The organism is Mesorhizobium sp. LNHC209A00, from assembly GCF_000502915.1.
GTDB lineage: Bacteria > Pseudomonadota > Alphaproteobacteria > Rhizobiales > Rhizobiaceae > Mesorhizobium.
Genome location: NZ_AYWT01000001.1, coordinates 113,996 through 170,939 on the forward strand (window position 1 = coordinate 113,996; position 56,944 = coordinate 170,939).

Annotated in this window: 53 protein-coding genes, 3 tRNA genes and 2 pseudogenes (2 of these 58 cut by a window edge); 18 read left to right on the plus strand and 40 right to left on the minus strand. The window is 62.0% G+C overall.

Features of this window, described 5'->3' with window-relative positions; all coding sequences use genetic code 11:
- From X739_RS1000000167485 to X739_RS01000000165690, 5 genes are all read right to left on the minus strand, one after another.
- A protein-coding gene (locus X739_RS1000000167485) for a Thivi_2564 family membrane protein (RefSeq protein WP_023770004.1) crosses the window boundary here: on the minus strand, positions 1-95 show its 5' portion. The gene continues 73 nt to the left of window position 1, outside the view; the window shows 95 of its 168 coding nt (coding positions 1-95); the start codon lies at positions 93-95; its stop codon lies beyond the left edge, outside the window.
- Positions 96-164: 69 nt separating this feature from the next.
- Entirely contained in the window at positions 165-521 is a 357-nt protein-coding gene (locus X739_RS165180) for a hypothetical protein (protein WP_023770003.1), read from the minus strand.
- A gap of 129 nt (positions 522-650) precedes the next feature.
- On the minus strand, positions 651-1,964 hold the full coding sequence (locus X739_RS165175) for a homoserine dehydrogenase (RefSeq protein ID WP_023791516.1): 1,314 nt from the start codon (positions 1,962-1,964) through the stop codon (positions 651-653).
- Between the two features lie 36 nt (positions 1,965-2,000).
- Positions 2,001-3,218 (minus strand): LL-diaminopimelate aminotransferase, encoded by a 1,218-nt coding sequence (locus X739_RS165170; RefSeq protein ID WP_023770001.1) that lies wholly within the window; start codon positions 3,216-3,218, stop codon positions 2,001-2,003.
- 44 nt (positions 3,219-3,262) lie between these two features.
- A complete protein-coding gene (locus X739_RS01000000165690) occupies positions 3,263-3,655 on the minus strand; it encodes a hypothetical protein (protein ID WP_023783207.1) in 393 nt (130 codons plus the stop codon).
- Between the two features lie 98 nt (positions 3,656-3,753).
- Between X739_RS01000000165690 and phaC the strand changes: the two genes are divergently transcribed.
- From phaC to X739_RS165155, 3 genes are all read left to right on the plus strand, one after another.
- Positions 3,754-5,589 (plus strand): class I poly(R)-hydroxyalkanoic acid synthase, encoded by a 1,836-nt coding sequence (phaC, locus tag X739_RS165165; protein WP_023791521.1) that lies wholly within the window; start codon positions 3,754-3,756, stop codon positions 5,587-5,589.
- A gap of 215 nt (positions 5,590-5,804) precedes the next feature.
- Positions 5,805-7,046: a YcbK family protein gene (locus X739_RS165160; RefSeq protein WP_023791526.1), complete on the plus strand. Its 1,242-nt coding sequence runs from the start codon at positions 5,805-5,807 to the stop codon at positions 7,044-7,046.
- 240 nt (positions 7,047-7,286) lie between these two features.
- A tRNA-Glu gene (locus tag X739_RS165155) sits at positions 7,287-7,361 on the plus strand.
- Between the two features lie 1,028 nt (positions 7,362-8,389).
- Here the strand turns inward: X739_RS165155 and X739_RS1000000169880 are convergent.
- Positions 8,390-8,710, minus strand: coding sequence for a hypothetical protein (locus X739_RS1000000169880; protein WP_023791529.1), 321 nt, complete (start codon positions 8,708-8,710; stop codon positions 8,390-8,392).
- Positions 8,711-10,846: 2,136 nt separating this feature from the next.
- On the opposite strand from X739_RS1000000169880, the gene X739_RS165145 reads away from it, so the two are divergent.
- Together X739_RS165145 and X739_RS165140 are read left to right on the plus strand one after the other, a co-directional pair.
- Positions 10,847-11,092: a hypothetical protein gene (locus X739_RS165145; RefSeq protein ID WP_023791552.1), complete on the plus strand. Its 246-nt coding sequence runs from the start codon at positions 10,847-10,849 to the stop codon at positions 11,090-11,092.
- A 465-nt stretch (positions 11,093-11,557) separates the two neighbouring features.
- Complete coding sequence (locus X739_RS165140; protein WP_023769993.1) at positions 11,558-12,697, plus strand: hypothetical protein; 1,140 nt, start codon at positions 11,558-11,560, stop codon at positions 12,695-12,697.
- Positions 12,698-12,761: 64 nt separating this feature from the next.
- Here X739_RS165140 and X739_RS165135 read toward each other — a convergent pair.
- The 8 genes from X739_RS165135 to X739_RS165100 form a co-directional block, all read right to left on the minus strand.
- A tRNA-Cys gene (locus X739_RS165135) sits at positions 12,762-12,837 on the minus strand.
- 152 nt (positions 12,838-12,989) lie between these two features.
- Positions 12,990-13,343, minus strand: a complete 354-nt coding sequence (locus X739_RS165130; protein ID WP_245273761.1) for a TadE/TadG family type IV pilus assembly protein — start codon at positions 13,341-13,343, stop codon at positions 12,990-12,992.
- Between the two features lie 103 nt (positions 13,344-13,446).
- Complete coding sequence (locus X739_RS165125) at positions 13,447-13,887, minus strand: TadE/TadG family type IV pilus assembly protein (protein WP_023769991.1); 441 nt, start codon at positions 13,885-13,887, stop codon at positions 13,447-13,449.
- Positions 13,888-13,893: 6 nt separating this feature from the next.
- Positions 13,894-15,123 carry a pilus assembly protein TadG-related protein gene (locus tag X739_RS165120; protein WP_023769990.1) on the minus strand — a complete coding sequence of 410 codons (1,230 nt, stop codon included), beginning with the start codon at positions 15,121-15,123 and terminating at the stop codon, positions 13,894-13,896.
- A 324-nt stretch (positions 15,124-15,447) separates the two neighbouring features.
- Positions 15,448-15,834 (minus strand): autotransporter domain-containing protein, encoded by a 387-nt coding sequence (locus tag X739_RS165115; protein ID WP_023791557.1) that lies wholly within the window; start codon positions 15,832-15,834, stop codon positions 15,448-15,450.
- Positions 15,835-15,945: 111 nt separating this feature from the next.
- Positions 15,946-16,209: a DUF6074 family protein gene (locus X739_RS165110; RefSeq protein WP_023769988.1), complete on the minus strand. Its 264-nt coding sequence runs from the start codon at positions 16,207-16,209 to the stop codon at positions 15,946-15,948.
- 168 nt (positions 16,210-16,377) lie between these two features.
- A complete protein-coding gene (locus X739_RS165105) occupies positions 16,378-16,674 on the minus strand; it encodes a DUF982 domain-containing protein (protein ID WP_023769987.1) in 297 nt (98 codons plus the stop codon).
- Between the two features lie 544 nt (positions 16,675-17,218).
- Positions 17,219-17,641, minus strand: coding sequence for a hypothetical protein (locus X739_RS165100; protein ID WP_023769985.1), 423 nt, complete (start codon positions 17,639-17,641; stop codon positions 17,219-17,221).
- Positions 17,642-17,842: 201 nt separating this feature from the next.
- Between X739_RS165100 and map the strand changes: the two are divergent.
- Positions 17,843-18,567 (plus strand): annotated as a pseudogene (gene map / locus X739_RS01000000165700) (type I methionyl aminopeptidase).
- A gap of 31 nt (positions 18,568-18,598) precedes the next feature.
- On the opposite strand, the gene X739_RS165095 reads toward map, so the two are convergent.
- Positions 18,599-18,982 carry a hypothetical protein gene (locus tag X739_RS165095; RefSeq protein ID WP_023769983.1) on the minus strand — a complete coding sequence of 128 codons (384 nt, stop codon included), beginning with the start codon at positions 18,980-18,982 and terminating at the stop codon, positions 18,599-18,601.
- A gap of 187 nt (positions 18,983-19,169) precedes the next feature.
- Between X739_RS165095 and radC the strand changes: the two genes are divergently transcribed.
- Positions 19,170-19,931, plus strand: a complete 762-nt coding sequence (gene radC, locus X739_RS165090; protein WP_023783194.1) for a DNA repair protein RadC — start codon at positions 19,170-19,172, stop codon at positions 19,929-19,931.
- Positions 19,932-20,088: 157 nt separating this feature from the next.
- Here the strand turns inward: radC and X739_RS165085 are convergent, their stop codons facing one another.
- Positions 20,089-20,589 (minus strand): hypothetical protein, encoded by a 501-nt coding sequence (locus tag X739_RS165085; RefSeq protein WP_023769981.1) that lies wholly within the window; start codon positions 20,587-20,589, stop codon positions 20,089-20,091.
- 174 nt (positions 20,590-20,763) lie between these two features.
- A complete protein-coding gene (gene tig, locus X739_RS165080; RefSeq protein WP_023769980.1) occupies positions 20,764-22,248 on the minus strand; it encodes a trigger factor in 1,485 nt (494 codons plus the stop codon).
- A gap of 360 nt (positions 22,249-22,608) precedes the next feature.
- Here tig and X739_RS165075 point away from each other — a divergent pair.
- A tRNA-Leu gene (locus X739_RS165075) sits at positions 22,609-22,691 on the plus strand.
- A gap of 113 nt (positions 22,692-22,804) precedes the next feature.
- On the opposite strand, the gene X739_RS165070 is transcribed toward X739_RS165075, so the two are convergent.
- Entirely contained in the window at positions 22,805-23,389 is a 585-nt protein-coding gene (locus X739_RS165070; protein ID WP_031247613.1) for a GDYXXLXY domain-containing protein, read from the minus strand.
- A complete protein-coding gene (locus tag X739_RS165065; RefSeq protein ID WP_023769978.1) occupies positions 23,386-24,504 on the minus strand; it encodes a DUF2157 domain-containing protein in 1,119 nt (372 codons plus the stop codon). The genes X739_RS165070 and X739_RS165065 overlap by 4 nt, the downstream gene beginning before the upstream one ends.
- A 235-nt stretch (positions 24,505-24,739) precedes the next feature.
- Between X739_RS165065 and X739_RS1000000167500 the strand changes: the two genes are divergently transcribed.
- From X739_RS1000000167500 to X739_RS165055, 4 genes are all read left to right on the plus strand, one after another.
- Positions 24,740-24,880: a DUF1127 domain-containing protein gene (locus X739_RS1000000167500; protein WP_013531315.1), complete on the plus strand. Its 141-nt coding sequence runs from the start codon at positions 24,740-24,742 to the stop codon at positions 24,878-24,880.
- 49 nt (positions 24,881-24,929) lie between these two features.
- A complete protein-coding gene (locus X739_RS1000000167505; RefSeq protein ID WP_013895120.1) occupies positions 24,930-25,070 on the plus strand; it encodes a DUF1127 domain-containing protein in 141 nt (46 codons plus the stop codon).
- 570 nt (positions 25,071-25,640) lie between these two features.
- Positions 25,641-27,053 carry a methylenetetrahydrofolate--tRNA-(uracil(54)-C(5))-methyltransferase (FADH(2)-oxidizing) TrmFO gene (gene trmFO / locus X739_RS165060; protein ID WP_023769977.1) on the plus strand — a complete coding sequence of 471 codons (1,413 nt, stop codon included), beginning with the start codon at positions 25,641-25,643 and terminating at the stop codon, positions 27,051-27,053.
- Positions 27,054-27,109: 56 nt separating this feature from the next.
- A complete protein-coding gene (locus tag X739_RS165055) occupies positions 27,110-27,412 on the plus strand; it encodes a type II toxin-antitoxin system ParD family antitoxin (protein WP_023769976.1) in 303 nt (100 codons plus the stop codon).
- A 141-nt stretch (positions 27,413-27,553) separates the two neighbouring features.
- On the opposite strand, the gene X739_RS165050 is transcribed toward X739_RS165055, so the two are convergent.
- From X739_RS165050 to yajC, 4 genes are read right to left on the minus strand one after another with little or no spacing between them, the layout of a single operon-like run.
- Positions 27,554-28,405 (minus strand): phytoene/squalene synthase family protein, encoded by an 852-nt coding sequence (locus X739_RS165050; RefSeq protein ID WP_031247612.1) that lies wholly within the window; start codon positions 28,403-28,405, stop codon positions 27,554-27,556.
- A 1-nt stretch (position 28,406) separates the two neighbouring features.
- Positions 28,407-28,799: an Mth938-like domain-containing protein gene (locus X739_RS165045; protein ID WP_023769974.1), complete on the minus strand. Its 393-nt coding sequence runs from the start codon at positions 28,797-28,799 to the stop codon at positions 28,407-28,409.
- Between the two features lie 27 nt (positions 28,800-28,826).
- Positions 28,827-31,376: a protein translocase subunit SecDF gene (gene secDF / locus X739_RS165040; RefSeq protein ID WP_023769973.1), complete on the minus strand. Its 2,550-nt coding sequence runs from the start codon at positions 31,374-31,376 to the stop codon at positions 28,827-28,829.
- Between the two features lie 51 nt (positions 31,377-31,427).
- Complete coding sequence (gene yajC, locus X739_RS165035) at positions 31,428-31,769, minus strand: preprotein translocase subunit YajC (RefSeq protein WP_010909882.1); 342 nt, start codon at positions 31,767-31,769, stop codon at positions 31,428-31,430.
- A 290-nt stretch (positions 31,770-32,059) separates the two neighbouring features.
- Between yajC and X739_RS165030 the strand changes: the two genes are divergently transcribed.
- Positions 32,060-32,935, plus strand: a complete 876-nt coding sequence (locus X739_RS165030; protein WP_023769972.1) for an ATP-binding protein — start codon at positions 32,060-32,062, stop codon at positions 32,933-32,935.
- A 39-nt stretch (positions 32,936-32,974) separates the two neighbouring features.
- Here the strand turns inward: X739_RS165030 and X739_RS165025 are convergent, their stop codons facing one another.
- Positions 32,975-33,796, minus strand: coding sequence for an AraC family transcriptional regulator (locus X739_RS165025; RefSeq protein WP_023769971.1), 822 nt, complete (start codon positions 33,794-33,796; stop codon positions 32,975-32,977).
- 115 nt (positions 33,797-33,911) lie between these two features.
- Between X739_RS165025 and X739_RS165020 the strand changes: the two genes are divergently transcribed.
- A complete protein-coding gene (locus tag X739_RS165020) occupies positions 33,912-34,808 on the plus strand; it encodes an NAD-dependent epimerase/dehydratase family protein (RefSeq protein ID WP_023769970.1) in 897 nt (298 codons plus the stop codon).
- Positions 34,809-34,911: 103 nt separating this feature from the next.
- On the opposite strand, the gene X739_RS165015 is transcribed toward X739_RS165020, so the two are convergent.
- The 13 genes from X739_RS165015 to X739_RS164955 all read right to left on the minus strand — a co-directional run bounded on the left by X739_RS165015 (position 34,912) and on the right by X739_RS164955 (position 50,958).
- Positions 34,912-36,444, minus strand: a complete 1,533-nt coding sequence (locus X739_RS165015) for a peptidoglycan DD-metalloendopeptidase family protein (RefSeq protein ID WP_023769969.1) — start codon at positions 36,442-36,444, stop codon at positions 34,912-34,914.
- Between the two features lie 164 nt (positions 36,445-36,608).
- Positions 36,609-37,268, minus strand: coding sequence for a protein-L-isoaspartate(D-aspartate) O-methyltransferase (locus X739_RS165010; protein WP_023769968.1), 660 nt, complete (start codon positions 37,266-37,268; stop codon positions 36,609-36,611).
- Positions 37,265-38,023, minus strand: a complete 759-nt coding sequence (gene surE, locus X739_RS165005) for a 5'/3'-nucleotidase SurE (protein WP_023769967.1) — start codon at positions 38,021-38,023, stop codon at positions 37,265-37,267. Before surE ends, X739_RS165010 begins: the two co-directional genes overlap by 4 nt.
- Positions 38,023-39,327 carry a serine--tRNA ligase gene (gene serS / locus X739_RS165000; RefSeq protein ID WP_023769966.1) on the minus strand — a complete coding sequence of 435 codons (1,305 nt, stop codon included), beginning with the start codon at positions 39,325-39,327 and terminating at the stop codon, positions 38,023-38,025. The genes surE and serS overlap by 1 nt, the downstream gene beginning before the upstream one ends.
- A gap of 102 nt (positions 39,328-39,429) precedes the next feature.
- On the minus strand, positions 39,430-40,305 hold the full coding sequence (gene tatC / locus X739_RS164995; RefSeq protein WP_023769965.1) for a twin-arginine translocase subunit TatC: 876 nt from the start codon (positions 40,303-40,305) through the stop codon (positions 39,430-39,432).
- The gene (tatB, locus tag X739_RS164990) at positions 40,302-41,069 is read right to left on the minus strand and encodes a Sec-independent protein translocase protein TatB (protein WP_023769964.1); all 768 of its coding nucleotides are present in this window, start codon (positions 41,067-41,069) and stop codon (positions 40,302-40,304) included. The genes tatC and tatB overlap by 4 nt, the downstream gene beginning before the upstream one ends.
- A gap of 29 nt (positions 41,070-41,098) precedes the next feature.
- Positions 41,099-41,320: a twin-arginine translocase TatA/TatE family subunit gene (locus X739_RS164985; protein WP_015317533.1), complete on the minus strand. Its 222-nt coding sequence runs from the start codon at positions 41,318-41,320 to the stop codon at positions 41,099-41,101.
- Positions 41,321-41,500: 180 nt separating this feature from the next.
- Positions 41,501-42,265 carry an SMC-Scp complex subunit ScpB gene (gene scpB, locus X739_RS164980; protein ID WP_023769962.1) on the minus strand — a complete coding sequence of 255 codons (765 nt, stop codon included), beginning with the start codon at positions 42,263-42,265 and terminating at the stop codon, positions 41,501-41,503.
- Positions 42,262-43,062, minus strand: a complete 801-nt coding sequence (locus X739_RS164975; RefSeq protein WP_023769961.1) for a ScpA family protein — start codon at positions 43,060-43,062, stop codon at positions 42,262-42,264. Before X739_RS164975 ends, scpB begins: the two co-directional genes overlap by 4 nt.
- Before the next feature lie 62 nt (positions 43,063-43,124).
- Positions 43,125-44,144 carry a beta-N-acetylhexosaminidase gene (gene nagZ / locus X739_RS164970; protein WP_023783178.1) on the minus strand — a complete coding sequence of 340 codons (1,020 nt, stop codon included), beginning with the start codon at positions 44,142-44,144 and terminating at the stop codon, positions 43,125-43,127.
- Positions 44,145-44,277: 133 nt separating this feature from the next.
- Positions 44,278-47,823 carry an SPOR domain-containing protein gene (locus X739_RS164965; protein WP_023791578.1) on the minus strand — a complete coding sequence of 1,182 codons (3,546 nt, stop codon included), beginning with the start codon at positions 47,821-47,823 and terminating at the stop codon, positions 44,278-44,280.
- Positions 47,824-47,926: 103 nt separating this feature from the next.
- Complete coding sequence (gene argS, locus X739_RS164960) at positions 47,927-49,684, minus strand: arginine--tRNA ligase (protein WP_023791583.1); 1,758 nt, start codon at positions 49,682-49,684, stop codon at positions 47,927-47,929.
- 59 nt (positions 49,685-49,743) lie between these two features.
- On the minus strand, positions 49,744-50,958 hold the full coding sequence (locus tag X739_RS164955; protein ID WP_023769957.1) for a deoxyguanosinetriphosphate triphosphohydrolase: 1,215 nt from the start codon (positions 50,956-50,958) through the stop codon (positions 49,744-49,746).
- A gap of 76 nt (positions 50,959-51,034) precedes the next feature.
- Here X739_RS164955 and erpA point away from each other — a divergent pair, with 76 nt between their 5' ends.
- From erpA to X739_RS1000000171305, 4 genes and pseudogenes are all read left to right on the plus strand, one after another.
- Positions 51,035-51,382: an iron-sulfur cluster insertion protein ErpA gene (erpA, locus tag X739_RS164950; protein ID WP_031251908.1), complete on the plus strand. Its 348-nt coding sequence runs from the start codon at positions 51,035-51,037 to the stop codon at positions 51,380-51,382.
- Positions 51,383-51,389: 7 nt separating this feature from the next.
- Complete coding sequence (locus X739_RS164945; RefSeq protein ID WP_023791588.1) at positions 51,390-51,782, plus strand: VOC family protein; 393 nt, start codon at positions 51,390-51,392, stop codon at positions 51,780-51,782.
- 7 nt (positions 51,783-51,789) lie between these two features.
- On the plus strand, positions 51,790-52,587 hold the full coding sequence (gene xth, locus X739_RS164940; RefSeq protein WP_023791591.1) for an exodeoxyribonuclease III: 798 nt from the start codon (positions 51,790-51,792) through the stop codon (positions 52,585-52,587).
- Between the two features lie 50 nt (positions 52,588-52,637).
- A pseudogene (locus tag X739_RS1000000171305) lies at positions 52,638-52,956 on the plus strand (hypothetical protein).
- A gap of 23 nt (positions 52,957-52,979) precedes the next feature.
- Here X739_RS1000000171305 and X739_RS164935 read toward each other — a convergent pair.
- The 3 genes from X739_RS164935 to X739_RS164925 form a co-directional block, all read right to left on the minus strand.
- Positions 52,980-53,828 carry a tetratricopeptide repeat protein gene (locus tag X739_RS164935; protein WP_031240932.1) on the minus strand — a complete coding sequence of 283 codons (849 nt, stop codon included), beginning with the start codon at positions 53,826-53,828 and terminating at the stop codon, positions 52,980-52,982.
- Positions 53,815-55,539 (minus strand): dihydroxy-acid dehydratase, encoded by a 1,725-nt coding sequence (gene ilvD / locus X739_RS164930; protein WP_023769951.1) that lies wholly within the window; start codon positions 55,537-55,539, stop codon positions 53,815-53,817. The genes X739_RS164935 and ilvD overlap by 14 nt, the downstream gene beginning before the upstream one ends.
- A 290-nt stretch (positions 55,540-55,829) precedes the next feature.
- Positions 55,830-56,944: the 3' portion of an OmpP1/FadL family transporter gene (locus tag X739_RS164925; RefSeq protein ID WP_023769950.1), read on the minus strand. 133 nt of this gene lie beyond the right edge of the window; only the last 1,115 of its 1,248 coding nucleotides appear in the window; the start codon falls outside the window, past its right edge; the stop codon is at positions 55,830-55,832.

Consider the following 56,944-nt stretch of genomic DNA (forward strand, 5'->3'; position numbering starts at 1 on the left):
ATCCTGGCATCAAGCGGCAGCCGCTGCACCAGGTAGAGAACGAGAATGATGACGAGAAATGTAATCAGGATGCCGATCAGCACGGACAAACCCATGGTGCCCTCCTTGAATGATTGCCTGAAACGGAGAAACGAGCCAGCAAGGCCGGCTCGGCACAAGCACGATCAGTACCAGCGACGCGACGTGTCGTTCATCGATTGGCCGACGGCAATCCCGGCCAGAAAGCCGAGTAGGCCGATCACGCCAAGCACGGCTGTGGTCGCGCCCGGATTTTCACGCGCGACTTCCGAAACGGATTGGGCCCGGCTGCGCAACTGCCGCGCTGTCCGCGAGGCGCGGGAAGCGGCTGTATCGTAGAAATCCGATGCTTGCTCACTGGCATCATCGAGCATCTCCGCGCTGCGCTGCGAAATGCTCTTGTTGATCTTGGTGATCTCCTTGCGCAGGTCGGCGATCTGCTTTTCCAGTGTCTTCTGGATGTCGCCGATGTCAGGGGCGTCGGATTTGTTGGTATCGGCCATGAAGCGGCTCCCTTGGTTGCTGACCAAGAGAACGGTACCGACGCCAATTCGTTCCGGGCGGCAGTGGGATGCCCTCACCCAACCAAGACACGCCGCCGGGGGTTTTGCCCACGGCAACGAGGCTGCCTGCTACCCTGCCCGCTCGATGCGGATGACCTGTGGCTTGTCGGTCAGATGGCCGTCCTTGGTGATGCCGTCGACAGCTTTGCGCACGGCGGCCTCGGTGGTCTCGTGGGTGACGAGAATTACCGTCTTCTGCGCCGCCGCCTCGCCGCTGACCGCATGCTGGACGATCGATTCCAGCGAAATATCGTTGTCGGCCATGCGCTTGGCGATCGCCGCGAACACGCCGATTCGGTCATGTACGGTCAGCCGGATGAAGTAGCCGCCGGCATGGCTGCGCATCTGCGCCTTCTTATACGGTCTCAGTTCCTTCGCCGGACGGCCGAAGACGGGACCATGCTGGAAGCCGGGCCGGCTCTTGGCGATGTCGGCGATATCGCCGATGACCGCCGAGGCGGTGGCATTGCCGCCGGCGCCGGGGCCCGAGAGCAGCAACTCGCCCAGAATATCGGTCTCGATCGCCACTGCGTTGGTGACACCATGAACCTGAGCGATGACCGAAGCAGTCGGCACCATGGTCGGATGCACACGCTGCTCGATGCCGCTTTCGGTGCGCTGGGCGACGCCGAGCAGCTTGATCCGGTAGCCGAGATCGCCGGCGGCACGGATGTCGGCCTGGGTAATGTTGGAAATGCCTTCCATGTAGATGTCGTTGGCGGCGATCTTGGTGCCGAAGGCAAGGCTAGTCAGGATCGACAGCTTGTGCGCGGTGTCATGGCCCTCGATGTCGAAGGTTGGGTCGGCTTCGGCATAGCCCAGCCGCTGCGCGTCCTTCAGCACGACGTCGAAGGAGACGCCCTCGGCCTCCATGCGGGTCAGGATATAGTTGCAGGTCCCGTTGAGGATGCCGAAGACGCGGGTGACGGAATTGCCGGCCATCGCCTCGCGCATCGTCTTGATGACCGGGATGCCACCTGCCACCGCGGCCTCGTAGTTGAGCAGCACGCCCTTCTTCTCGGCGATTTCGGCAAGCGCCACGCCATGCTTGGCAAGCAGTGCCTTGTTGGCGGTGACGACATGGCGGCCGGCTTCGAGCGCGGCCTTCACCGAGGCGCGCGCCGGCCCCTCATCGCCGCCGACCAGCTCGACGAACACATCGATCTCGGCGGTCTGCGCCATTTTGACCGGATCGTCGAACCAATTCGCGGAGCTCAAATCGATGCCGCGGTCGCGTTTCCGGTCGCGCGCCGAAATCGCCGACACGATAATGTCGCGCCCGCATTGGCGGGTCAGTTCCGCCGCCTTGTCGCGCAACACGCGCGCCACCGATGCACCGACCGTGCCAAGTCCGGCAATTCCAACACGCAGTGCTTCAGCCATGGAAGGCGACGCCCCTCAAATCAGATCGAATTTGTATTACCGGTGGGCGGACAGCGGCACCACATTGTTGGGCTGCTTGGCGCTGGCCGAGAGGAAGCGCTTGATGTTGCGCGCCGCCTGGCGGATCCGGTGTTCGTTCTCGACCAGCGCTACGCGCACGAAATCGTCGCCATGCTCGCCGAAGCCGACACCGGGCGCCACCGCCACATCGGCGTGCTCGATGAGCAGCTTGGAGAATTCGAGCGAGCCCAGATGACGGAACGGCTCCGGGATCGGCGCCCAGGCGAACATCGAGGCCGCGGGGGCCGGTATGGTCCATCCCGCGCGGCCGAACGCTTCGACCATCACGTCGCGGCGTTTGTGATAGATGTCACGCACCTCGGCGATATCGGCGCCGTCGCCATTGAGCGCGTGCGCCGCCGCCACCTGGATCGGCGTGAAGGCACCGTAGTCGAGATAGGATTTGACCCGTGTCAGCGCCGAGATCAGCCGTTCGTTTCCGACGGCGAAGCCCATGCGCCAGCCGGGCATTGAGAAGGTCTTCGACATTGAGGTGAACTCGACGCAGACGTCGATGGCGCCCGGCACCTGCAGCACGGAAGGCGGCGGATTGCCGTCGAAGTAGATTTCCGAATAGGCAAGGTCGGACAGGATTATGATGTCGTTCTTCTTTGCGAAGGCCACAACGTCCTTGTAGAAATCGAGCGAGGCGACCAGCGCCGTCGGGTTCGATGGATAGTTGAGGATCAGGGCCAGCGGCTTCGGGATCGAATGGCGGACGCCGCGCTCGAGCGCCGGAATGAAGCCGTCATCGGGCTCGACTTGCAGCGAGCGGATGACCCCGCCCGACATGATGAAGCCGAAGGCATGGATCGGATAGGTCGGGTTGGGGCACAGGATCACGTCACCGGGCGCGGTGATCGCCTGCGCCATGTTGGCGAAGCCTTCCTTCGAGCCTAGCGTGGCCACCACCTGGGTGTCGGGGTTGAGCTTCACGCCGAAGCGGCGGGCATAGTAGTTTGCCTGGGCGCGGCGCAAACCGGGAATGCCGCGCGACGAGGAATAGCGGTGCGTGCGCGGATCGCGCACGACCTCGCACAATTTGTCGACGATGGCCTTGGGCGTCGGCAGGTCCGGATTGCCCATGCCGAGGTCGACGATGTCGGCGCCCCGCGAACGGGCGCTCGCCTTGAGCCGGTTGACCTGCTCGAACACGTAAGGCGGAAGCCGGCGGACCTTGTGAAATTCTTCCATGGCAGTTCCAGACAGCAAGGGAGCGTTGGGCGCGCGCTATATACTCATTTGCAGGTAGGGTCGAGGGCGGGGTCGCATTTGCCTTCGATCTGCTTCAGGGTCTGCGGACCATGCTTCTTGGCGAGATCGGTCAGCGCCGCCTGGTTGGTGACGGCCTCGCCACCGCCCTTGGCGCCTTGCCTGTTCGCATCGGCCTTCAACTGGGCGAGCTTGGCATTCTTCTCGGCCTCGGTGAATTGTTTCGCCGCCACCTGCGGCGGAATGTTCAGGTTCGGAAAGGTGCCGGTATCCTTCGGGCCCGCGTCGGTGGCCATCGGCACCGGACCGCCGGTATTCGTGCTCGAGCATCCGGCAACGGCCAGGAGCGTGAGGGCCGCGCTGATGCGGCAAAAGTGGCCGGCACAGAAAAAAACAGTCTCGCCAAACTTAATCGTCATATTGTTTCCTTGGCAGCCGGGGTAGAGCGAGATTGGACCCTGTCGGATGTCCCATGTTAATATGTCAAGAAAACGCTTCCGGAGGAACCCCGCGAACCATGTCCAAAACACCCGATTCGGGCAAAGCGGAAGATGGCGGACCTTCGACGGTCGAGCAATATCTGGTGAAAGACCCGGAACGCTTCGCGCTGAACATGGCTCGGATGATCGAGCAGGCTGGGAAGGCGGCTTCCGCATGGGCCGAACCGCGCGAAAAAGGTGAGGTGCGCGACCAAGTCGCCGAGCCTGTCGTCGACATGGTCAAGACCTTCTCCAAGCTCAGCGAATACTGGCTCGCCGATCCGCAGCGGGCGCTTGAAGCGCAGACGCGGCTGTTCGCCGGCTACATGACGGTTTGGGCGAATGCCATCCAGCGCGTCAGCCCCAATGCCGAGCGCGCCGACGATGCCGTCAAGCCGGAGCGCGGCGACAAGCGGTTCCAGGACCCGGAATGGGGCCGCAACGCCTTCTTCGACTTCTTGAAACAGGCCTATCTCGTCACCTCGCGCTGGGCGTCCGAACTGGTCGACCATGCCGAAGGCCTGGACGAGCATACCCGCCACAAGGCGAGTTTCTACGTCAAGCAGGTATCCAACGCCATCTCGCCGTCCAATTTCATCCTGACCAATCCCGAACTGTTTCGCGAAACCGTCGCCTCCAACGGCGAAAACCTGGTGCGCGGAATGAAGATGCTGGCCGAGGACATCGCCGCCGGCAAGGGCGACCTCAAACTGCGTCAGGCCGACTATTCACCCTTCGAGATCGGCAGGAACATCGCTACCACGCCCGGCAAGGTGGTCGGTCGCAGCGATGTCGCCGAGATCATCCAATATGATGCGGCGACCGAGACGGTGCTGAAGCGCCCGCTGCTGATCTGCCCGCCTTGGATCAATAAGTTCTACATACTCGACCTCAACCCGCAGAAATCCTTCATCCGCTGGGCGATCGAGCAAGGCCATACCGTTTTCGTCATCTCCTGGATCAATCCGGACGAACGCCACGGCGCGAAGAACTGGGAAGCCTATATCAGGGAAGGCCTGCAATACGGCCTCGACACGATCGAGAAGGCCACCGGCGAGCGCGACGTCAATGCCATAGGCTACTGCGTCGGCGGCACGCTGCTGGCGGCGGCTTTGGCGCTGATGGCTGGGGAAGGCGACGACCGCATCAAGTCGGCGACCTTCTTCACCACGCAGGTCGACTTCACCCATGCCGGCGATCTGAAAGTGTTCGTCGACGAGGAACAGGTCGCGGCGGTGGAAAAGTCGATGAACGAAAAGGGCTATCTCGACGGCACAAAGATGGCGACCGCCTTCAACATGCTGCGATCGGGCGACCTGATTTGGCCCTATGTTGTCAACAACTACATGCGCGGCAAGGACCCCCTGCCCTTCGACCTGCTCTACTGGAACGCCGATTCGACCCGCATGGCGGCGGCCAACCACTCCTTCTACCTGCGCAACTGCTATCTCGAGAACAACCTCTCGCGCGGCACGATGGAACTGGCGGGCCACACGGTCTCGCTCGGCGATGTCACCATTCCGGTCTACAATCTCGCCTCCCGGGAAGATCACATCGCGCCGGCTCTGTCCGTCTTCATTGGCTCGAAATATTTCGGCGGCCCGGTCGAGTACGTGGTGGCGGGATCGGGGCATATCGCGGGCGTCGTCAATCCGCCCGCATCCAACAAATATCAGTACTGGACCGGCGGTCCGCCGAAGGGCGACTTCGACCAGTGGATAGCCTCCGCCACCGACCATCCGGGATCCTGGTGGCCGCACTGGCAAGGCTGGATAGAGACCAAGGACAACATCCGTGTGCCTGCCCGCAAACCCGGCAAGCATATGAAAACCTTGGGCGATGCTCCCGGTACCTATGTCAAGGTCCGTGTGTAACGGACTGTAATGTCTGGTGAGTTGACGCCCCCGCAAAAGCGGGCGAAATGGTGTCGTCAACCATCAAGCAGCCGCAATTCGGCAATCGCTGCAAAAATACCTAAAGGCTTGCTGATTTGACACAGGTCTCGTTTCCGGATCGGAGACAAAGGTCACCATGACGCGGACATACCAGTCGGCGCCACGGAAATACCGATCGGACATCGAGGGGGAATTTGACTTTGAAATCAGCAGGATGGAGCCTCGCAAAGGGAGAACGCCGCGCCATTGTGGCAGCGCTCTGCTCCATGCTTCTGGCCTCCTGCACATCGGCTGGTGACCCGACACTGTCGGTTGGAATGCCCGGCTACAATGCTTCCGCATCGGACCTTCACGCCGCCTCCGCGGGCAAGCCTCTCGCCGCCGATTCGTCGTCACAGGTGGCGACAGAGCAGACGACCGTCGTGAGCGAAAGCGATACGGCACTTCCCGAAACGGTTGCTTACGTACCGATGGCCAAGCCGGGGCCCACTTTCCCGCTCACCATACCGGCCGGCGCGGAGACGATCGCGGGACAGACGCCGCAGTCCTTGCAGCAGCCAGTAGAGACGGCGCAGCGGACCGACGCGGTCGCCCAGAAGATCGCCGCCGCCGGTGCCGCCGCGACGGCGCCAACCGCGGCACCGGTGATGAACAACCCGGTGTACGTGACCGCCGGCGAGGCACCGCAAGCTGACACGCCCAAGAAAAAAGGCTTCCTGGCCTCCATGTTTGGCGCCACCCCGGCTTCGGCGACACCTGCTCCGCTGGTCAACACTCGATCGGGCGAACAGCCCGCCGTGCAGCCCAAGCCCGCTGCTGCCGCGGCAAAACCGATCATCACTTTGGCCTCTGCTGATTCCACGCAGAAGCCACTGCAACTGGCTTCACTCGGCGGCGATACCGGTCACATCACCGGCAGCGACGCCTTGCCCGGCGTGCGCCAGACAGCCCTGTTCGAGATAAAGCGCAAATCCGGCCTCGACGATGAAAGCGACGTCGACCTCAACGAGGACGAAGGCTCCGGCGGCTCCTATCAGGTTGCGTCCGCCGCCGGCATGGCTCGGCTCGCGCCCAACGGGCTTCTGAAGCAGAATGAGAGCGTCGACGTCGCCTGCCTGAAGCCGTCCCTTGTACGCGTGCTGAAGACGATCGAAGGCCATTATGGCCGCAAGATGATGGTGACCTCGGGCTATCGCGATCCGGCCCGCAATCGTCGCGCCAATGGCGCCAAGAACTCGCTGCACATGTATTGCGCCGCCGCCGACATCCAGGTGCCCGGCGTCTCCAAATGGGAGCTTGCGAGCTACATCAGGACCATGCCCGGCCGCGGCGGCGTCGGCACCTACTGCCACACCGAATCGGTTCACGTCGACGTCGGCCCCGAGCGCGACTGGAACTGGCGCTGCCGCCGGCGCAGCGGCGGTGACGACGGCTAGCAGCGATTTGGCGGGCTGGAGGCTGTCGGCGGAGTCGCCGACTTCGTCATCCGCCGGCAGAGCAGGAGCGAAGCTCCGTCGCGAACACCCGAGGATGCCGGAGCTGACGTCACCGCAAATCGCAAGCTCTTCCGCCCTCGCGAAAACGCCGATTTGGCAGGCTGGAAAAAAGTTGTCCAAGGCGGCACCTAACGGGTTGCCGGTTGCGCGCAACGCCAGTATAAGCCGCTTCGTCTGAGCGCGCCCATCGTCTAGCGGTTAGGACACCGCCCTTTCACGGCGGTAACAGGGGTTCGATTCCCCTTGGGCGTACCAGATCTTTCAACGGCTTAGCTCGAGTGAGCTTGGTTTCCGTCCAAGTTCTGGCCAATTTCCCCCTTGAAAAAGCTGCTTCGAAGCCAAATTGCAAGCGCGGAGCAATCGGTCCCTGATGCCCATTGAAGTGAGTAACAACGCCCGTGATTCGTGCGAGATTGCGAAGGATGGGCCTGACTTCAATCGGTCCGCGGTTTACTTTCGCGGATATATAAGGCGGAAATTGCCCTATTCACCCAACCCGAGTTTCAGGAGCTGCGTCGGCACTTCTTTTTATAAGGCCAGCGAAATTGCTGGGGCCTGCTGCTCGGGCGCCCCACTGCCACTATGGATCAAGTGCCGCGAGTTTTTGCAATTTATGTAGGTGAAGAGAGCACGTCCAGGCGGTGCGGCTACGCGGTTAACTCGACCCGCTTCGTGAATTGGGTCCCAAATGCCTAGTAAAGGCGATGTCGTCAGAGACAATCGGCCCTTGGGATGACGTATAGACGGAATTTAGGCCCGGAAGCCAAAGCCGCCGGGCCAATCTCAATACCTGTGGCGGTAATAGTGCCTGTGGTGGTGCCTATGGTGGTGCCTGTGGTGGTAGAAATATCTGGGATAATACCTGTGGTGGTATCTGTAGTAGGGCCGGTATGGTCCCTCGTAATACGGGTCGCCATAGTAAGGCCCGACGTAACGGTGGGGGAACGGGAATCCTCCGAGCCCACCGCCATAATAGCCGCCAAAGGGGCCGCCAAAAGGTGAGAAGAGAAATTGCGCCTGGGTCGGCGAGGAGACAGCGGCAGTAGTGGCAAGCGCAAGAACGGATGCGAATATCAGCTTCCTCACGGTTACCTCCATCGGTTTGATGGACAATAACGCTACCGCTGGCCGACTCGTTCCTTGCGCCACACGCAAAGCCCACCACCGTGAGGCAGCGGCACCGGCTCAGACGTTCCGCCGCGCATATCCATACCCAACATAGTTAGGAACGCATGTGAAGAACACCGGCCATGGTCCCTGGCGGCCGACTTGCATCGCAATCCCTAGATGCGCGTGGTGCTATTCTCCCGGCTACCAAAATGTCGCGTCGGCGCCGGCGGCCGATCGGAGCTTCGCTCTTGGTCCGATCCTTCGCTTACAACCTCAATGATTCCAACCAGTGCGCGAACAAACTGAACCATATTGTTTGCCGTGATGGCTGCCTCGTCAGGACTTTGCCCGATGTGCTCGGCGGCTGCGCAACATGACAGGCGGAGGAGGTCGTAGTGTGAATCCCTTTCATCCTCCGGCAACGCCGCTATTTTAAGGGCTCGGCGATGAATCAACTGCAGCAATCGTTCGAGAGTTGCTCTGACGACACTCATGCGTTTGCTCCGCTCCGCATTGGTCGAGCGGCGCTCCAGGTGCGCGCGCGTTGTAACGTCGATGAGGGAGATGCTTTCCCGTCCTCATTATGTGGAAGGGTGCGTCACAGTCCTTAATATATCGTTGCTTGCTAATATAAGGACACATCGCAAGAAAGCCGCCCTGCGCACCAGGCTGGGCGCTTGAGCGCTAGGCTGAGCAGCCCTGCCTGGATAAGAAAAGCGCCCAAACCACGTTTTCCGCACCGGGCGCTAGTTGGGGAGGTATGAACCGCGTCGCGGTCAGGGGGCATCCCCTTTGCCCGATGGTGACGGTACGCCTCGCTTAGCTGGACAATAAGCGCTCGCAGGTTGAATCCCCGCATTTCAAAGTTGCGTGACTTTTCCGCCACATCACGTTCTTCAATCATCAGCACCGGCGCGCTTACCGGGACACCCATCTGAAACTGCCGATGCGAGAAATTCACACCTACTTCCCCGGACTACCGCAGCGATGCCGAATGGCAAGCGACCCTCGAAAAGACTAAACCGACGTGAGTTCCTGGTTTCTACCGCTGTGTTTCCTGCAGCTAGGATGATGATGTGGCCTGCGGAGCAGCCGTGCTCACGCCGCCCTTTTCCGGCAAACGTAAGCGTAGGTTCGCTTCCCGCCCCTTATTTCGGTGACACGCAGCCAGTCTTCCTCCTGGTGCCTCAATGTGACCCGCTGGCCGACGTGTAATTCTGCCGCCTTGAATGGCACCTGGGCCATCACGACCTGCGAAGACACAACCGACCCGCCGGCCATAATATCAACTCGATACTCCAACACTCACGCCCTCCCGATTGTTACCCAACCGCGATTCAATTAGTTCGAGCTAAAATAGTTCCGGAACATTTGGCATGGTCGGATGTTGCAGCCCGCATGATGAAGCTATCTGACCTTGGCCCTCCGATTCCCGGCAAACTGCATGGAGGGCAGCATATTGAGGAGCATCTTCACTTCTATAACTGCCCTAGATGTGGCCAGCGGGTCGACCAACGCGATCTGCGCCAAGTCTTCTGGGATGACCGGGCTGGTCATGAACCGCTGGAGCCGGAGCCTGAGGCGAAGGTGATCGAATTTCCAAGGCGGAAATAACAGAGTACAGGAGGTTAGGTCCCGGTGTCGCGCGGACCGGTACCCAACCTGAAAATCTCAAGCTTTTCGCTGTAAGACAGCCGTACCCTTTGACCGCATCGCTTACAGGTGAACGTCGTTACCGACTTGATCCAGGAGCCTTTCCTGACCAGTGGGGTTTTGCAGCCCGGACACTGAAAGGTCAGGTTTTTGTCGAGCAGCTGATTGGATAGAGCCATTCTGTCTTCTCCCACGACAAAATGGCGTTGCAAGACGAATGCCACAGCGGCGTGTGCTGGATCGACACAGTGGCGCTGCCGAGCATGCCCAGTTTGCCCAATGCTTATCCAGCCGCCGAAGGGCGGCCTGCGCGGATTTCAGGTTTTCGAATGAGCTCACGAGCAGCCGCTCGCCTTGAATGGACAAGGCGGTCTCCTGGTCGCGAACGATGTCAGGAAGGTACTCTTTGACGGGGTCCATGCCTCATCTACCCTGATAGGGGGGACGCATGATTGTCTTCCAAACGGTCCGATGCCGGAAATCTCGGGGGCGACCAGGGCACCGTACGCCTTTTGGAGGCAGATAGCCCCGAGCGATCACATTGACGGCGTGACGACCATTCTGGCTTGTGGGCGCACGGCGGACCTGTAAGGTCGCCTGGCCGCACGGTAGCTCTCAGGCACTGCGTCGGCCTTCACTTCCACTTGAACCGGTGCTGGATCGCTTTTCGAGAGCCGCCTGCAACCTTGCAGCGGCCAAGAGAATGCTGTCCGGGATCGGTTCTGGAGGATCGGCCTTTTCCATAAGCGCCCCAACAAATGTTAATGCCGATTGTTCCGCACCGTACAATTGCAAAAGCCCGCCAGCCGGAGCCAGCGCGCTTGATTGCTGCACTAAATGGGTCAGACGTCGCTCGGGCCGGATACAGGGACGATCTGAGCCGAGATTGACGCAAGCTTCTCTCGCTTGATCAGCGCTGGTTTCTGATAGGTTTTCTTCACACTGGTGCTCACCCGTCTGTAATCGGGCCGGATATGATGACCAACAGGGCCACGATCCTTCAGCTAATCGCAGCGGTCATCACGATCTGCCTGATGGCCGTACTGCATGACTGGCTGGGCTGGTATCTGCACAGGTTGGACCCAAAATTCTTGCAGGGGTTGGCCGTTGGCATATGCCTAACAATCGTCATCGTCCTTATGGCGCTCTGGTACGATCATCGCAAATCAGTGGCGCTGACCCCACGTGAGCAGCAGCGCACGCGCAACATTATCGATCTCTGAAGTCTGTAGCCGAGAGCCGGCATTGGCCGTCAGAAGCGCGCACCGCGCTGTTGTTGCTGGTCAAAGTCCGCGCGATATCGGCCCTTGACGCCTCCGTCTTCAGGCCTTTCAAGGCACCTATCACAGCATTCGTGCCCTTCAGTCCGCTGGCCCGAACCGCCCCTGTACGTCGGCGCACAATGGCGGGAGCAATTTCCTCAACATCTTTGTTTAATATGGACAATCGCGAACAACAGCGCGGACTGATTCTTGGGCGTACCAGACTTTTTTCAGGCCTCGATCTCTCCTTCCCGATTCTACACAGCGAGTGCCCGGCAGATTTGGCAAGGCGGCACCGCATCGACAATTTGAGGATCACGGCGTCCGTTGCGGCCGATGCTCAAGCCCGTTGCGGTGACCGTTCGGATTCTCGATCTTGTCGAGCAAACGGGCCGGTGGTTAAATGGACCGTAAGGGAGCGCTCATATGGCAGTTCACCTTTCGGCGGATACACGCGCTCCTGCGGCAACGCCTCCAAAATATCTCTTTGGTCCGCTCACGGACTTTCTGATGCTTGGCGGCAGCGCATTCCTGATTTTGCCGGTGCTGTATTTCGTGCCGCTGAGATACGAAGGGCTCGTTGCGGCGACGATGCTTTTCCTGGCTTATCTGATCAACTATCCGCACTTCGCCCACTCCTACCAACTCTTCTACCGCAATTTTGGGCGGAAGCTACGCGGCGACGGATACGACAGGAACCTGCAGATCCGCTACATCTTCGCCGGCATCGTCGTTCCCCTGCTCATGGGCGCATTTTTCGCTTATGGCTCGATAACGGCTAACGCCCGGCTCTTGGGGAACGCAACCAACGCGATGTTCTTTTTCGTGGGTTGGCATTACGTCAAGCAAGGCTACGGCATGTTGATGGTTGATGCCGTTCTGAAGCGCCGGTTCTTCACCGATCCGGACAAGAAAATCCTGCTGGTCAACAGCTATGCCGTTTGGCTGTTCGCATGGCTTCAGACGAACACGGCGGTCAGCCAGGGAAAATATCTGGGGCTGGAATATTATACGTTTGCCACTCCTGCATGGCTCAATGCGATTGCACTCTCGGCCGCGGCCGCTTCCACGGCTGCCACCGTTGTGATGCTGATCAATCGCTGGACCAGGAATGGCGGCAGCCTGCCATATAACGGCATCATCGCCTACAGCGCGTCGCTTTATCTTTGGATTCTGATCGTAAGGATAAATCCGCTCTGGCTGCTCGTGGTGCCGGCGCTCCATTCCTTGCAGTACTTGGCGGTGGTCTGGCGCTACCAGAGCAATGTCGAGCGTGATGAGCGCGATGCCGAAAAAATTCCGCAATCCAGAATCCTGTCGATCCTTGGTCCGGCCTACAGAGTGCGGCTCCTGGAGTTCATCAGTGCTGGCCTCCTCCTCGGCGGTCTGGGTTTCTGGCTGATTCCGACCGCGCTGACTGCCATTGTCCCCTATGACCGGGAGGTCCTTGGATCGTCGCTGTTCTTCTTTATCGTGTTGATTTTCATCAACGTACACCACTACTTCCTCGATAACGTGATGTGGCGCCGCGGCAACCCCGAGGTGTCGAGATATCTGTTCCGTTAGAGCTTTTTGCACCCAAGCGGAACCGCTTGGCGTAATGCGGAATGGAACCAGCCGCATCGGAATTTGGAGGCCTCGCCTCGGAATCGAACCGAGGCTTCCGAGATTTGCAGTCTCTAGCGTAGCCGCTCCGCCACGAGGCCATACGTGCTTTCGTAAAGGGCAGACGTTTAAGGATTCTTGATAGCTTGGGTAAAAATTTCGGCAATCCCGCCCTGGCAAAAGAGTCCGTTACTGGGCGGAATGGAACAGTTCCAAGACTCCTTCGCCGACATGGCAGGGATAGCCTACGTGTCTAACTGCCGACCAGCGGCACGGTAACCGTCGTCGCGTAGTTGATCGGGAAGACGTTGAAATAAGGAAAGTCTATGACGAAGGCATAGGTGGCGGTCAGATGCGCCATGCGAAAGCCGCCGCTCACGGGATCGATAGCGATGGTGACGTTGACATCCTTCAGGCCCAGGGCCTGCAGTTTCTGCGTCGCGATCGATTGCAGGGCGGCTTGGGACAACGTGTTCTGGAGTTGCAGCGAACGCGACGTCGTCTCCAGCGTATAGCGAACGCTGGAGACGGCGTTCATCGACCAACCAAAGGCAAAGATTCCGAACAACAGCATGACAAGGAACGGCGCTATGAGCGCGAATTCCAACCCGGCCCCGCCGGACCGATCCCACCTGAACGCGCTTGCTCCCGAGTTGCCTATCGACGCAATTCCGAAAGGAAACCCACCAGGCACCTTTCCTGCACTACCCCTAGCGGACACGGATCACCTCCAGGTGGCCGATGGTGCTGGAGGCGGAAAAGACGCCGAAGGTGACGGGCGGCTCCCAGGTGGCGGACGCCTGGATCTGAACAAAGACCGAGGGCGCCTTCGGCCCGCTGCACAAAGTGGACGCGTCGACAACGGTCGTCCCGCACATATAGATCCGACTTAGGGCGACCTGGCCGTCCGCCGGCCGCTTTTCCCAGCTCGCAATGGCAACGGCCTGGGTCGCCGTATCATTGGTCGACCCAGCCATGATCAGGTTCGCGGCGGTCTTCACGCCGGCGCGCATCGACAGCGAGCTGGTCACATAGGACCAACCGTCCAGGATACCAAGCAACGCCACGCACAGGAAAGGGAGCACTAGTGCGAACTCGACCGCGGCGACGCCGGTATCATCGCTCAGGATCGGAACCGATGGTCGTTCCATGGAAGGCTACTCGACCAGCGCTACGGATTGCGTGGCGGGAATGTCGCGCATTCCGAGACTTGTGCAGTCCTGATTGATGGTCGAGTTGCCGGACCATTGGATCATATCGGCGACAACCTGCGTGCATCCGTTCTGGCCAGAGAAATTGCCGAGATAATTGACCTGCTGCTTGGGAAAATAGAGCGCGCCCGTCAGCAGCGAGGTTGCCGTGCCGTTGAAGGTGCTCTGTCCGCCGGTGGCCGTTCTGTCACCATACATCAGCACGCCCGAGTAGATGCCGGATGTCGCCGCGCTCAGATTGACCGTGGCGTTGCCATTCATCGACACACGCGATCCAGCGGCGAGGTAAATGAGTACGCCATTGCCGGCTATGTTGGCGTTGGCGTTCACTTTGAAATCGCCACCCTGGATGACATAAACGCCAGGCTGCAGCGTCACGCTGCCGCTCAAGCTCAGTCCATTGCAATATGTACCCGGTCCCAGCGCTGATTTGTTGGCATTCTGACAGGGGTTCGAGGCCGCCGGGGCCGGCAGGCCGGCAAATGGATCCGCGGCAGGCAGCGCCTGTGTGATCGGGGCCGCGCAAACGGTGGTGACGGGGTTGCTGAGGGAGATGCCGCCCGCCGTTATCAGGCAATCGGCCTGGAGACCCGCCGATCCCTGAAGCTTGATGGCATCCGAGGCGATCGAATTGGCCATCACCGAGCAGCCTGTGACCTTCACGCTGGTGTTGCCTGAAAAGAGGGCAGCCTGCGAGGCGGTCGGATCGAGCGCCAGCATGCAGGCCTTCGAAGCATTGGTGATCAGGGCCACCGCCCTCGCCTGTTCTGGAACCTGGGTCTGAGTGAAGATCAGAGTGAACATCCGATTGAGCTTTTGGCCGACGATCACTTCAACCGCTTTCTTGGCCGTGTTCGGTCCGGATGCGGGCGGCGTGTTGACAACGATCGTGCCTACGCCAAGCCCATTCGTCGCTGCCGACTGGGTCGCCGCCGCGACGATCGTCGGCGTGTCGGAACCCGAGATCTGCTCCAGCGCGCCGGCATAGGCCGCGGCATCCGCCGTGGCCTGCAGTCTCAAGCTATTATAGTACCAATAGGAGGTTTCCACACCAAAACCCGCCGCGCCGACAACGATCGGCAGGGTGAGGGCAAAGATGGTGGCGACGTTCGCGGCTCTGCTGCGACCTATGCCGGCCGCCGTCAGCCGTATCCGGGTGAAGCAGTTGAACACCATGATCAATTAGAAAGCACGCATATATGAACGAAAGGCTAAAAACTTAGGCTCATTTTCGATCAGGGGTGCCATTGTTTGATTGGCGGCCGCCGCCAAACTGGAAGAACGGGAAGCCACCGGCCGGCAGGCAGGAATGGTCTACCGTTGCCTGATGACAGACACCGCGAATGACATGCCCCGATGGGCACGAGACATTCCCTGGGCACAGTGTTCTTGTTTGCCCGTCTCGGCCATTTGTCCAAGACTCCGGCGCAAGGCCTGAATGGCATGCGCGTCAACAAGGGGATTGCACGAGCCTCTTCGCTTCTCCCGTACCGTTGCCTACTAGTTCACCTTGAAGCCGACATTGCCGCCATAGGTCTGCACGCCGTCGCCGAACTTGCCATCGAACGTGGCAAACATCCTGGTGTTGTTGCTCCAGTTCATCTTCAGGCCGGCGTTGACGGCTGCCGCGGCGCCCTGGACCACGAAGGAATAGCCCGGCGCTGCCTGGAAGCTCGGCCTGACGGAACGGTCAGGTTCGAACTCGTGGACCCATGCCGCACGACCCCAGGCCTGCAGCGACTGGTCGCCGCCGATGGCGATCGTCGTGTCGAGTTGCAGGCCGAGGGAGACCGGCAGCGAGGTGACGACGCGGTGGTCGAAGCTCAAGCCGAGCGCGCCAGTGCCAAGCGACGTTTGCTGGCAGGCGTCGCCGGCGTGATCGTTCACCGCGCTGGATCATTACTGCTGCAGGTGTAGTGCTGCACGCCCGCACTTGGATCAGCGGCGGCAGCGCCTGTCCCGGTAAGCGATATCCGGCTGGATTGATCGTCAGCTTCTTCAGGCAGAAAGAACTGGCACGGACTCGCCGTTCGACTCAGCCAACAATTCTCTTTGCACTGCCAGGAAGAACCTGCGTACTTCGTCGCTGGCTGCCGTTCTGTCCCTGCCCGTCCCGACAACGAGATCGAGCAACTCCGTCGCTTTTGCCTTCCAGAACGAAGTGGCGGTCTCGCCATGCAGATTGCCGAGCTTGGCGGCAACTTCCCTGACCAAGAATAGCTGACGATCGATCGGGAACGCACGGACTTTTTCTGGGTACATCTTCCGAACCATGAAACTGACGCAACGAATCAACCATTGCCGAACAAGCAATGGCTAACCCCGAAGGTGGAAACGGAAGCTTAACGGTGACCGGCCGATACCTCGCGCACGCGAATTGTCATGTACTCTCGAAGCCGGACTGTTTCACCCGGCCATTCGCTGCGGCCCTCAGGCCTCCAATGCTCTCGCCTCGCCGCCGCGCTTGCGCGGCACCATCATGTCGCCGGCCATCAGTCCGGTGACACGGCAGAACGCCATGAATGCCCGGCAGGCGTCTTCGGTCTCGACCACGTCCACCGTGGCACCGAAGCAGGCGTTGAAGGCTTTCTGATACACTGGCCCCTGCCGGCGTGCCGGCCAATCCTGCAGAAAATCGAGCGCCTGCTCGACGCTGTAGATTTCCTCGACGGGCAAGCCAGGGCCTGGTGCGATGCGCACCGGCACCTCGAATTGCAATCTGTCCATTCGACATCTCCCGAACCGGCATCGCCCAAGCAACGCCGTTCGTGGTCAAAAGTTGCTTTGTCCGTTTTGTGCCACGGAAATGTGTCGTCACTGCGGAAAGCCGCCGCTTTGCTGCAGCGGGCAAAGGCAAAGCCTGCCCGCACCAGGCGGCCCGGCAGTGCTTTCCTTCGCCCCCGCAGCGATTACTGGTTTGCCGGATCGGTCTCCGCGTCGAAGGCCATGCGTACCGCCATCAGCNCGCCATCAGCAGAACGTAGGCCGACGGCAAGGCAAACAGCACGCCAAGGACGAGCGCTCCGGCTCCCGACAAATAGAGCGTTTCCGCGATTGCCCAATAAACGGTTCCGATGCCGATGAAAGCCTGGACGGAAAGAAATGAAGCAGCCGAGGCCGCGCCTGACAGGCTTTTGAATGTCTTGATACGCTGTTGCATTGCAATGATCCGAAAATGACGCGCTTCGCCACCAATGCGCGGCTCTCGGCCGCCGCACGGGTCCCGACGCGAATGGTTTGGAATGAAGGTGAACGTGCGGTCCCGGACCGCTCAGGGTCGTATGGACGGTGGCGCACGTGGCTGGTTGGTGCTCACGCGAGGCGCGGAGACCGGCCCACGGCCGGCAACAGACATCTCCCGCGACGTCGGGGCCAACCGACGGAAGACAGCCTGCGGAACCGACAGGGTCGGATGGCCGCCGGCGAACTTGGCGATCACCGGCCGGGCGCCGCGAACCTCCAGCGCCTGGGCCTTGCTGGTGACACGCAGCAGCGCTGCCACCTCCCCCGACCGTTCCAGGCCGATGCTGGCACCGCCTTGCGCACGATCCCAGGAAATGGGCGTGTGCGGCCGGCCGAGGCACAGCATCGCCAGCAGCACAAGGCCCATCAGACATGAGCAGGCTGGCGTCAGTGGCGCTTCAAGCGACTTGAAGCGCCTGGTCGCCGCGAACGGAAGCGATCTCCAAAACATAAACCCGCCCTAACGCACGATTGCCTCAAAGGAAAGCAACGCCGCGAAAAACGGGAAAAAGTATAGCCTCGGCAAGCGAATATCCGGGCGGCTGGGGCCACATCAGGCAGTTCTTCCTTGAACCATTCGCCCCCAAGTGCCAAATCTGGTGGGATCCACGCGCCTGCACTCCTGCCGCGCGCCACCTTCGATATGGACAAAATGGTCACCTATCTCGACGCCGCCACGGCACCGCTCAGAAACACCGGCCAGATCCGCCTCTATGGCGAGGAAGGCTTTGCCGGCATGCGCAAGGCATGCGACCTCACCGCGCGCTGCCTGGACGAGCTGGTGCCAATGGTCGGTCCCGGCGTCACCACGGACACGATCGACCGTTTCGTCTTCGAGTTCGGCATGGACAACGGTGCGCTGCCGGCCACACTCAACTAGATCGGAAGAGCACACGTCTGNGGCACGGCGATTCCTCGCGCATGTATCCGGTCGGCACGATCAAGCGCGCCGCCGAACGCCTGCTCGAGGTCACCCATGAGTGCCTGATGCGCGGCATCGCCGCGGTCAGGCCGGGCGCGCGCACCGGCGCCATCGGCGCCGCCATCCAGACCTACGCCGAAGCGGAGCGCTGCTCCGTGGTGCGCGATTTCTGCGGCCACGGCGTCGGCCAGCTGTTCCATGACGCCCCCAACATCCTGCATTATGGCAGCGCCAATGAAGGTGTGGAAATGCGCGCCGGCATGATCTTTACCATCGAACCGATGATCAATCTTGGCCGGCCGCATGTGAAGGTGTTGTCGGATGGCTGGACGGCGGTGACGCGCGATCGCTCGCTGTCGGCGCAGTACGAGCACACGATCGGCGTGACCGACACCGGCTGCGAGATTTTCACGCTGTCGCCCAAAAAGCTCGACCGTCCGGGCTTGCCGGCTTAGGACGACGTGGCGAGGTTCTTTGAATAGCGGCCTATTCCCAGTGCTTGCGTGGCCGCCAGTCTTCATCCTCGTCCATATCTCGTAGCCAGCGCATTATTTTCCGGCAACTGCGCGGTCGGCCATCGCTGACCCAGCCATCGGTGCAGGGATCGTAGCGTTGGCGCGGGTAATTGTCGTGCCGTTCCCGATAACGATCCCGGCGGTCCAGCATGCGCAAGAGCTCCCGGCAGTTATGCGGCTTGCCGTCGCTGTAACGCCCGTCCGTGCAGGGATCATCGTATTGGATGAAATGGATCGGAAGGCTCTGATCGGAGCGGCTACCGGCGGGTACGGCATCGATCACCGGGGCAGCCATTGCAGGACCGAAGCCTAGAAACAGTCCGACGTATAGCAGGATACGAACGAGGCTGGGCATCTTGGTTCTCCGATGCGGGCCATCAATGGCAATGCGGTGAGCTTGCGCGACCCCCATTGCCGCAACATTGCGTCGAAGTCGGAGGCTACTCATTCCTTGCCGCCGAAAAGACCTCGACCGCACCCTGCCCGCCGTCCTAGTATTTCGCGGGGATCAGCGATCATTGCTCGGGCTGGATGGGCGGCACATGGCGACACAAGGCGATGACGACGAACGGAGTTTCTTCTCCGAGGCGCCGGTGCGGCAAGCCACGAAGGCCAGACAGGCTCCTACCGAAAAGCCTCACTATCTCGGCCATCGCGATCGTCTGCGCGAGCGCTTTGCCTCGGCCGGCCCAGATGCCTTGCCCGATTATGAACTTCTGGAACTCCTGCTCTTCCGCCTGATCCCGCGCGCCGACACCAAGCCGGTCGCGAAGGCGCTGCTGGCCCGCTTCGGCACGTTGGCCGAAGTGCTCGGCGCGCCCGTCGGCCTGTTGCAGGAGGTCAAGGGCATCGGACCGGCCGTGGCGATCGAGCTGAAGGTCGTCGCGGCGACCGCCCAGCGCATGGCGCGCGGCGAGGTTCAGGGCCGCGAAATCCTCTCGTCGTGGCAGCAGCTTCTCGACTATTGCCGCTCGGCAATGGCGTTCGAGGCGCGCGAGCAGTTCCGCATCCTTTTCCTCGACAAGAAGAACGCGCTGATATCAGATGAGGTGCAGCAGACAGGCACGGTCGACCACACGCCCGTCTATCCCAGGGAAGTGGTCAAGCGCGCGCTCGAACTGTCGGCTACCGCGATCATTCTGGTCCACAATCACCCCTCCGGCGACCCGACTCCGTCGCGTGCCGATATCGCCATGACGAAAGAGGTCATCGAGGCCGCCAAGCGGCTGGGCATTTCCGTGCATGACCACATCATAATCGGGCGCAAGGGCTATTCCAGCATGAAGGGCCTGCTGCTGATCTAGGTCCAGAATTCAGCGAGGCAGCACCGCCACGGCGCTGGCGATTATCCTCGCCCGAATTTGAGATCATTCAATCGTTGAAAGAACGATGCTGATACCGCGCATTTCGCGGATCAATCTTCCAGTAGCGACAGCCCAAAAGATCGCCACTCTTCTAAAATCAAGGCCGACCGGTCTTGCAGCTGCCGGCAATCTGGCTGACCGCCTCGTCGAAGCCGGCGAGGTCGAAATCGGCTTGGCCCCGCCCGGACAACAATCCGAAGCGCCATGACAGCAGCAGGCGGTTTGCCGGAACGAGGCGCTTGATGCCATCGGCGCCGTCGCGCATCAGCTGCCTGCCGCGCGTGCCGACGGACCAGCTCTCGTCGAATTTGCCGGCGCCGTCGATGGTAACCGACATGGTGATTTTCCGGCTGGCGGAGACCGCGTCGTTCAATTGCAGCCATTCGGTCCAGGCCGGCTCCCCGTCAGCCCGGCAAGCGATGGTCAGCACCGGGCTGTAGCTCAGCGCGCCGCCTCCGGTGATGAGCTTGTTGGTGGCATAGACCGAGGCGGTGACAAGGCCGTCATTGGCGGTGTCAAAACGCCAATTGTCCGTACCGGCCCCGGCAGCGCCGCAGGCCCAGGCAAGGAAAAGCACCGTGGCGGCAGCGCGCCTCATTCCCACGAACACCCCAACGACATCACCAATTACCTCTGGTCTTCCAACCAACCAGATAATGATCAAGGCTTCGTATCGCCACCGGTGCCCATCAGGAACGAATCCGATGTTGCAGTTTGGCAACGAAAAAGGCCGCCCAGAGGCGGCCTATCGGAATTCGCTGCAATGAGCGACCTATTCGGCGTCCTTGGCGGCCTTCTTTTTCGGCGCGGCCTTTTTCTTCGGCTCTTCCGCCTCGTCAGCGGCATCGCTTGCCTTGGCTTCGGCCTTCTTCGACGCGGCCTTCTTGGCCGGCTTCGCCTTGCCCTTGGTGTCGTCTTCCTCGTCGTCGGCCATCAGCTCTTCCTTGCTGACCTTGACGTCGGTGACCGAGATCTGTTCGAGCAGGTGGTCGACAACCTTCTCCTCGAACATCGGCGCCCTCAGCGCGTTGAGCGCCTCGGGATTGCTGCGGTAGAACTCGAAGGCTTCCTGCTGCTGGTTGGCCGGGAAGCGACGAACCTGCTCGAACAGCCCGCGCTGCAGTTCCTCGTCCGAAACCGTGACGCCCGCCTTCTCGCCGATCTCGGCCAGCACCAGGCCAAGGCGCACGCGGCGCTCGGCAAGGCGCATGTATTCGGCGCGCGCTTCTTCCTCGGTGGTCTCTTCGTCGGCGAAGGTGCGGCCAGCGGCTTCCAGGTCGCGGTTGACCTGCGCCCAGATGTTGTTGAACTCGGCTTCGACGAGCTTCGACGGCGCTTCGAACGAATAGGCCGCATCGAGCTGGTCGAGCAGCTGGCGCTTGACCTTCTGGCGCGTCATCGAGCCGAACTGGTTCTCGATCTGGCCGCGCACGATGTCACGCAAGCGCTCGAGCGATTCCAGGCCAAGGTTCTTGGCGGTCTCGTCGTTGATTTCGAGGTCGCCGGGCTTCGATACGTCCTTGACGGTTACCTCGAAGGTCGCTTCCTTGCCGGCCAGATGCGCCGCCTGGTAGTTTTCCGGGAAGGTCACCGTGACCTGCTTCTCGTCACCGGCCTTGGCGCCGATCAGTTGATCCTCGAAGCCCGGAATGAACTCCTTGGAACCCAGCACCAGCGGCTGGTCAGTGCCGGCGCCGCCAGCGAAAGCCTCGCCGTCGATCTTGCCGACATAGTCGATCGTGACGCGGTCGCCTTCGGCGGCCTTGCCGGTCTTCGGCTCGTAGCTGCGCGCCGATTCGGCGACGCGCTTGACCTGGTCGTCGATTTCCGAATCCGGCACGTCGAACACCTGGCGCGTCACCTTGATGTCGGAGAAATCCTTGATCTCGATCGCCGGAATGACCTCGTAGTTGAGGCGGAACTCGAAGTCGGCGCCGCCGGCCAGGATCTTCTCGGCTTCCTTCTCGTCCTCGGTCATGATGACCTCGGGCTGCATGGCGGCCTTTTCGCCGCGCCCGGTGATGATCGAGCGGGTCGAGTCGTTGAGGATCTCGTTGACCACTTCGGCCATGAACGACTTGCCATAGACCTTGCGGAGGTGCTGCACCGGCACCTTGCCCGGACGGAAGCCGTTGATGCGGACCTTGTTGCGGGCGTCCGACAGCCGCGCCATCAGCTTGGCTTCCATATCACCGGCCGGCACGGTGATCTTGATCTCGCGCTTGAGACCGGAATTGAGTGTTTCGGTGACCTGCATCGTAAAACCTTTGTTTTCACCAATGAGGCTGCCAAACGGCTCCCTGCCGTTCACAGCCTGCCGGTAATTCTTGCCGGGAATGGCTTTTGGTACGGAACCTGGCGATTTGACCGGAAATACGGCTCAAACTCTCCCAAACTGCGTTCCAAAATGTGAATAAGTTCTTGTTTTTCCTACTTCTTATCACATTTTGTAGAAGCGGATCGTCGCGTTCCGTCACATTTGACACGCCTTTTGTCACAGGCGAGCCCAATTTTCAACAGTCTTCGCGTTCAGGCGAATAACCAACATTCCGGCCCTGAGCCGACATCTTGTCTCCGACATTGACAGAATGATGGCTACATGGGATTGCCGGGCCACGCGGGTATGGCGGAACTGGTAGACGCACCAGATTTAGGTTCTGGCGAGAGATCGTGGGGGTTCGAGTCCCTCTACCCGCACCACCCTTCGCGCTTCGAGCGTCGGGTGGCAGGCCACCCGACGCTCGCTAGACGAAGGAGCGTGCTCCGAAGCCTGGCGAAGGAGGACCGGCCTCGTTATCGCGCGTCTCACGACCCTAATAAAGCGGCTCCTCGAAAAGCGTCTTGTCGCCATCCATCAGCGCCTTGATCTGCGCCGTGCCGTCGGCGGCGAGCGCCAGCTTGATCCCGAACGGGCGCACCCGCATGTCGCTCTGGATCGCCATCCCCTCGCCTTCGGGCAGATAGAAGCGCTCGATGCCGTAATCCGGGGCGATCGTCATGCCTTCGCCGCGAAGGTCCCAACCTGCGGCGACATGGCCCGAAATGTCGGCTTCGTCCGCGGCGGCCGGCGTCGGCGCCGTGCCGAACCAGGCGGCGGTCGGCGTCCAGTAGCCGTCGGCGCCCTTCTTTAGCCGGACCACGATCGAGGTGTCGTCGCTGGACTGTTTGTCCGGCGCAATGTTGGCGATCATTTTCACCGGTATGCGCGAGATGTCATAGCCAAGGACGATATAGTCGCCGCGCAGTAAGTCGCGGGGATCGACCGGTTCGATCTTCAGCAGCACTTCCTTGCCGTTACGCAGGATCGCCGCCCGGCTGGCGATGATCCAACTGAGAAAACCGAGCTGGGCGAGCGCCAGCACCAGCGCCGAGATGACAAGTCTCTTCCCGGTCATCATGCCGTGGCTCCCCCAATGGCCGGACCCTTCATGCGTTTTTCAACGCGGATGATGACGATAGCAAGCACCCCGAGCAGCAGCGCCGCGGCAAGGAAGAAGCCGGCGGTGTCTAGCATCGACTGAAGCGTCACGACATAAATCATGGCGAGTTCGAAGGCGAAGCCGAGATAGGCCAGCCAGCGCAGGCCACGGCTCTCACGGCCTGCGAACACGATTGCCGCGACGATACCAGCCAATGCGACGACCGAAGCGGTCGCGAAACCGCTGTTGTAGGTGCTCTCGTCAGCCAGTTCGAACTGGATGATGGCCAGGCCGGTGAGAAAGCCAAGCAGCGCGTGCAGGGGCAAACGGCCGCCAAGTTGCACGATCCTGTCGACCGGTTCCGGCGCAAGGACGGCAGCAGCGAAAAGCACGACAGAGACGATGACCAGAGGGATCGCCACTGGCAGGGTCGCGTGATCCATGGCCAACAGCACGAGATAGAAGAGCAGCGACAGGATGATCAGGTGCCTTGCCGACTGGCTGCGGGTCCAGAACGAAACGGCAAACAGCACCACCGCCATGACGACGAAAGCGTGCGGAAACTCGCTGCGGCTGTAATAGTCGAACCCTTTCAGGAACAGCCAGGCATCGGCGACACCGACCGCTGCCACGGTCAGCGCGTTGGAGCGCAGCGCCACCGCGGCCAACGCCGTTCCGGCGCCCCAGGTGACCAGGGCGGAAGCCTGGTCGCCGGACAAATGGTACATCTGCCCGATCAGGGCGATCGAACCGCCGAACGCGGCAGCAGCCACGATCCACAGGGCTTCGCCGATCGCCGCATGGTCGCGCGTCTTCAGCACCGCGCCGCCGACATAGCCGCCAAGGATAACCGCGAACAGCGCGGCCACCCGCGCCAGTCTTGGGATCGCTTCCCAATTGGCGGCGACGAAGATCAGGATCGCCGCGCCAAAGAGCAGGGCCGCCATCATCGCGAGGATCGAGCCAAAGCTGAGCGACCGGCGGGCGTTTGCGTCGACGTCACGGGTCAGGGAATCGGCTGTGGCGGCGTCGATCAGGCCTGCCTGCCGCCACCGCGCGATATCGGACTTTAGTCGTGATGAATAGCCCGCCATTCCCCTTCCTCCCCCAGCTGGTTTTTTTTCAGCCGATCAGGCCAAACCGTTGACGTTACGGCACTTTCTGATTCCGACTTCCTTGCGTCGGGTCGGTGAAGCCGCGTTAATGCTGCATTGCACAATTTGCATTGCTGCCATGCAGCCATAGCGCTTTTAAATCGATATGGGTCCCCCTACTTATGGTTCGTACACAAACGGAATGATCCGCAAGAAAGACGAAACGAGAACTACCATGAACCTGATCCGCAACTACCGCAACTGGCGCCGCTACCGGGACACCGTCTCCGAGCTGAGCCGCCTGAGCAACCGTGAACTGACCGACCTCGGCATTAGCCGCAGCGACATTCCTTACGTCGCTCGCAAGGCGGTCTAATTCTTCGGACCGCGAATGGTCCGAACAAGTTTCTGAAAAGAGAACGACAATGAACCTGATCCGCAACTATCGTAACTGGCGCGTTTATCGCGAGACGGTTACCGAGCTGGGTCGCCTTTCGAACCGCCAACTGCATGATCTCGGTATCGTCCGCGACGAAATCAAGATCGTCGCCCGCAGGGCGATCTAACCAAGGAATTTCGCTGGGGTCGACCTCCTCCCCGACCCAGGCGAATACGGTCAGCCCTTACCTCCTCCCAAGGGTTGACCACCAAAACGGCGCCCGCCGCACCTCCTCCCGCGGCGGGCGTTGTTCCCCCCGGGGCAAACGAATTTTGCCCCAGAGGTTTCGCCCTCTCTAAAAATGCGAAGAGAATTTCGTCCGAGCCGACCTCCTCCCCGGCGATGACGAATAGGCCCAACCTTCACCTCCTCCCCAAGGTTGGCCACCCAAACGGCGCCCGCCGCACCTCCTCCCGCGGCGGGCGCTGTTTCCCCGGGGAAAACGAATTTGCCCCAGAGGTTTCGCCCTCTCTAAAAATGCGGAGAGAATTTCGCCTGAGCCGACCTCCTCCCCGGCGATGGCGAATACGGTCGGCCTTCACCTCCTCCCGAGGGTCGACCCCCAAAACGACACCCGCCGGACCTCCTCCCCCGGCGGGTGTTGTTGTATTCAGGGGCAGATGTTCCCGACCCGGCGTTTCGCGTTACCGCCACGCGACAATTGCAATCGCCGCGGCAAGCGATTATTCCGGCGACCATGAGCAAAAATCCAATCCATATCATCGGCGGCGGCCTCGCCGGTTCCGAAGCGGCATGGCAGGCGGCCGAGGCCGGCGTTCCCGTCATCCTGCATGAAATGCGCCCGGTTCGCGGCACCGATGCCCACAAGACCGACGGCCTGGCCGAACTCGTCTGTTCCAATTCCTTCCGCTCCGACGACGCCGAAAACAACGCCGTCGGCCTGCTGCATGCCGAAATGCGGCTGGCCGGCTCGCTGATCATGAGCGCCGGCGACGCCAACCAGGTGCCGGCAGGCGGCGCGCTTGCCGTCGACCGCGATGGTTTTTCCGACGCGGTGACGAAAAAGCTCGAGGCACACCCGCTGATCACCATCGAGCGCGAGGAAGTTCCCGGCCTGCCGCCGGCGGAGTGGGACCAGACGATCATCGCCACCGGGCCGCTGACCGCGCCATCGCTTGCCCAGTCGATCGCCGAAGCGACCGGCGCCGATGCGCTCGCCTTCTTCGATGCCATCGCGCCGATCATCCATTTCGACACGATCGACATGGATACCTGCTGGTTCCAGTCGCGCTACGACAAGGTCGGGCCTGGCGGCACCGGCAAGGACTACATCAACTGTCCGATGGACAAGGATCAGTATCTCGCCTTCGTGCAGGCGCTGGTCGACGGCCAGAAGACCGAGTTCAAGCAATGGGAAGGCACGCCCTATTTCGACGGTTGCCTGCCGATCGAGATCATGGCCGAACGCGGCGTCGAGACGCTGCGCTACGGACCGATGAAGCCGATGGGCCTCACCAATGCGCACAATCCGACGGTGAAGGCCTATGCGGTCGTCCAGTTGCGGCAGGACAATGCGCTGGGCACGCTCTACAACATGGTCGGCTTCCAGACCAAGCTGAAGCATGCCGAACAGGTGCGCGTGTTCCGCACGATTCCGGGCCTCGAAAACGCCGACTTCGCGCGCCTGGGCGGCCTGCACCGCAACACCTACATCAATTCGCCGACCTTGCTCGACGGCTCGCTGCAGCTGAAGTCGCATCCCGGCCTACGCTTCGCCGGCCAGATCACCGGTTGCGAGGGTTACGTCGAAAGCGCCGCCATCGGCCTGCTCGCCGGGCGCTTCGCCGCCGCCGAGCGCCTTGGGCACACACCATCGCTGCCGCCGCTCACCACGGCCTTCGGCGCCCTGCTCAACCACATCACCGGCGGCCACATCGTCTCCGACGATGAACCGGGAAAGCGTTCCTTCCAGCCCATGAACGTCAATTTCGGCCTGTTCCCACCGGTGGAAGCGGTGAAGATCGAAGGCAAGCGCCTGCGCGGCAAGGACAAGACCGTTGCCAAGCGCCACGCCATCACCTCGCGTGCCCTGCAAGACTGCCGTGAATGGCTGGGCGTGCCGGCGCAAACGGCTGAGGCTGCCGAATAACCTCGCGGTTCTGATTGGAACGCTCGGTGTAAAGTATACACGAGCGGAGCCGTTCCATGGAAGCAGCCGAGAAACTATCCGTCACCGTCACACCCGCGATGGCACGCATGATCCGCGAACGAGTCGAGGACAGTTCGTTCGGCTCGGCCAGCGAGGTTATCCGCGCGGCTCTTCACGCTTTCCAACGCGAAGAAGAGGAACACGCCGAACGCATGGCCTCGATCAGGGCGCGTGTGAAGGCGTCGATCGAGGATACGAGACCCGCCATTCCACTCAATGAGGCAATCGACAGAGTTAAGGACCGCATTTCGCAACTGGCGCGAGACAATGATAAGTCAGCGTCTCGCCGTCGTTCTTAGTGAAGGAATATCCGAACCTGACCAGGTTGAAACCGAAGGTGAAGGCAATCACGGGCAAGCTCATGAACGGGATCTCCTCCGGGCCAGCCTGTCGTCTTCGGCGACAGTTCTCGGCAGGCGGACTTCCATCACGATTGACGTTTACGTCAATGTTGGCCAGCCCTTGCCCGCACGGCGCAACAGCAGCCAGTGCCGGCGCAACGCCGACAGCCGCGCCACGTCCCTGATCGGACCTTGGCGCGAGCCTTCCATCTTGTCGAGATAAGCGCGTGACAGCACCAGCGGCAGGAATGCCGGACGCAACGGCCCCGGCAGCGCGGCAGCACCCCGCTCGAAGGCGGAAAGATGTTCGCGCGCCAGCGAAATCATCGCGGCCACGGCGCGCTGCGCACCAGGGCCGCCATCGCCGGCAACGAATTCTTCCGGTGACGAGCCTGCCGCCGCCAGGATGTCAGCCGGCACAAAACACTGCCCGCGCCTGCGGTGCAGCGGCAACAGAAGCAAAAGGCCCGTCATTGCCTGCGCGCAGCCCGCCCTGCCCGCCAGTTCGGCGAACCTTGGCGCCTCGACAGGATCGAGCACCATTGCCGCAAGCTGGATCAGCGCGGCTGCCGTCTCGCCGCAATAGCCTTCCAGATCGGTGCGCGACGGCATCGGATCGTCGTAGAGGTCGAAGATGCGGGCTTCGAGCATGTTCTCGAAAGCTAATTTCGGCAGCTTGAACGCCGCAATGGTGGCGTTCAAGGCTTCGGCAGTGGGATGGCCCGCGCCCGTCTCGCCGCCGGCGGCGATGACATCGCGCCACCATTGCAGCCGCACTTCGCCGGGCAGCGGCTCGTGGATGCGGTCGCGAATGCCCGCGATCTCGGCATTGAAGGCGTACAGCGAAAACAGCGCGTCGCGCTTGTCGGCTGGCGCGTAGAGCGCGGTGAGATACCGATCATGATCGGCGACGCGCACCGCATCCATGACGATTTCAGTATTCTGCGACATATCAATCGACGGCGATGAGCGCGGCCGCCACGGCGCGGTTTTCGGCCAGAAGGACATTGTAGGTCCGCACTGCTGCCCCAGTCGACATCGGGTCGGACGCTATGCCGGCATCCTTCAGCGCCGCCCGCAGCACCGCCGGCAGCGGCCTGAGATCCCGCCCCATGCCAACCAGCAGGATCTCGACCTTGTCGGCCTCGGCGAGCAGCCTGTCGAAATCCGCCACCGTCAGCGCCAGCGGATTTGCCGGCTCCCAGCCATGGATGCCTGTGGGCAGGCACATGAGAGAGCCGCGATGCGACATGTCGGCAAAGCGGAAGCCGCCGTTGCCATAGGCCTCGATCGGCGCGCGGCCGGGGAAATGCGCCTCGCGGATGATGATGCCTTTGCCGCCCATCACTCTGCCACCCCTCGGGGCCGCGCGTCAGGTCGCGACGGCCTTGCCGCCGCTGACCGGCTTTTCCTCGTCGGCCGAAGCCTGCGGCCGCAGCTTGAACAGGATCAGCAACGGCGCCGCGATGAAGATCGACGAATACGTGCCGAACACGACGCCGAACAGCATCGCCAGCGTGAAGGAGCGGATCACTTCGCCGCCGAACAGCACCAGCGCCAGCAGCGCCAAGCTGGTCGTCACGGACGTCAGCGTCGTTCTCGACAACGTCTCGTTGATGGCGTTGTTCAACAGCTGCGGCAACGGCATTCGCTTGTATTTTCGCAGATCCTCGCGGACGCGGTCATAGACCACGATCGTGTCGTTCAGCGAATAACCGATAATGGTCAGGATCGCCGCCAGCGACGACTGGTTGAATTCGAGCCCGGTGATGACGAAGAAACCGAGCGTCATGACCACATCATGAACCGTCGCGACGATGGCGCCAACCGCGAACTGCCATTCGAAGCGGAACCAGACATAGATCAGGATGCCGGCCAGCGCGACGATCATGGCGATCGTGCCTTGCTTGGCCAACTCGCCGGAAACCGTCGGACCCACCACTTCGACGCGGCGGAAATTATACTGATCCTGCAGCTCGCCGCGCACCTTGTCGATCACGGTCTGCTCGGCATTTTCACCGGCATCCTGCGTGCCGACGCGGATCAACACGTCGTTGGGTGCACCGAACTGCTGCACCTGCACTTCGCCGATGTTCAGTTCCGTCAATCGGCTGCGGATGTCACCAATATTGGCATCGCCGCTCTTCGACTGCACCTCGATCAGGGAACCGCCCTTGAAGTCGATGCCGTAATTGATGCCGACGCTCATGAACAACACGACGGACAATATCGACAATGTGCTCGACAGCGCGAACGTCCACCGGCGGATACCCATGAACGGAATTTTCGTGCCGGGTGGAACGAAGGTCACCGGTGCGCGCGGCAGTTCCTTCGGACGTGCGCGGCGCAGCCAGATCGACACCAGCAGGCGGGTGAAGGTGAAAGCGGTGAAGACCGTGGTCAGGATGCCGATGGCATAGGTGATGGCAAAGCCCTTCACCGGTCCGGTACCGAGATAGAACAGCACCACCGTGGCAATCAGCGAGGTGACGTTGGAATCGACGATGGTCGCCAGCGCCTTCGAGAAGCCGGTGTCGATCGCCTGGATCACCGAGCGACCGGCGCGTCGCTCCTCGCGGATACGCTCGTAGATCAGCACGTTGGAATCGACCGCCATGCCGATGGTCAGCACGATACCGGCAATACCGGGCAAGGTCAGGGTCGCGCCGAGCAGCGACAGCAGTCCGACGATCATCGCCACGTGCACCGCCAGCGCGATGTTGGCGAGGAAGCCGAGGAAACCGTAAGCGACGAACATGAATGCCACGACGAGGATCGAACCGATGATGCCGGCGACCTTGCCGGCATGGATCGAATCCTGGCCGAGGCCCGGGCCCACGGTACGCTCCTCGATCACCGTCAATGTCGCGGGCAGCGCGCCGGCGCGCAGCAGGACGGCGAGGTCGTTGGCGCTTTGCGCGGTGAAATTACCGGAGATCTGGCCGGTGCCGCCAAGGATCGGTTCACGGATCTGCGGTGCCGATATCACCTGGTTGTCGAGGATGATGGCAAAAAGCTTGCCGACATTCTGCGCGGTGGCCTGGCCGAAGCGGGCGGCACCCTTGGAATCGAAGCGGAACGAAACCACCGGCTCGTTGTTCTGCGAATTGTACGTCGCCTGTGCGTCGACGAGGTTTTCACCCGACACGATAACGCGGTTCTCGATTAGGTACGGAACCGGCGGATCGTCCTGGGAATAGAGCACCGACGAACCGGCTGGCGGGCGCGCCTTGAGCGCGTCCTGCACCGGCATCGACTGGTCGACCATCTGGAAGGTCAGCTTCGCGGTCTGGCCGAGAATTTCCTTAAGCCGCTGCGGATCCTGCAGGCCAGGCACCTGGACGAGGATGCGGTCCTCGCCTTGCCGCTGCACGATAGGCTCGGTCGTGCCGAGTTCGTTGACGCGGCGCTCGACCACCTCGATCGACTGCGCCAATGCAGTTGACGTACGGTATTTGATGCCGGCGTCGGTGACGGTGAACTTGAGCAGGCCCGGCTCGGAATCATCGAGCGCCATTTCCTGGATGGAACCGCCGGTGAACAAGCCGGCGGCGACAGGATCGGTCAAAGTCTTCAATGCCTTCTTGGCGGCATCGAGCTGGGCGGGATCGGTGATGCGGACCTGCAGGGTCTTGCCGCTGCCGGCAAGACCGGTATAGCCGATCTTGGCATCGCGCAGCAGTGTACGGATTTCGTCGCGCGTCGTCTCCAACCGATCCTTGATCAGATCGTTCTGGTTCATCTCCAGCAGGATATGCGAACCGCCCTGCAGGTCGAGGCCGAGCGTCATCTGCCGCTTCGGCACCCAACTGGGCAGCTGAGCCAGCGTGCTGGCGGGGAACAGGTTGGGCGCGGCGAGGATCACTGTGGCGGCCACGGCCAGCCAGATCAGGATCATCTTGAAGCGCGAGAAATAAAGCATAGGGCGTCGTCCGTCAGAGCGTGTCCGCGGATCGCTCCGCCTTGAATTTGGTTATTTCTTGGCGTTCTGGTTGGCCACCGGTTCGCCCTTGACGCGCACATCGGCGATCGTCGAGCGCAGCGCCGTTACCTTGGTGCCGCCGCCAAGATCGATCTCCAGCTCGTTGTCGTCGATCACCTTCGTCACCTTGCCGACAAAGCCGCCGCCGGTGACGACAGTGTCGCCGCGACGAACCGCCGCCAGCATCTCGCCGCGCTTCTTCAGCTGCGTGCGCTGCGGGCGGATGATCAGAAAATACATGATCACGAAAATCAGGACAAACGGCAAAATGCTGATGAACATATCGGGAGAGGCGCCGCCGATGCCTTGGGCGTATGCCGGTGTCACGAACATCGAGGTACTCCTGAATTTTGAAAAACAGCCACCAAACGATCAAGCGAGATTTGGCGGCCCCTAGAAATTTGGCCGGAATATAGTCGGTAAAGTTGTCAATGCAACTGCGCGGCCAGGCAAATCGGCTGCTTTTCCGGCCTGTTTAGCCGTGTTAGAGCAGGATCGCGAAAACCGCGAGCCGGTTTTCGGAAAAGATGACGCTCGAACAAATGGTTGCAGCCGGTTTCGCAACCGCCGGAATCGAACCGGACCTACCCGCCACCGCAAAAACCGAAGCAAAAAGACCCGACATGACCGATACCAGCATCGACGCTCTGAACCAGAAACTCGACCGCCTGATCGAGGCGGTCAGCCGCCTCGCGCCGCCGCCGGTGCCTCAAACCGACCTCGACGTGGCCGACTGCTTCGTCTGGCAGGCCGATCCCGGCTATCTGGAGCCGGTGCGCAAGGTCAACCGCGTCGATATCGGCCTGATCCGCGGTGTCGACCGCGTCCGCGACATCCTCGTCGACAACACCGAGCGCTTCGCCGCCGGTTTCGCCGCCAACAACGTCCTGTTGTGGGGTGCGCGCGGCATGGGCAAATCGTCGCTGGTCAAGGCCGTACACGCGCGGGTAAATGCCAAGGCGAAGCCCGGCCTGCCGCTAAAGCTGATAGAAATCCACCGCGAGGACATCGACACGCTGCCGAAGCTGATGGGCCTGCTGAAGGCGGCCCCCTTCCGCGTCATCCTGTTTTGCGACGATCTGTCCTTCGATCACGACGATACGTCCTACAAGTCACTGAAGGCGGCGCTTGAAGGTGGCGTCGAGGGCCGTCCGGCCAACGTGATCTTCTACGCGACCTCGAACCGCCGCCACCTGTTGCCGCGCGACATGATCGACAATGAGCGCTCGACCGCCATCAACCCGTCGGAAGCGGTCGAGGAAAAGGTCTCGCTATCCGACCGTTTCGGCCTGTGGCTCGGCTTCCACAAGTGCTCGCAGGACGAATATCTCGACATGGTCAACGGCTATGCCAGCCACCATGGCCTCGACATCGACCCCGAGCAGTTGCGCGCCGAAGCGCTGGAATGGGCAACCACACGCGGCAGCCGCTCGGGCCGCGTCGCCTGGCAGTTCACCCAGGATCTGGCCGGCAGGCTCGGCAAGCCATTGAAGGATTGAGCCATTGGATCGCGTCGCCATCCCGATCGACCGGCAACGTCATTTGGGCGGCGGCGTCGGTCGCAAATCGCGCGGCGTTTGACCGATCTCGCGGCGCATCCAATGCGCCAGGTGTGACTGGTGCGCGAAGCCTGTCATTTCAGCTACTTCGCTTGTGCTGAGGTCGCCTCGCCGCAGCAGAACGCGTGCGCGCTCAACGCGACGCCGTAACACATACCGGTGTAGGGTGACGCCCGTCGCCACTTTGAACCATGTCCGCAAATGCGAGCTGCTCGCGCCGGCAACTCGGCTTAGACGATGAATCGAAAGCGGCTCGTGAAGAGCCGCCTCGATGTGCTCCAGCACGCGTTTGAGCTGGGTATCCGACAAACGGTTCGTTCGACCGATATCAGGTTCACCAAGGCCGAGCAGCCTCACCGCCAGTGCGGCGCCAATGCTGTCGGCAAACAAGGGGCCGCTCGGCGAATCTGCATTCAGTTCGCTCTCGAGCGCCCGGGCGAGATGTTCGATGCGCTGGTCGCGAAGCAGGTGGCGCGTGTCGAGCCGCAATGCTTGGCCCTTGCCACCAAGCTCCGCCACCACCCTTTCCATCAGCGCTGGTTGCAACGCAATTTCGATCGTGTCGAACGGGGTTTCGGCCTCGAAGCCGCCCTCCTGGCCGGCTGGTACCAAGTCGATATCCCCGGCGCGCCTGACGAAATATCGCCCAACCTGATTGCAGTAGGAGCGTGTCGCCGCGCTGGCATGCACCATGATGCGATGGTGTGGCGCCCGGGACAGGCGGTGGACTCCGGCTTCGATATGCCGGGAGGCCATTGTTACGTCGGACACGGCTTGAGCCGGAGCGTATTGCGACCGCATGCTCTCTCTCGATTCATGGCAGAACCTGTCCGAGATTTGGCAATTCCCGCGCGATTTTCAATGCCGTCGACCTGTACTCACGCCTCTCCATCAAACTTGGACGAGAGGTTACACCATGAGTTTCTATGTTGTTGTCGGAGCGGGCCCGGTCGGTCGCGAAACCGCTCGCCTTCTTGGCGAGGAAGGACATGATGTCGTTCTCACCAGCCGAAGCGTCGGCTCGAACGCATTGCGGAACGTGCGGGCCATGCAGGCCGACGCTACCGATGCGTCGGAACTCGCGCGCGTCTGCCAAGGCGCCGATGCCATCTTCATGTGCGCCATGGCCACCTATCACAGGTGGCCAACCGATTTTTTCCCCATCATCGACGGCACCGTGCGCGCGGCCGAAGCGGTCGGCGCGAAACTCATCGTGTTGGGAAACCTGTATGGCTATGGGGAAAATGCCGACAGCCCGCTTCGTTCCGACCTGTCTCTGAATCCGACTTCGAAGAAGGGGACGGCTAGGACGATCATGTGGCAGCGAGCCGCCCGTGCCGATGTACCGGCAATCGAAGTGCGGTCCAGCGACTATCTCGGCCATGGCGCGATCAGCTACTTCTCGCTGGTCGCTCTGCCCTCCATCATCGAAGGGAAGCCTACCGCTTTCATTGGAAACCTCGATGCGACGCATGCCTGGGCCTTCACCAACGACGTCGCCAGGACGCTTGTCGCGGCTTCCCGCTACACGGGCGAATGGGGACGGGCGTTTCACGTCCCCTCGCAATACGCCTCACCCCGGGAGCTCATCCAAAAAACCGCTGCAATGCTTCGACAGGAGATCTCAGAAATCCGTTCCTATTCCATTGCCGAGATGGAAGCACTGGGCATGCATGAGCTTATCGAGATGAGCTATCTTTTCGAGAACCCCTTGCTGGTGGATTCTTCCGACGCCGAGGTGCTTCTCGGTATCAAGGCCAGCAGCCTTGAGGTCATGATCGCCGACACGCTGCGTGATCATCGCCGCGCTTGAGGGCCGGCCTTCGGGAAAACTGAAAAAGCCCGCTCCTTGCGGAACGGGCTGAGCCGGCGGGCTGGACTGGAGGTCAGGCGGCCCGCATATCGCTTTTTTTCTTCTATTCGAGATAGCCTGACGGATCGACCGGAGCCGAATTCTTGCGCACTTCGAAGTGCAGCTTCGGCGAATCCGTGGTGCCGCTCATGCCGGACAGCGCGATCTCCTGGCCGCGCTTGACCTTCTGGCCGCGCTGGACCTCGATCGAGCTGGCATGGCCATAGACGGTGACCAGGCCGTTTTCGTGGCGCACCAGCACCGTGTTGCCGAATTCCTTGAGCCCGTCGCCGGCATAGATGACGACGCCGTTCTCGGCCGCCTTGACCGGCGTGCCCGTGGGCACGGCGATATCGACGCCGTCCTTGCCGGATCCGAAACCGGAGATCACCCGGCCGCGCACCGGCCAGCGCATCTTGCCGATGCCGGTGGCATCGGGTGCCACCGCGTCGTCGTCCTCGGCCTGCTGGATGACCTTGGCGTCCTTCTTCGGCGGCGTGTAGGAAGCCAGCGTTTCCGAAGGCGTGGCCTTTGCCGGGGCTTGCGTGGTTGCGGTGGTCACCGGATCGACCTTGGCCGGCTTGGCGCTGGCGACCGTCGCCGTTCCGCCGCCCGGCACCTTCAAGGTCTGGCCGATTTTCAATATGCCGTCCTTCATGCCATTGGCCTGCTTCAGCGCGACCACGCCGACGCCGGTCTTTCTGGCAATCGAGGACATCGTGTCACCCGACTGCACCGTATAGGTACCGGCGGCGCCCGTTGCCTTGGCCACCTGCGCCGGCTTGGGTTCCTTGGGCTGGTTCGCCGCGGCCGACGCATCGACCTGGGCGGCGGACTTGCCCTCCTTCAGCTTAGGCTGCTGCGGCAGCACTGCCACCTTGTCCGGCGCGCTGGCCGGCAGGTCATGCTTGCCGTCCTTCGCCGGCTTCGCGTCGGCGACCTTCGTCTCGGCCTTGCTCGAATAGGCATAGGCTGGGATGACGATCTTCTGGCCGGTCTTCAGCCCCTTGGTCGGGCTCAGGCCATTCACTTTCACGATGACATCGGCCGGCACCTTGTAATGCGCCGCCAGGCCGGAAATGGTTTCGCCGTCCCTGACGGTGATTTCGGTCGCGTGCGGCCTGCCTGCCTGGGCCATCCTCGGCTCGTCGGGCTGGGCATTCTTGAAAGGTTTGGCGGCCGGCGCGACAGTGCCGGTCGTCGTTCTGTCGACATGAGGGGCGGGCCGAACCAAGGCCGGCGCCGATGCGACGCGCACCGGATTGGCGGCAGGCGCGAGCGCTGGAGCCGGCTGCGCCTGCGCGGAGGCTGGCGGCGGCAACGGCCGGCTCGAAACCGGATCGAGGCTGGAACGGCTCACCGACTGCGTGTGGCTGCCATCAAGCGGAGCAGCCGAGACATCGCCTGGATAAGGCTGCACCGCATCCTGCTTGTTGATGATGGCGCGCTGATTGTTGGTCGAGGACGTGAAGACGTCGTCGACACTGTTGAACCGCGAAGCCTGGGAACTGCACCCGGCCGCCGCGCCCGCAATCATCAGAACAGCGCAGCCCCGCGCCAGATTGCGACTATTTGTCTTCAAAACACTGAGTTGCATCGCACTAACCCGCACAAACGCTGCACCAACTGGACAGGATTAAAGCGCGTTAATGTTACTGGCCGGTTAACCCATTAGAATCCGACGAAAATTTTCTTAAAACATTTGGGGACGATCAGCGGCACGATGGCGAGCCCGAAAGAGATCCTGCGACCGGCCGGAAACTAGATAACCGCTGCAATGCTGCGCAGGATCGGCTGCAGCCGCACGAGACCGATATCCTCGCGCTCGAAACGGCTGCCGACCTTGGTGAGCTTGGCCAGCACCTGCTCGCCCTCCTCCGGCCCGATCGGCGCGATGACGATGCCGCCGCTCGACAATTGGTCGAGCAGGAAGCGCGGCAGGCTGTCGAATGCCGCCCAAGCGACGATGCGGTCAAACGGCCCTTCATTGGGCAATCCGTTGGAACCATCGGCCTGCCGCACGATGGCATTGCCGATGCCGAGTGCCTCGAAACGCTGCCTGGCCTGCTCGACCAGCGTCTTGTAGCGATCCACGGTCACGACCCGCGCCGCCAGCCGCGACATGACAGCCGACGTGTAGCCGGAGCCGGTGCCGATCTCGAGCACGCGGTTTCCCGTTTCTATGGCGAGTGCGGCGATCACCGCCGCCTGCAGATCCGCCCCTTCGATCGCTTCGCCGCATTCGATCGGCAGCATGCGGTCCGACCAGGCGATCTGGTGATATTGCGCTGCCAGGAAGCCGCGCCGCGGCGTTGCCTCGAAAGCCGCGATCAGCGCCTTCGGCACCGTTCCCCTGCCGCGCAGGCGCAGCAGGAAGGCGGCAAATCCTTCGCGATCATCGATTGGAAAGCCCTGATTCATGCAAGCGCCTTGCTCAGCTGGTCGCGGATCTCATGCGCGGTAAGGTCAAGCTGCAGCGGCGTCACCGACACCAGCCTGTTGCGCAGGGCAAAGAGGTCGGTGCCCTGCTTGCCCTCGACCGGCTCGCGGCCGAAGCGCAGCCAGTAATAAGGCAGGCCGCGCCCGTCGCGGCGCTCGTCGACCCACAGGCTGTGCACCAGCTTGCCCTGCGTGGTGACCACCGTGCCGGCCACTTCCTCGGGAAGGCAGTTGGGAAAATTGACGTTGAGCAGGACGCCGTCCGGCAGCGGCGTCGCCACGAGCTTCCTCAGCAGTGCCGGCGCCAGCGCCTCAGTGGTCTCGTAAGGGACGACGCGGTCCTCGCCGACAGTGCTGTAGCCCTGGCTGAGCGCTATCGACCGGATACCGAGCAGCGCGCCTTCCATGGCGCCGGCGACGGTACCGGAATAGGTCACGTCGTCGGCGATGTTGGCGCCCGAATTGATACCGGACAGGATCAGGTCGGGCGCACCGGGCAGGATCTTCTTGACGCCCATGATGACGCAATCGGTTGGCGTGCCGCGCACGGCAAAATGCCTTTCGCCGATTTTCCGCAACCGCAGCGGCTCCGAGATCGACAGCGAATGCGCATAGCCGGACTGGTCTTGCTCCGGCGCCACCACCCAGACATCGTCTGACAGCGTGCGGGCGACGCGTTCGAGCGACGCCAGGCCTTCGGCATGAATGCCGTCGTCATTGGTCAGAAGAATGCGCATTATTTCGATTCGATCTTTTCCAGACCGCCCATGTAAGGCCGCAGCACTTCAGGAATGGTTACGCTGCCATCCTCATTCTGGTAGTTTTCGATGACAGCTATGAGCGCGCGGCCGACAGCGGTGCCCGAACCGTTCAGCGTATGGACGAAGCGGTTGCTCTTGCCATCCTTGTCCTTGTAACGGGCATCCATGCGGCGCGCCTGGAAATCGCCGCACACCGAGCAGGACGAGATTTCGCGATAGGCGTTCTGTCCCGGCAGCCAGACCTCGATGTCGTAGGTCTTGCGCGCGCCAAACCCCATGTCGCCGGTGCACAGCACCATGGTGCGGAACGGCAATTCCAGCCGCCTCAGCACCTCTTCGGCGCATTGCGTCATCCGCTCATGTTCGGCAAGCGAAGACTCCTGGTCGGTGATCGACACCAGCTCGACCTTGTAAAACTGGTGCTGGCGCAACATGCCGCGCGTATCGCGTCCCGCCGAGCCTGCCTCCGAACGGAAGCAGGGCGTCAGCGCCGTGAAGCGCAGCGGCAGCTTATCATGCGCCGTGATTTCTTCGCGCACGAGGTTGGTGAGCGGCACCTCGGCGGTCGGGATCAGGCCAAGCCTGCCCTCCCCATGTGGCGTGAAGAACAGATCGTCCTCGAACTTCGGCAACTGGTTGGTGCCGAACAGAACGTCGTCCTTCACCATCAGCGGCGGGATCACTTCCTCATAGCCATGCTCGGTCGTGTGCAGGTCGAGCATGAACTGGCCGATCGCGCGTTCCATCCGCGCCAGGCCACTCCTGAGCACGGTGAAGCGCGATCCCGAAAGTTTCGCCGCGCGCTCGAAATCCATCATGCCGAGCGCTTCGCCGATTTCGAAATGCTCCTTCACCCAGTTTGGCCGCGTCGGCGCCTTGCCGACAAGATGCTTGACGACATTGTCGTGCTCGTCCTTGCCGACCGGCACGTCGTCGAAGGGCACATTGGGCAGCACCGCCAGCGCATCGTTCAGCGCCTTGTCGAGCTCGCGCTCGCGCGCCTCGCCGTTCTGGATGAAGGTCTTGATCTCGCCGACTTCGGCCTTGAGTTTCTCGGCAAGCGCGGCATCGCCCGAACGCATGGCGTTGCCGATCTCCTTCGAGGCGGCGTTGCGGCGCTCCTGCCTGGTCTGCAGCTCGGTGAGATGTTCGCGCCGCGCCTCATCCTTGGCGATCAGCCCGTCGACCGTGGACTGCGCTTCATCCGCCGACCACGAGCGCTTGGTGAGCGCCTCGACAAGGGCCTTCGGGTTGTCGCGAATCCATTTGATGTCAAGCATGGTTGTCCGTCCTCAAGCTAGGTTTGAGGGGCGTAAACCGCATCCTTGATCGATGCAAGATGGGCAGGGCGGCGGTTGTCGTTTTCCGCCGCCGCCGATGCCCTACGAGGCTGCCGGCGCTGGCGGCTCGTCCGGCGCCTTGTCGGCCACGGTCTCGCCGGCTTCCTGCTTCTCGCGCGCAAGCCGCTGTTTCTCCTGGTCGCGCTCGATCCACCGCGCGGCCCAGATGGAAACCTCGTAGAGAAGGATGGTCGGAATGGCCAGGCCGATCTGGCTCATCGGATCCGGAGGTGTCAGCACCGCGGCAACGATAAAGGCGATGACGATCGCCCATTTGCGTTTTTCGGCCAGCGCCTTGGACGACAGCATGCCGACGCGCGTCATCAGGCTGGTTACCACCGGCAGCTGGAACACCAGGCCGAAGGAGAAGATCAGCGTCATGATCAGGCTGAGATATTCCGACACTTTCGGCAGCAGCGAAATCTGTACCTGGTCGTCGGTGCCGACCTGCTGCATGGCGAGGAAGAACCACATCACCATCGGCGTGAAGAAGAAATAGACCAGCGAGGCGCCCATCAGGAACAGGATGGGCGATGCGATCAGGAACGGCAGGAAGGCATTGCGCTCGTTCTTGTAGAGGCCGGGCGCAATGAATTTGTAGATTTGCGTGGCGATCAGCGGAAAGGCGATGACCATGCCGCCGAACATGGCGAGCTTGACCTGCGTAAAGAAGAATTCCTGCGGCGCGGTATAGATCAGCTCGACCTTGTGCGGGTCGAGCCCTGCCCATTTCGTCGCCCATTTGAAGGGAACAACCAGAAGGTTGAACAGCCGCTTGGCGAAGAAGAAGCAAACCAGGAAGGCTACGAAGAAGCCGCCAAGAGACCAGATCAGGCGTCTGCGCAGCTCGATCAGATGCTCCATCAGAGGCGCCGACGATTTTTCGATCTCGTCCTTTTCCTTGTCCGAAACGCTCACTTGGCGGCTCCAGCCGTCTTTTTGGCTGCCGGCTTCTTGGCCACAGCAGGTTTCGGTTCGGTTTTCGCGGACGCCTTGGCAGCAGGCGCCTTGGCCACGGCAGGCTTCGTCACAGCCGCGGTTTCAGGCGCTGCCGGTGTCGTGGCCCTTGTCGAGGCCCTGGCCACGGGTGCGGTTTTTGCCGCCCCCGCGGGTAAAGCTTTTGCCGCCACCGCCTTCATGGATGCCGAGGCCTTGGACGGCGCTTTTGCGGCCGATACCGCCTTGGCGGTTTTCTTGGATGCCTTCGGTTCCGTGGAAGCCGCCACCACCGATTCATCAGTCATCGCCGGGAAAATCGATCCCGGTGTCGTGGCTTCCGGGCCATTGACGCCAGGCATGGTCGTTGCACCGTTCTTCAACGGCTCGGCCGCCTGTGGCGTCGCCGCGGCAGGGGCCGACGGATCGGCGGCCGGCTTCGGCTTCATCGCCGCGTCGACGCCGGCGCGCACATCGACCGCCGCCTGCTCGAACGGATTGAGCTGCTTCTTGATCTCGGCGACTGGACTGAGACCCCGGAGTTCGTCGACCGACTTTTTGACCTCGTCGAGCTCGGCTTCCTTCAAAGCCTCGTTGAATTGCTTCTGGAAATCGGCGGCCATGGCGCGCAGCTTCGCCGTCGTGCGGCCGAATGTGCGCAGCATGTTGGGCAAATCCTTCGGCCCGACGACCACGATCATGACGATCGCGATCACCAGCATTTCGGTCCAGCCGACTTCAAACATGGCAATCTGTTCCGACTAGAACTTCTGGCTCAGCTCTTGCTGGCCTTTTCCTTCGCGGCCGAAACGGTCTCGTCGGCACGGTGTTCGACGGTGCGCTTGTCGTCGGCAACGTCATCGTCGGCCATGCCCTTCTTGAAGCTCTTGATGCCCTTGGCCATGTCACCCATCAGCTCGGGAATCTTGCCGCGGCCGAACACCAGCAGCACGATCACCAGCACGATCATCCAGTGCCAAATCGAAAATGAACCCATAGCCAAATCTCTCTCGAATGTTTTCCCTGGCGATGATCTATGCGTTTTCGCTTTGGGATTCAAACACAACCGCGACAGAGTTTATGAAAGGCCGACGGATGTCACGCATTTTCGCCGATGCGGCCCGCTACCAAACGGCGCATGTAAAGCCGGAAAGCAGCTTTTGAAAGGCGCTCGTGGTCAATCTTCCGTGACGCGCGGCGTCAGCAGACCGAGCTCCTCGAGGTCGATGTCGGTCAGCGGATCCTCGTCCTCGGTCAGCGCGTCGGGATCGGCCGGCGGTTGCGGGATGGAGAAATTCGACGGCATGCGGCCTGAAAGCAGGCCGGCGCCCTTCAGTTCCTCCATGCCTGGAAGATCACGGATTTCCTCGAGCGCAAAATGGTCGAGGAAGGTTTCCGTGGTGCCATAGGTGACGGGGCGGCCGGGCGTCTTTCGGCGGCCGCGCATGCGCACCCATTCCGTCTCAAGCAGCGTGTCCAGCGTCCCCTTCGAGGTCTCGACGCCTCTGATGTCCTCGATCTCGGCGCGCGTCACCGGCTGGTGGTAGGCTATGATCGCCAGCACCTCGAGCGCCGCCCGTGACAGCTTGCGCTGCTGCACCGTATCGCGGCTCATCAGGAAGGCCAGGTCGCCGGCGGTTCGGAAGGCCCAGGCATCGCCGACCCGCACCAGATTGACGCCGCGCCGGGCGTAGATCCGCTGCAGCTCCCTCATGGCTAGCGCGACATTGATGCCATCGGGAAGGCGTGCGGCAAGCTGCTTTTCGCTGACGGGTTCGGCGCTGGCGAACACGATCGCCTCCGCCATGCGCACGGCATCCGCCATATGCGGACGCTCGGCCGGGTTTTGCACCTGCTCGGCCAAATCCTCGGAGAACGACTCCTGCCCAGGCTCGTCCTCGACGTTGAACGGGATAACCGAAGCGTTGGCGCGTTCGCTCATGGTGCCACCTCGACTGCCTTGATTGCTTGCGTGCGGCCGCGCAAATAGATCGGGGCAAATGTCTGATCCTGCCGCACGTCCATCGTGCCGTCGCGCACCAGTTCCAATGTTGCCGCGAAGGAACTGGCGATCGCCGTGCGCCTTTCCTCGGGGCTGGTCATGTACACGATCAGGAAACTTTCCAGTGTCATCCAGTCGCTTACAGCCCCGACAAGGCGGGTCAGGATGTCGCGCGCGTCCTTGAGCGACCAGACACCGCGCCTGGCGATCGTCACGTTGTTGATCGCCTGCTTCTGCCGCTGCTGGGCATAGGCCGTCAGCAAGTCGTAGAGCGACGCTGAATAGGCGTTGCGCTTCTCGATGATCACCATTTCAGGCATGCCGCGCGCGAACACGTCGCGACCGAGCCGGTTGCGGTTGACCAGACGCGCCGACGCGTCGCGCATGGCTTCGAGCCGCTTCAGCCGGAACTGCAGCACCGCCGCCAGTTCCTCACCGCTTTCGCCCTCCTCGCCCGGCTGCTTGGGGATCAGCAGCTTCGACTTGAGGAAGGCCAGCCAAGCCGCCATCACCAGATAGTCGGCGGCAAGTTCGAGCCGCAGCGCCCTCGCCGTCTCGACAAAGGTCAGATATTGCTCGACCAGTGCCACGATCGAAATGCGCGCCAGATCGACCTTCTGGGTACGGGCAAGGTGCAGGAGAAGGTCGAGGGGGCCTTCGAAGCCGGCCACGTCGACGACCAGCGACGGATCGCCGGTGACGCGTGAATCGTCATTCTCGGCCCACAGGCGGTCCATCGGTGCGGCCTTCGGAGCCTTGCTTTCCAATGCTTCCGCCACTGCCCTGTCGCTTCCCCTGGTTATGCCACCGCGTCGAAATAGGTGGCGAATTCAGCGCGTATCTCGGTTTCTTCTACCGTGTCGCTTTTCTTTATATAGGTCATTGCCCGCTTGGCACGCTCCAGCGACTTGCCTTCAAGGCCTTTGGTGCGCGATGCGATCCCCGCCATCTCCTCGAAAACGCCGTTGCAGTGAAGGACCAGATCACAGCCCGCCGCAAGGATCGAGGCGGCCTTTGTCGGGAAATCCCCAGAAAGTGCCTTCATCGAGGTGTCGTCGCTCATCAAGAGCCCGTCGAAGCCGATCTCGCGGCGGATGATCTCGTCGATGACCTTGCCGGAAGTGGTCGCCGGGTTCTTGGGATCGATGGCGCTGTAGACGACATGCGCGGTCATCGCCATCGGCAGATGGTTGAGTTCGCGGAACGGGGCAAAGTCGTGCCGTTGCAGATCGCTGAGCGACGCGTCGACGACAGGCAGCTCGAAATGGGTGTCCGCAAACGCCCGGCCGTGCCCCGGAACATGCTTCATCACGGGCAGCACGCCGCCCGACATCAGGCCTTCGGCCGCGGCGCGACCGAGTTCGATGACCGGACGCGGATCCTTGCCATAGGCACGCGCACCGATGACATCGCTGGCCCCTTCGATCGGGACGTCGAGCACCGGCAGGCAATCCGCCGATATGCCGTAGCGCAGCAGGTCGAAGGCATGCAGCCGCGCCATCAGCCAGGCGGCGCGCGCGCCGGCGTCGTGATCGTCGCGCCAAAGCGCCCCCAGCGCGCCACCGGCCGGATAGTTCGGCGCCAGCGGCGGTCGCAGGCGTTGCACCCTGCCGCCTTCCTGGTCGATGAACACCAGCGCGTCCGGGCGCCCGATACAATCGCGCATCTCGGCGACCAGGTCGCGGATCTGCTCGGCCTCGCCGATGTTGCGGGCAAACAGGATGAAGGCCCACGGGCACTCATTGCGATAGAAACGGATTTCTTCGCGGGTGAGCGTTTTCCCGGCACAGCCGAGGATCATGGATTTTGATTCGGTCATTTCAGGAGTCTAGGGCTTCGCGCGTTCAAAGGGAATCATCCCTGACCGCATGGCCGGCTGCAAAACAAGCTTCCCCATGAAAAAGTCGGCGCGGCCTTGGGGCCGCGCCGACTTTGAGAGATTCGATCGACGTCTAGCGCGAGACGAAGCAGTTGCCGCCCGCGGTCTTGTAGCTGGTGCACAAATTGATCGCATCGTTGCGCGACTGAGCCGGAACGCGCACGCGGTAGAACGTGCCCTTGCCGGCGATCTCGGCCTTGACGATGTTGGCCGTGCGGCCGGAAAGCACGCTTCCGTAGCGGCGCTGCAGGTCCTGATAGGTCGACTGGGCACTCTCTACCGTCGGCTGAGAAGCGATCTGCATCGACCACGAACCGCTGCCGGTCGCGGTCGAGGCGGGATCGATGGAAGCGACCTGATCTGGCTTGACCTCGCCGACCACGTCGACCGGCTGGTCGGACGGACGCTGCGGCGCGATAGCAACCTTGGCCGGCGTGTTGGCAGACTGCGCCTTGGCTTCAGCCTTGGCAGGCTTGGCCGCGGGCTTCAGAGCCGGCTCATCGTCGGCCTGCGCGGCGGCGGGCGCCACGGTGCCAGTCTGGTCGGTGCCAGCCTGGGCGGTACCGGTGCCAGTCTGGGCGGTACCGGTCTGGGCGGTACCGGTCTGGTCGGCGCCAGTCAGGTCGGCGCCAGTCTGATCAGCGCCAGTCTGGTCGGCATTGGCCTGCGCGGCAGGCGCCACATGCTGTGGTGCCGGATCGGTCGGCTCCGCCGCGGCGACCTGGGGTGCCGCCGGCGTCGGATCCTCACGCGCCACCAGCGAGCCGTCGGACTTGACCACCATGGTCCTGACCTTGCGCGGCGCAACGGCAACGACGTCGTTGCTGGTGCCCTTGTCGGCTTCCTGCAGGACCTGCGCGATGCGATCCTCCGACTTCGGCGTGGGCGCTGCTATATTGGCGGGGGCCGCACCAGCGGTCGAGATGTCGCCTCCGCCATCCGTGCCGCCGGCAGCGTTCTGGTCGGAAGAAAGATCGGCGGCGCGGGCCGGGTCCTTCGCCTGCACGTCCACCGGCTCCTCGGCGTTGGTGACGAGCTTCTGCTGGACCGGCTCGGCCGGCTTCACGCCCTTGACCACCGCGTCATAGACCTTGTTGTCCTGGTTCGGCACCACGGTGCCGCCCGGATTTTCCGGCTTGATCTTGATCGGTGAATTGTCGGCCTTGACGATCACCGGAGCCTCACTGCCGCCCTTGCCGCCGAAAGACAGCGCAAAGGCGCCGAGACCGCCCGCGACCGCCACGGCACCGACAATCGCCGCGATGAAGAGGCCCCGCCGGCCGGACGACCTGGCGGCTTCGCGCTCGCCGAGACCCGGAACCGACATCGCTTCGTCCAGTTCGGGATCGTAGTCGAGTTCATCGACGGTGAAGTCGTCCGCCTGCGAGATCGGCTGGCTGCCGGGCAGATCATCGAACCCTTCAGCAGCGTCGGCATAGGTCGACGCCGCCGCCGCGCGGGCAGGCGTTTCCGCCGGCCGTGCCGCATAGGTCCGCGCTTCCGGTTGATAGGCCGGCCTGGATTCTTCATATCCCGGATTGACCGCGTCATATCCCGGATTGACTGCGTCATATCCCGGATTGACCGCGTCATATCCCGGAGTGACCGCGTCATATCCCGGAGTGGCGTTGCCGTATCCCGGAGTGGCGTTACCATATCCCGGATTGGCCGCACCGTATCCCGGATTGAACCCGGCATTATAGGATTCATCCGCATAGGCGGCGCTGCTGGCGGAAGCTGGCGCGACCTCCACCGAATTCATTTCAGTCAGAAGGCTGGCGAATTCAGCGTCGAGATCGTCATAACCGGATGCTACCGGCTCATCGTCCTCGAAATGCAACTCTGGAATGTCGAGATCGTCGGCCAGCGCCACCACGCGCTCCGGCACATCGACCGTCTCGACATCGGGCATCTCTTCGTAACGGGAGGACTGCTGCGCCTGCGGTGCCGATGGAGCCACGTAGGGAGCGGCCGCAACCGGCTCGGCCGGACGGTAGGACGGCACCGCGGCCATTTCCGGTGCTGCCGTCCAGGCCGCCATCGAGGCGGCAGGCTGCGCGGTAAATGCCGGCTGCTGGGGAACCGGTGTCACGCGGCTCCACGAACGGGCCGGCTCCGACGGCGCGGAGCGTTCCGCCAGCCAATCGAGCGAATCGGCTTGATCCTGCAGGGAAGCTGTTTCCTCATGCGGGTCGATGCCCTTGGCCCGGGTTGCGTCGGAGACGCCATTGTCGAAATCGACCTCGCCCTGTTCAGCGGCCTCCGAGCCGAAATCCTGATCCCGAAGCTCGTCGAGCAGCAGGTCGTCGAGGTCAACATCGGCGGCCTGGGCGGAACCGGACTGATGCACATCCTGGGACGCTGCTTCATCGAGATCCCAGTCGAGATCACCAACAAGATCGACAGGTTCCTCCGCGGCCTTTGCAGTCGTAACGAGTGGCGGCTGAACAGGCGCGGCGGCCGGCTGGGTCACGACCGGCTGAGCCATGGCCGGCTCCTTGGCCGACGGCAGCGTGCGCGCGGTCATGGCGCCAAGAAGCGCGTTCAACTCGTCTTCGAGGCTTCGTTCGTCCGTGATGGGCGCCTGCAGTGGCGACGCGATGGCTGCCGCGGGCGCCATCGGCAGCGCGGGAGCCGCTGCAATTCCGGCGACGGGCTCTTCGGCGGGCTCTGCAAACGCCTCGTCCAAATCCAGGTCGAAAGCGTCATTCGAAATGGCTTCAGCGCCTGGAATCTCGTCCTTCGTGCCGATGACATCGGCACGCAACTCATGCGCTCGCGGCTCCTCGAAAGCCTCTGGCTCATCGGCCTGAACGTCAAAATCCACGTCGACATCGGCCATGGCGTCGTCGAACTGACCAACAAAATCGTCGCCGGAGATCGACTGGGTCTCATTCGCGGCGGCCGGCGCCGGCTCTGGATATTCGGCAGCAGCCACTTGGCGCTGATCCGTCGAATGGTCGTCGAGCATCAGCTCGTCTTCGAGCGAGATCGCAACGGCATCGTCGTATTCTTGATGGAAAGCCGGCTCGGCCGCCGCCGGCACTTCCGCAACCGGCGATTCAACGGCATACCGGGGCTCGGCGGCCTCGTCCTCGATATGGAAGTCCCGGTCGAGGGAAGCGGCAAGCTCGTCTTCCATCGGCAGATCGTCGTCAAAGGCCGAAACGTCTTCGAGCGAGCTGGCCACTGCATTGTCGAAATCGGCGTCGACGGCAGGCTCGACGGACGGCACGGCTTCCGCGGCGCCGGCATGGCTGGCGGCCACCGTCCGGTCATCGACCTCAGCCATGTCCAGGTGAAAATCGTCATCAAGCGACAGCGCGAGATCGTCATCCGACACATCGATTGGCTCGAATGCCGGCTCATGAGCCTCGACAAGCGGAGCGGCGACGCTATCGGCAGCGTCGAATTCGCCCATCAGTTCCTTCTCGAGATCGATGTCGAAATCGCCCCCTCCCGCAGCCTGATCGGCGACCGCGGCTTTCGGCTCCGCCGGCGCCTGCGGCTTGACCGGCTGGCGGGGGTCGAATCCCATGATCCTGGTCAGTTCCGCGAACGGATCATCGGCGGCGATGTCGTTGTTGTCGGCTACTCTCAGCTGGGTTCTGTCTGCCATTATTGTTCCCGAACTCGCACTCATTCGGACGCCATGGACGTCGCGCAGGGTTGGCCCTTACCAGCGCAATGTGGGCAAAAGGTGACAGGTTTTTTAGTCAAACCTAACGCATCTCGGTTGGCGCGGCGGCCCCGATCAACGTCAGGCCGGACGTCAGAACATCCGAAACAGCCTGCACCAGCCCTAGTCTGGCATGCGTCAATTGTCGGTTGTTAACCTTAACAAAACGTAAGTCCGGATTATCCGTACCCCGGTTCCAGTGTCCATGGAAACTGGAAGCAAGATCATAAAGATAAAATGCCAGCCGATGCGGCTCGAGCGCAAGAGCGGCGGACTCGATCAGGCGCGGATATTCGGCAAGCTTCCTGATCAAGCCGATTTCACCTTCGTCGGTCAACGACGTTGACGCTGCCGCCAGGCTGTTGCGGTCGAAATTCGCCTCGCCCAATTGTTCGCTCGCCTGCCGGAACACCGAATGGCAGCGCGCCGAGGCGTACTGCACGTAAAACACCGGATTGTCCTTGGACTGTTCGGTCACCTTGGCGAAGTCGAAATCGAGCGGCGCATCATTCTTGCGATAAAGCATCATGAAGCGGATCGGATCGCGTCCGACTTCTTCCACCACCTCGCGCAGCGTCACGAAGTCACCGGACCGCTTCGACATCCGCACCGGCTCGCCATCGCGAAACAGCTTGACGAGATTGCACAGGAGAACGGTGAGCTTGACATCGTCGCCGGCAATGGCCCGCGCCAAGGCTTCCAGGCGCTTGACGTAGCCGCCATGGTCGGCGCCGAGAACATAGATCAGATCGACGAAGCCGCGGTCGACTTTGTCCTTGAGATAAGCCACGTCAGCCGCGAAATAGGTGAACGAGCCGTCGGACTTGACCAGCGCCCGATCCATGTCATCGCCGACGGCGGTCGAGCGGAACAGCGTCTGTTCGCGGTCTTCCCAGTCGTCCGGCTTCTCGCCCTTGGGCGGCGGCAGCTTGCCCTTGTAGATGTGGCCCTTCAGCGTCAGGTCGTTGATCGCCGAGCGGATCTTCCTGGCACTGTCGGCATGCAGCGTGCGTTCGGAGAAGAACACGTCGTGATGCACGTTGAGCAGAGCAAGGTCCTCGCGGATCATCACCATCATCGCATCTATGGTGCGATCCTTGACGATGGCCAATGCCTCGTCATCGGGCATCTGCAGCAAGGAACGGCCAAACTCCCTGACCAGAGCCTCGCCGACGGAGACCAGATAGTCACCGGGATAAAGTCCTGCCGGAATCTCGCCTATATCGTCGCCAAGCGCCTCGCGATAGCGCAACATCGCCGAGCGCCCGAGCACGTCGATCTGCGAGCCGGCGTCGTTGATGACATATTCCTTGGTCACGTCGTAACCGGCGAACGCCATCAGGTTGGCGAGCGCATCCCCGACGACGGCGCCGCGGCAATGGCCTACATGCATAGGCCCGGTCGGATTGGCCGAGACATATTCGACATTGGTTTTCCGGCCGGCGCCGACCATCGAGCGGCCATAGTTGGGACCCTCGCCCAAAAGCGCCGACAGATGCGCCTGCCAGAAACCGTCCTGGAGCCTGAGATTGACGAAGCCGGGACCGGCGACCTCGGCGGCGGCGACATCCTTGTCGGCCCGCAGGGCGTCTGCCAATCTTTCGGCCAGCGCGCGCGGGTTCTGTCCGGTTGGCTTGGCCAGCACCATCGCCGCATTGGTCGCGAGATCGCCATGGCTGGCGTCGCGCGGCGGCTCGACGGCAATACGCGACAGATCAGGCGAAACGCCGTCCTGGTCCCTCAGATCAAGCGCTTGGACAGCCTTTGTGACTCGCGCGGTGAAATCGGCGAAGATGTTCATGGTGTATGCTCGGTGGCTTATGACGAATCCGGCCCTTTGGCCGGCAAATCGAGCCCGCCCTAGCTCAAATCCGGGGTGCGGTCAAACAAACGCCTATGTTCCTTGAGCGCGTAGGTGTCGGTCATGCCGGCCAGGAAATCGGCGACGCTGCGCGCTTTGATGCGATCCTCGGCGCGGTCCAGCCCTTCGCGCCAGCCGTCCGGCATGGCGCGCGGGTCGGCGAAATAGACGTCGAACAGGTCCCGGACGATCTGCTCGGCGTCCGCACGCACCCGCATGACCTCCTCGTGCCGGTAGAGATGCTTGTAGAGGAAGGCCTTCAGTTCCTTCTCGGCTTCCGCCATCTCTATCGAAAAGGTTACCATCGTTTCGCCAGCCGCCCTCACCGCGTCGGCGCTCAGCGGCCTGATCCGCTCCAGATTAGCGGTGGTCGACTTGATCACATCCTCGACCATGGCCGTGATCTGGCGTCGCATCAATTCGTGGCCGGTGCGCACGTCATCAAGCCTGGGATAGCGCTCGCGCACACTCTTCAGGATCGTCCCAGGCAGCGAAACGGCCTTCAGCATGTCAAGCGTCAGCAGCCCTGACCGCAGCCCATCGTCGATATCATGCGTGTTGTAGGCGATATCGTCGGCAATCGCCGCGCACTGCGCTTCGATGCCGGCGAACCGGTCGAGTTCGAGATCCTGCAATTGCGAGTAGTCGCGGATCGCCTGCGGCACCGGCCCTTTCAGGCCTTGGCCGTTACTGTCGGTGAGCGGACCATTGTGCTTGACCAGGCCTTCCAGCGTCTCCCAGCTCAGATTGAGCCCGTCGAATTCAGCATAGCGCGCCTCCAGCCTCGTCACGATGCGCAGCGATTGTGCGTTGTGATCGAAGCCGCCCCAGGCCGCCATCTTTTCGTTCAGCGCGTCCTCGCCTGTGTGGCCAAAAGGCGTGTGGCCGAAATCATGCACCAGCGCCACCGCCTCGGCGAGATCCTCGTCGCCGCGCAGCGCCCGCGCCAAGGCACGTGCGATCTGTGCCACTTCGATCGAATGGGTCAGCCTTGTGCGGTAGTGGTCGCCTTCGTGGGCGATGAAGACTTGCGTCTTGTGCTTGAGCCGCCGAAACGCCGTCGAATGGATGATCCGGTCGCGGTCACGCTGAAACGGCGTGCGGGTCGGACTTTCCAGCTCGTCGAACAGCCGGCCGCGCGAACGTGCGGGATCGGTGGCGTAGGCCGCGCGCGGCCGATAGCCAAAACCGATGTCGCCAAGCTCATTTGTCATGGCTGATGCTGCCGCAGTTGACTTGCCCCGTCGCGCTTCATACCTATCATGTGAAACCGAAAGCAAGGTGACGCCCATGGGCGCGGATGCCAAAACTACCATGAAAGTCGATATGACCGAGGCCGCGGCCAAGCGGATCGCCAGGATTGTTTCGGCCGAAGCCGGCAAGACGGCGCTGCGTGTCTCCGTCGAAGGTGGCGGCTGCTCCGGCTTTTCCTACAAATTCGATCTGGTCGACACACGCAACGACGACGACATCGCCATCGAGAAGGATGGTGCCACGGTGCTGATCGACGATTTGTCGCTGGTCTATATGGGTGGTTCGGTGATCGACTTCGTCGACGATCTTATGGGTCAATCGTTCCAGATCAGGAACCCGAATGCGGTCGCCTCCTGCGGCTGCGGCACCAGCTTCTCCATCTAGGACCGAGATGCCCGCAACTGGCGCGGTTCGTCAGGTTGCGCTCTCGGCCGGTCGCGACCTTGACGCGACGCTGGCCTTTTGGCGCGACGTCCTCGGTATGAGCATTCATGCCCGCTACGATCCGCCCGGCATCGCCTTCATCATGGCCGGCGATGTCAGGTTGTTGTTCACCGATGGCATCCCCGCCGGCACCCTCTATCTCGACATGTCAGGCCTTGAAGCCTTCCACGCCGAGGCCAAGGCAGCCGGCATTCCCNCAGACGTGTGCTCTTCCGATCTCCATCGCGACACCGAAGGCCAGTTCGGCCCGGCGGGGGAAAGCGAATGGATGGCCTTTATAAAGGACCCGGCAGGCAATACGATCGGTTTGGTCGAACGCCTTCCGTCGCAAGAACAATGAGACCGTCATGAAAATCGTCACCTGGAACATCAATGGCGTGCGCGCCCGCATCGGCAACCTGACCCATTGGCTGACCGAGAGCGCGCCCGACATTGTCTGCCTGCAGGAGATCAAGACTGTCGACGAGCAGTTCCCGCGCGCCGAGATCGAGGCGCTTGGCTATAATGTCGAAACCCATGGCCAGAAAGGCTTCAACGGCGTCGCCCTGCTGTCGAAGCTTCCTTTCGACGAGGTCATTAGGGGCCTGCCGGGCGATGACATCGACGAGCAGGCACGTTTCATCGAAGGTGTTTTTTCGACCGACAAGGGCGCGCTTCGTGTCGCCTCGCTCTATCTGCCCAACGGCAATCCGGTCGATGACGAGAAGAAGTTCCCCTACAAGCTGTCGTGGATGGCGCGGCTGGAGCGGTGGGCGCAGGAGCGCCTGACGCTGGAAGAGGCGCTGGTGCTGGCCGGCGACTACAATGTGATCCCCGAGCCGATCGACGCACGGTTTCCGGAGAACTGGCTGGGCGACGCGCTGTTCCAGCCGCGGACGCGGCAGGCCTTCCGCCGGTTGCTGAACCTCGGCTTTACCGAAGCGGTGCGTGCGGTCACCGATGCGCCTGAAACCTACACGTTCTGGGATTATCAGGCCGGCGCCTGGCAGAAGAACAACGGCATCCGCATCGACCATCTGCTGTTGTCGCCGGAAGCCGCGAACCGGTTCTCATCGGCTTCGATCGAAAAGCATGTGCGCGCCTGGGAAAAACCGTCCGATCACGTCCCGGTAGCGATCAACCTCGCGCTGCAGCCGGCCGGATAACCAGAGAAACCCTCATATCGCCACATTCCGACGCATGATGGGAGATCATCATGGCGGCTGGGGTTCCCATGACCGTTCGATCTGCTCTTTGTCCGATCGGCTTGGCATTCGCCACGGCCGCGATCGTGCCGGCCTTCGCCGCGCAGGAATGTCTTGCCAATGGAAAATCCTATCCGGTCGGCCAGGTCGCTTGTCTGACGGTCGCCGATCAGAGTCATTTGGCTCGCTGCGACATGGTGCTCAACAACACGTCGTGGACAAAGGTCGGCGATAGCTGCCCCGCAAAACACGATGGCGCCGCACCCGCTCGTCACGCCGATCTCCACACCCGCGCCAAGCATGGTGCCGACGGAGCCAAGCGAAAACTGATTTTCAGGTTCCTCGAAAGAACCTTACTGATCGGCGTTGCTGCCCTTGGTCAGGATATCGTCCGCCAGCGAGATCGCGGTGCGGCGGTCCGCTTCGCCGGCAGCGGCGAAGGCCTCTTCCTGCATGCCGCGGATCCAGGGCTGATCGGCCGGGGAAGCACGCTCGAGGGCCGCTGTCATCATCGCTAGGCCGCGCACGACCTTGCCGCTCTGGAACAAGAGATGGCCAAGCGTCGCCTGCGCGCCGGCATGGCCCTTCTCGGCGGCGAGTTGGAACCAGCGCCCGGCCTGCCTGACGCTGGCCTTCACGCCGCCCTCGCCCTTCAGGAACATCTGTCCCATCTCGAACTGGGCGTTCGGATTGCGGTAATTGGCGGCGGCGCGCATGTAGTATTCCTGCGCCGCCACCTCGTTCTCGCTGACCGGGCTGCCGGGAATGCCCTTGCGCAGATAGTCGCCCAGCGCCACCAGCGCATCGGAGACGTAGCTTTCTTCAGGAGAGCCGGGCTCGACATCCTGGTCGACAATCTCCGAGAAGAACTTGAACGCCTCATAATCGTCGCGGGCCACGCCGTCGCCTTCGGCATACATGCGGGCAAGCTTCCAGGTGGCGCCGATCTGGCCGTTCTCGGCGGCGTATTTATAGGCCTCGGCTGCCTGTTCCTTGTGGCCGTTCTTGTAGGCGGAGAAGCCGAACTGGAACACCGCCCAGGGGCTCGACTGCGGCTTCACTCCGGTCTTGTCGTCGAACACCTTGTCGTCGAAAGCCATGGCCTGGCCCACGGCGCCAAAGATCGCAACCGCGACCAGTGCCGGAAGAACAGATGACCTCAGCAACTCTGGTGTTGACTTCAACAACTCAGATATCCGCATAGCAGTGTGTTTCTTTCGCACCGCCCGGATGGGTGACCGCGCCATCCCGGGCGGATCCCACCGTCTGTGCGTATTTCCATATCGCGCCCGACTGATAGTCGGTCGTACGCGCCTTCCATGTCTTCGCCCGAGCCGCCAGCTCGCTATCGGACAGCGCCACCTCTATCGTGCCGTTCACCGCGTCGATCGTAATCACGTCGCCATCCTTGACGAGACCGATCGGACCGCCAACGGCCGCTTCTGGCCCGACATGGCCGATGCAGAAGCCGCGTGTGGCGCCCGAGAAGCGACCGTCGGTGATCAATGCGACCTTGCCGCCCATGCCCTGGCCGTAGAGTGCCGCCGTCGTCGACAGCATCTCGCGCATGCCAGGGCCGCCACGCGGTCCCTCATAGCGGATGACCAGAACCTCGCCTTCCCGGTAGTTGCGATGCGTCACCGCTTCGAAACATTCCTCTTCCGAATCGAAGCAGCGCGCCGGACCGGAGAATTTCAACTCCGCCATGCCCGCGACCTTCACGATCGCGCCTTCGGGGGCTAGGTTTCCCCTCAAGCCCACGACACCACCGGTTTGGGTAATTGGTCTGTCGGCCGGGCGGACCACATCCTGGTGTTCATTCCAGACAACGTGCTCCATATTTTCGGCCAAAGTGCGGCCAGTGACCGTCAGGCAATCGCCATGCAGATAGCCATGGTCGAGCAGCGTCTTCATCAGCAGCGGAATGCCGCCGGCCTCGAACATGTCCTTGGCGACATATTTGCCGCCCGGCTTGAGGTCGGCGATATAAGGCGTCTTCTCGAAGATGCGCGCCACGTCGAACAGGTCGAACTTGATCCCCGCCTCATGCGCGATCGCCGGCAGGTGCAGTGCCGCATTGGTCGAGCCACCGGTGGCCGAGACCACGGTCGCCGCGTTTTCCAGCGCCTCCAACGTGACGATGTCGCGCGGGCGGATGTTTTTGGCGATCAGCTCCATGATTTTTTCGCCGGAAGCGAAATTGAAGCGGTCGCGCATTTCGTAGGGTGCCGGCGCTCCGCAGGAATAAGGCAGCGCGAGACCGATTGCCTCCGCGACGGTGGCCATGGTGTTGGCGGTGAACTGGGCACCGCAGGAGCCGGCCGAGGGACAGGCGGCCTGCTCGATTTCGAGCAGCTCGGCATCGCCGATGGTGCCGACCGAGTGCTGCCCGACAGCCTCGAACACATCCTGCACGGTGATCTGGCGGCCGCGATAGCTGCCGGGCAGGATCGAACCGCCATAGATGAAAATCGACGGCACGTTGAGCCGCACCATGGCCATCATCATGCCGGGCAGCGACTTGTCGCAGCCGGCGAGCCCGACCAACGCATCGTAGCAATGGCCGCGCATGGTGAGCTCGACCGAATCGGCGATGACCTCGCGCGACACCAGCGACGACTTCATACCCTGGTGGCCCATGGCGATGCCGTCGGTGACTGTGATGGTGCAGAATTCGCGCGGCGTACCGTTGGCGGCCGCGACGCCCTTCTTGACCACCTGCGCCTGGCGCATCAGCGAAATATTGCAGGGTGCCGCTTCGTTCCAGCAGGATGCGACGCCGACCAGCGGCTGCGCGATCTCTGCCGAAGAGAGGCCCATGGCATACAGATAGGACCGGTGCGGTGCACGCGCCGGACCGACAGTCACATGGCGGCTAGGGAGCTTAGCCTTTGAGATGACCTTGGCGTCCATTCTCTTCCTTGCCGCGGGCGGTGCGGCCTGTCCCATCGCCGAGCCTTTTGGCGCGTGTCCCGAGACGAGGTTCGAGGTGCGCCGGGTTTATGGCGGGAAATGGGCAATTTCCTCGGCCTGACTTCTAGCGCAGGGGTTGTTCAGAAAGTGTTGCCAAAACGTCACAATTGCGGGAGGGGGTCTACAGCGCGGCCATATGCAACGCGCTTGCATAAATGGATTACCGAAAAAGCGGAGCTAAACGTAGAAGGCCGGACAGAGCCCGACCTTTTACTATTATTTTCAAAGACTTAGAACTTGATCTTGAGGCCACCGGAAATCGCGGTGACCAGGTCGTTGCCGAAGTCATAGCTGACCTCTTTGCCGGCAACGTAGCCGTTCTCACCGGCCACTGTGCCCGAATGGCCGCTGGTCAGGACGCCAATCGCGCCAGCCAGACGAACCTCGATATTGGGCTTGGGTGTGTAGGCGACGCCACCGCCCAGCGTCCAGGTATCGGTTTGCGAACCATAGCCGTGCGAGGTGCCGCGATCCCAGGAAAGCTGACCGGCCGCGCTCCAGGCGTCGTTGAATTTATGGCCGATACCGCCGGTCACCGTCCAGCCGTCACGGTACATCAGATCCAGCGAGGTGATCTGGCCTGAATGCAGAGCATCTCCTGTAACGCATGCCGCAGCGGGAGTGCCTTGGACGCAAATCGGAACGCTCTGCAACAGGCTCCAGTTGACCCACTTGAGCGATCCAAAGGCGAGCCAACCTGGCGCTATGCCTGACTGCAACTTCAATTCTACCGTATCCGGCATGTACTCGGTCGCGCCGTAGATCGGGAGCACGACGCTGCCAACATGTGTCAAATCCAGTGTGCCCGTGATGTTGTCGAGCTTGACCCGCGAATTATAGACGAGGCTCGCTCGCAGCGCGATCTCAGGAATTTCATAGGCCAAGCCGGCGCGCCAGCCCCAGCCCGTGCCTTTGAGATCAACACGGCCGGTGCCCTGGAAGCCAGGCACCAGCGGCGATACCAGATCTTGCTTGAAGCCATGGACTTCCTGATAGTAGACGCCTCCGATAAAGCGGATCTGGCCCTTGCCGGCGTCCATCTTGTAAGAGCAAGTACCAGCATAGTTGTTGCTCTTGATGTCGGTTTCCATATTGGACTCGGCACCGGCCCACAGGCCTGGATTGGTGTGTGCACCCCAGGGCTGCGAATAGTCGAACATACAGTCGACGCCCTGGACGACCTGCGCCTTAACGCCGATGCGAGGCACCCAATAGCTCTCGCTGTCATTCGCCGTGCTGCCCAAGAACGTCACGTTTCCATCACTTGGATCTGTATCCACCGCATTCTTGAGCTTGCGTTGCGGCATCACATAAGTCGCTTCCGCTTCTGTCGCGAACGGCGCCG

Excerpts from the sequence above, each read along its gene's own strand:
- X739_RS165170 (WP_023770001.1), bottom strand. The coding sequence starts at position 3,218 with ATGGAAGAATTTCACAAGGTCCGCCGGCTTCCGCCTTACGTGTTCGAG.
- X739_RS1000000169880 (WP_023791529.1), bottom strand. The coding sequence starts at position 8,710 with ATGAGTGTCGTCAGAGCAACTCTCGAACGATTGCTGCAGTTGATTCAT.
- X739_RS165010 (WP_023769968.1), bottom strand. The coding sequence starts at position 37,268 with ATGAATCAGGGCTTTCCAATCGATGATCGCGAAGGATTTGCCGCCTTC.
- X739_RS165025 (WP_023769971.1), bottom strand. The coding sequence starts at position 33,796 with ATGCGGTCGCAATACGCTCCGGCTCAAGCCGTGTCCGACGTAACAATG.
- xth (WP_023791591.1), top strand. The coding sequence starts at position 51,790 with ATGAAAATCGTCACCTGGAACATCAATGGCGTGCGCGCCCGCATCGGC.
- X739_RS165145 (WP_023791552.1), top strand. The coding sequence starts at position 10,847 with ATGACCAACAGGGCCACGATCCTTCAGCTAATCGCAGCGGTCATCACG.
- X739_RS165105 (WP_023769987.1), bottom strand. The coding sequence starts at position 16,674 with ATGGACAGATTGCAATTCGAGGTGCCGGTGCGCATCGCACCAGGCCCT.
- surE (WP_023769967.1), bottom strand. The coding sequence starts at position 38,023 with ATGCGCATTCTTCTGACCAATGACGACGGCATTCATGCCGAAGGCCTG.
- X739_RS165020 (WP_023769970.1), top strand. The coding sequence starts at position 33,912 with ATGAGTTTCTATGTTGTTGTCGGAGCGGGCCCGGTCGGTCGCGAAACC.
- argS (WP_023791583.1), bottom strand. The coding sequence starts at position 49,684 with ATGAACATCTTCGCCGATTTCACCGCGCGAGTCACAAAGGCTGTCCAA.
- X739_RS165175 (WP_023791516.1), bottom strand. The coding sequence starts at position 1,964 with ATGGCTGAAGCACTGCGTGTTGGAATTGCCGGACTTGGCACGGTCGGT.
- X739_RS164985 (WP_015317533.1), bottom strand. The coding sequence starts at position 41,320 with ATGGGTTCATTTTCGATTTGGCACTGGATGATCGTGCTGGTGATCGTG.
- serS (WP_023769966.1), bottom strand. The coding sequence starts at position 39,327 with ATGCTTGACATCAAATGGATTCGCGACAACCCGAAGGCCCTTGTCGAG.
- nagZ (WP_023783178.1), bottom strand. The coding sequence starts at position 44,144 with ATGACCGAATCAAAATCCATGATCCTCGGCTGTGCCGGGAAAACGCTC.
- X739_RS164965 (WP_023791578.1), bottom strand. The coding sequence starts at position 47,823 with ATGGCAGACAGAACCCAGCTGAGAGTAGCCGACAACAACGACATCGCC.
- X739_RS01000000165690 (WP_023783207.1), bottom strand. The coding sequence starts at position 3,655 with ATGACGATTAAGTTTGGCGAGACTGTTTTTTTCTGTGCCGGCCACTTT.
- X739_RS1000000167500 (WP_013531315.1), top strand. The coding sequence starts at position 24,740 with ATGAACCTGATCCGCAACTACCGCAACTGGCGCCGCTACCGGGACACC.
- X739_RS164955 (WP_023769957.1), bottom strand. The coding sequence starts at position 50,958 with ATGACAAATGAGCTTGGCGACATCGGTTTTGGCTATCGGCCGCGCGCG.
- phaC (WP_023791521.1), top strand. The coding sequence starts at position 3,754 with ATGTCCAAAACACCCGATTCGGGCAAAGCGGAAGATGGCGGACCTTCG.
- X739_RS165050 (WP_031247612.1), bottom strand. The coding sequence starts at position 28,405 with ATGTCGCAGAATACTGAAATCGTCATGGATGCGGTGCGCGTCGCCGAT.
- X739_RS165120 (WP_023769990.1), bottom strand. The coding sequence starts at position 15,123 with ATGGTGTTCAACTGCTTCACCCGGATACGGCTGACGGCGGCCGGCATA.
- X739_RS165055 (WP_023769976.1), top strand. The coding sequence starts at position 27,110 with ATGGAAGCAGCCGAGAAACTATCCGTCACCGTCACACCCGCGATGGCA.
- X739_RS165030 (WP_023769972.1), top strand. The coding sequence starts at position 32,060 with ATGACCGATACCAGCATCGACGCTCTGAACCAGAAACTCGACCGCCTG.
- scpB (WP_023769962.1), bottom strand. The coding sequence starts at position 42,265 with ATGAGCGAACGCGCCAACGCTTCGGTTATCCCGTTCAACGTCGAGGAC.
- X739_RS165065 (WP_023769978.1), bottom strand. The coding sequence starts at position 24,504 with ATGGCGGGCTATTCATCACGACTAAAGTCCGATATCGCGCGGTGGCGG.
- X739_RS165140 (WP_023769993.1), top strand. The coding sequence starts at position 11,558 with ATGGCAGTTCACCTTTCGGCGGATACACGCGCTCCTGCGGCAACGCCT.
- tig (WP_023769980.1), bottom strand. The coding sequence starts at position 22,248 with ATGCAGGTCACCGAAACACTCAATTCCGGTCTCAAGCGCGAGATCAAG.
- tatB (WP_023769964.1), bottom strand. The coding sequence starts at position 41,069 with ATGTTTGAAGTCGGCTGGACCGAAATGCTGGTGATCGCGATCGTCATG.
- X739_RS165015 (WP_023769969.1), bottom strand. The coding sequence starts at position 36,444 with ATGCAACTCAGTGTTTTGAAGACAAATAGTCGCAATCTGGCGCGGGGC.
- X739_RS165125 (WP_023769991.1), bottom strand. The coding sequence starts at position 13,887 with ATGGAACGACCATCGGTTCCGATCCTGAGCGATGATACCGGCGTCGCC.
- X739_RS164935 (WP_031240932.1), bottom strand. The coding sequence starts at position 53,828 with ATGCGGATATCTGAGTTGTTGAAGTCAACACCAGAGTTGCTGAGGTCA.
- X739_RS165110 (WP_023769988.1), bottom strand. The coding sequence starts at position 16,209 with ATGTACCCAGAAAAAGTCCGTGCGTTCCCGATCGATCGTCAGCTATTC.
- X739_RS165095 (WP_023769983.1), bottom strand. The coding sequence starts at position 18,982 with ATGCCCAGCCTCGTTCGTATCCTGCTATACGTCGGACTGTTTCTAGGC.
- secDF (WP_023769973.1), bottom strand. The coding sequence starts at position 31,376 with ATGCTTTATTTCTCGCGCTTCAAGATGATCCTGATCTGGCTGGCCGTG.
- trmFO (WP_023769977.1), top strand. The coding sequence starts at position 25,641 with ATGAGCAAAAATCCAATCCATATCATCGGCGGCGGCCTCGCCGGTTCC.
- X739_RS164975 (WP_023769961.1), bottom strand. The coding sequence starts at position 43,062 with ATGGACCGCCTGTGGGCCGAGAATGACGATTCACGCGTCACCGGCGAT.
- yajC (WP_010909882.1), bottom strand. The coding sequence starts at position 31,769 with ATGTTCGTGACACCGGCATACGCCCAAGGCATCGGCGGCGCCTCTCCC.
- ilvD (WP_023769951.1), bottom strand. The coding sequence starts at position 55,539 with ATGGACGCCAAGGTCATCTCAAAGGCTAAGCTCCCTAGCCGCCATGTG.
- radC (WP_023783194.1), top strand. The coding sequence starts at position 19,170 with ATGGCGACACAAGGCGATGACGACGAACGGAGTTTCTTCTCCGAGGCG.
- X739_RS165070 (WP_031247613.1), bottom strand. The coding sequence starts at position 23,389 with ATGATGACCGGGAAGAGACTTGTCATCTCGGCGCTGGTGCTGGCGCTC.
- X739_RS165180 (WP_023770003.1), bottom strand. The coding sequence starts at position 521 with ATGGCCGATACCAACAAATCCGACGCCCCTGACATCGGCGACATCCAG.
- X739_RS165100 (WP_023769985.1), bottom strand. The coding sequence starts at position 17,641 with ATGTTTTGGAGATCGCTTCCGTTCGCGGCGACCAGGCGCTTCAAGTCG.
- X739_RS165045 (WP_023769974.1), bottom strand. The coding sequence starts at position 28,799 with ATGGGCGGCAAAGGCATCATCATCCGCGAGGCGCATTTCCCCGGCCGC.
- erpA (WP_031251908.1), top strand. The coding sequence starts at position 51,035 with ATGGGCGCGGATGCCAAAACTACCATGAAAGTCGATATGACCGAGGCC.
- X739_RS165085 (WP_023769981.1), bottom strand. The coding sequence starts at position 20,589 with ATGAGGCGCGCTGCCGCCACGGTGCTTTTCCTTGCCTGGGCCTGCGGC.
- X739_RS1000000167505 (WP_013895120.1), top strand. The coding sequence starts at position 24,930 with ATGAACCTGATCCGCAACTATCGTAACTGGCGCGTTTATCGCGAGACG.